At 66.6% G+C, this 56,582-nt stretch carries 55 protein-coding genes (2 of these 55 cut by a window edge); 33 read left to right on the forward strand and 22 right to left on the reverse strand.

Annotation, left to right across the window (positions count from 1 at the left end):
* A protein-coding gene (locus MF607_RS11310) for an N-acetylmuramoyl-L-alanine amidase (RefSeq protein WP_242118729.1) crosses the window boundary here: on the reverse strand, nt 1-297 show its 5' end (the start). The gene continues 990 nt to the left of window position 1, outside the view; only the first 297 of its 1,287 coding nucleotides appear in the window; it begins with the start codon at nt 295-297; its stop codon lies beyond the left edge, outside the window.
* Between the two features lie 463 nt (nt 298-760).
* Between MF607_RS11310 and MF607_RS11315 the strand changes: the two genes are divergently transcribed.
* Nucleotides 761-3,514, forward strand: coding sequence for an Rne/Rng family ribonuclease (locus tag MF607_RS11315; RefSeq protein WP_242118731.1), 2,754 nt, complete (start codon nt 761-763; stop codon nt 3,512-3,514).
* Between the two features lie 58 nt (nt 3,515-3,572).
* Here MF607_RS11315 and MF607_RS11320 read toward each other — a convergent pair whose 3' ends face one another.
* The gene (locus MF607_RS11320; protein WP_242118733.1) at nt 3,573-4,940 is read right to left on the reverse strand and encodes a PAS domain-containing protein; all 1,368 of its coding nucleotides are present in this window, start codon (nt 4,938-4,940) and stop codon (nt 3,573-3,575) included.
* A gap of 270 nt (nt 4,941-5,210) precedes the next feature.
* Between MF607_RS11320 and MF607_RS11325 the strand changes: the two genes are divergently transcribed.
* Nucleotides 5,211-5,720, forward strand: coding sequence for a Ros/MucR family transcriptional regulator (locus MF607_RS11325; RefSeq protein ID WP_242118735.1), 510 nt, complete (start codon nt 5,211-5,213; stop codon nt 5,718-5,720).
* A 36-nt stretch (nt 5,721-5,756) separates the two neighbouring features.
* Here MF607_RS11325 and MF607_RS11330 read toward each other — a convergent pair whose 3' ends face one another.
* The 3 genes from MF607_RS11330 to MF607_RS11340 all read right to left on the reverse strand — a co-directional run bounded on the left by MF607_RS11330 (nt 5,757) and on the right by MF607_RS11340 (nt 9,914).
* Nucleotides 5,757-6,860: an ATP phosphoribosyltransferase regulatory subunit gene (locus MF607_RS11330; RefSeq protein WP_242118737.1), complete on the reverse strand. Its 1,104-nt coding sequence runs from the start codon at nt 6,858-6,860 to the stop codon at nt 5,757-5,759.
* Nucleotides 6,861-7,080: 220 nt separating this feature from the next.
* Nucleotides 7,081-8,658: a phosphoglycerate dehydrogenase gene (gene serA, locus MF607_RS11335; RefSeq protein ID WP_242118739.1), complete on the reverse strand. Its 1,578-nt coding sequence runs from the start codon at nt 8,656-8,658 to the stop codon at nt 7,081-7,083.
* 125 nt (nt 8,659-8,783) lie between these two features.
* Nucleotides 8,784-9,914: a phosphoserine transaminase gene (locus MF607_RS11340; protein ID WP_242118741.1), complete on the reverse strand. Its 1,131-nt coding sequence runs from the start codon at nt 9,912-9,914 to the stop codon at nt 8,784-8,786.
* A 183-nt stretch (nt 9,915-10,097) separates the two neighbouring features.
* Here MF607_RS11340 and MF607_RS11345 point away from each other — a divergent pair, with 183 nt between their 5' ends.
* The 6 genes from MF607_RS11345 (at nt 10,098) to MF607_RS11370 (ending at nt 15,234) form a co-directional block, all read left to right on the forward strand.
* On the forward strand, nt 10,098-10,544 hold the full coding sequence (locus tag MF607_RS11345; RefSeq protein WP_242118743.1) for a response regulator: 447 nt from the start codon (nt 10,098-10,100) through the stop codon (nt 10,542-10,544).
* A 71-nt stretch (nt 10,545-10,615) separates the two neighbouring features.
* Complete coding sequence (locus MF607_RS11350; RefSeq protein WP_242118745.1) at nt 10,616-11,971, forward strand: M48 family metalloprotease; 1,356 nt, start codon at nt 10,616-10,618, stop codon at nt 11,969-11,971.
* Nucleotides 11,972-11,973: 2 nt separating this feature from the next.
* Entirely contained in the window at nt 11,974-12,705 is a 732-nt protein-coding gene (locus MF607_RS11355) for a DsbA family protein (RefSeq protein WP_242118748.1), read from the forward strand.
* Nucleotides 12,706-12,744: 39 nt separating this feature from the next.
* Entirely contained in the window at nt 12,745-13,680 is a 936-nt protein-coding gene (locus MF607_RS11360) for an ABC transporter ATP-binding protein (RefSeq protein WP_242118750.1), read from the forward strand.
* Entirely contained in the window at nt 13,677-14,444 is a 768-nt protein-coding gene (locus MF607_RS11365; protein WP_242118752.1) for an ABC transporter permease, read from the forward strand. Before MF607_RS11360 ends, MF607_RS11365 begins: the two co-directional genes overlap by 4 nt.
* 10 nt (nt 14,445-14,454) lie before the next feature.
* Nucleotides 14,455-15,234: an SDR family oxidoreductase gene (locus MF607_RS11370; protein ID WP_242118754.1), complete on the forward strand. Its 780-nt coding sequence runs from the start codon at nt 14,455-14,457 to the stop codon at nt 15,232-15,234.
* 209 nt (nt 15,235-15,443) lie between these two features.
* Here MF607_RS11370 and MF607_RS11375 read toward each other — a convergent pair whose 3' ends face one another.
* Nucleotides 15,444-17,561, reverse strand: a complete 2,118-nt coding sequence (locus tag MF607_RS11375; RefSeq protein ID WP_242118756.1) for an AsmA family protein — start codon at nt 17,559-17,561, stop codon at nt 15,444-15,446.
* 156 nt (nt 17,562-17,717) lie between these two features.
* On the opposite strand from MF607_RS11375, the gene rpmI reads away from it, so the two are divergent.
* From rpmI to MF607_RS11410, 7 genes are all read left to right on the forward strand, one after another.
* On the forward strand, nt 17,718-17,921 hold the full coding sequence (gene rpmI / locus MF607_RS11380) for a 50S ribosomal protein L35 (protein WP_056457646.1): 204 nt from the start codon (nt 17,718-17,720) through the stop codon (nt 17,919-17,921).
* Nucleotides 17,922-17,934: 13 nt separating this feature from the next.
* The gene (gene rplT, locus MF607_RS11385) at nt 17,935-18,306 is read left to right on the forward strand and encodes a 50S ribosomal protein L20 (RefSeq protein ID WP_055757215.1); all 372 of its coding nucleotides are present in this window, start codon (nt 17,935-17,937) and stop codon (nt 18,304-18,306) included.
* Nucleotides 18,307-18,484: 178 nt separating this feature from the next.
* The gene (locus tag MF607_RS11390; RefSeq protein ID WP_242118759.1) at nt 18,485-18,799 is read left to right on the forward strand and encodes a GIY-YIG nuclease family protein; all 315 of its coding nucleotides are present in this window, start codon (nt 18,485-18,487) and stop codon (nt 18,797-18,799) included.
* 34 nt (nt 18,800-18,833) lie between these two features.
* Nucleotides 18,834-20,003: a phenylalanine--tRNA ligase subunit alpha gene (gene pheS / locus MF607_RS11395; protein ID WP_242118761.1), complete on the forward strand. Its 1,170-nt coding sequence runs from the start codon at nt 18,834-18,836 to the stop codon at nt 20,001-20,003.
* Nucleotides 20,000-22,363: a phenylalanine--tRNA ligase subunit beta gene (pheT, locus tag MF607_RS11400; RefSeq protein WP_242118763.1), complete on the forward strand. Its 2,364-nt coding sequence runs from the start codon at nt 20,000-20,002 to the stop codon at nt 22,361-22,363. The genes pheS and pheT overlap by 4 nt, the downstream gene beginning before the upstream one ends.
* Nucleotides 22,360-23,229, forward strand: coding sequence for an aldose 1-epimerase family protein (locus MF607_RS11405; protein WP_242118765.1), 870 nt, complete (start codon nt 22,360-22,362; stop codon nt 23,227-23,229). Before pheT ends, MF607_RS11405 begins: the two co-directional genes overlap by 4 nt.
* A 298-nt stretch (nt 23,230-23,527) precedes the next feature.
* The gene (locus MF607_RS11410) at nt 23,528-25,099 is read left to right on the forward strand and encodes a peptide chain release factor 3 (protein ID WP_242118767.1); all 1,572 of its coding nucleotides are present in this window, start codon (nt 23,528-23,530) and stop codon (nt 25,097-25,099) included.
* 219 nt (nt 25,100-25,318) lie between these two features.
* Here MF607_RS11410 and MF607_RS11415 read toward each other — a convergent pair whose 3' ends face one another.
* Nucleotides 25,319-26,545, reverse strand: coding sequence for a spinster family MFS transporter (locus MF607_RS11415; RefSeq protein WP_242118769.1), 1,227 nt, complete (start codon nt 26,543-26,545; stop codon nt 25,319-25,321).
* Nucleotides 26,546-26,693: 148 nt separating this feature from the next.
* Complete coding sequence (locus MF607_RS11420) at nt 26,694-28,931, reverse strand: TonB-dependent receptor (RefSeq protein WP_242118771.1); 2,238 nt, start codon at nt 28,929-28,931, stop codon at nt 26,694-26,696.
* Between the two features lie 113 nt (nt 28,932-29,044).
* Here MF607_RS11420 and MF607_RS11425 point away from each other — a divergent pair, with 113 nt between their 5' ends.
* The gene (locus tag MF607_RS11425) at nt 29,045-29,665 is read left to right on the forward strand and encodes a TetR/AcrR family transcriptional regulator (protein ID WP_242118773.1); all 621 of its coding nucleotides are present in this window, start codon (nt 29,045-29,047) and stop codon (nt 29,663-29,665) included.
* A 196-nt stretch (nt 29,666-29,861) separates the two neighbouring features.
* On the opposite strand, the gene MF607_RS11430 is transcribed toward MF607_RS11425, so the two are convergent.
* Together MF607_RS11430 and MF607_RS11435 are read right to left on the reverse strand one after the other, a co-directional pair.
* Entirely contained in the window at nt 29,862-30,380 is a 519-nt protein-coding gene (locus tag MF607_RS11430) for a YceD family protein (RefSeq protein WP_242118775.1), read from the reverse strand.
* On the reverse strand, nt 30,377-30,889 hold the full coding sequence (locus tag MF607_RS11435) for a ubiquinol-cytochrome C chaperone family protein (protein ID WP_242118777.1): 513 nt from the start codon (nt 30,887-30,889) through the stop codon (nt 30,377-30,379). The genes MF607_RS11430 and MF607_RS11435 overlap by 4 nt, the downstream gene beginning before the upstream one ends.
* Nucleotides 30,890-31,005: 116 nt before the next feature.
* On the opposite strand from MF607_RS11435, the gene MF607_RS11440 reads away from it, so the two are divergent.
* From MF607_RS11440 to MF607_RS11465, 6 genes are all read left to right on the forward strand, one after another.
* Complete coding sequence (locus MF607_RS11440) at nt 31,006-31,482, forward strand: outer membrane protein assembly factor BamE (RefSeq protein WP_242118779.1); 477 nt, start codon at nt 31,006-31,008, stop codon at nt 31,480-31,482.
* 244 nt (nt 31,483-31,726) lie between these two features.
* Nucleotides 31,727-32,236, forward strand: a complete 510-nt coding sequence (locus tag MF607_RS11445; RefSeq protein WP_242118781.1) for an RcnB family protein — start codon at nt 31,727-31,729, stop codon at nt 32,234-32,236.
* A 251-nt stretch (nt 32,237-32,487) separates the two neighbouring features.
* The gene (locus MF607_RS11450; protein ID WP_242118783.1) at nt 32,488-33,864 is read left to right on the forward strand and encodes a glycosyl transferase family protein; all 1,377 of its coding nucleotides are present in this window, start codon (nt 32,488-32,490) and stop codon (nt 33,862-33,864) included.
* Entirely contained in the window at nt 33,861-34,838 is a 978-nt protein-coding gene (locus tag MF607_RS11455; RefSeq protein WP_242118786.1) for a hypothetical protein, read from the forward strand. The genes MF607_RS11450 and MF607_RS11455 overlap by 4 nt, the downstream gene beginning before the upstream one ends.
* Before the next feature lie 47 nt (nt 34,839-34,885).
* Nucleotides 34,886-35,800, forward strand: a complete 915-nt coding sequence (locus MF607_RS11460; RefSeq protein ID WP_242118788.1) for a sulfite exporter TauE/SafE family protein — start codon at nt 34,886-34,888, stop codon at nt 35,798-35,800.
* On the forward strand, nt 35,797-36,558 hold the full coding sequence (locus MF607_RS11465; RefSeq protein ID WP_242118790.1) for a TIGR02186 family protein: 762 nt from the start codon (nt 35,797-35,799) through the stop codon (nt 36,556-36,558). The genes MF607_RS11460 and MF607_RS11465 overlap by 4 nt, the downstream gene beginning before the upstream one ends.
* A 39-nt stretch (nt 36,559-36,597) precedes the next feature.
* Here the strand turns inward: MF607_RS11465 and MF607_RS11470 are convergent, their stop codons facing one another.
* The 11 genes from MF607_RS11470 to MF607_RS11520 all read right to left on the reverse strand — a co-directional run bounded on the left by MF607_RS11470 (nt 36,598) and on the right by MF607_RS11520 (nt 43,415).
* Complete coding sequence (locus MF607_RS11470) at nt 36,598-37,095, reverse strand: MmcB family DNA repair protein (RefSeq protein ID WP_242118793.1); 498 nt, start codon at nt 37,093-37,095, stop codon at nt 36,598-36,600.
* Nucleotides 37,096-37,156: 61 nt separating this feature from the next.
* Nucleotides 37,157-37,774 (reverse strand): cell wall hydrolase, encoded by a 618-nt coding sequence (locus MF607_RS11475; RefSeq protein ID WP_242118795.1) that lies wholly within the window; start codon nt 37,772-37,774, stop codon nt 37,157-37,159.
* Nucleotides 37,775-37,926: 152 nt separating this feature from the next.
* Nucleotides 37,927-38,262: a DUF1491 family protein gene (locus tag MF607_RS11480; protein WP_242118796.1), complete on the reverse strand. Its 336-nt coding sequence runs from the start codon at nt 38,260-38,262 to the stop codon at nt 37,927-37,929.
* Nucleotides 38,259-38,750 (reverse strand): PaaI family thioesterase, encoded by a 492-nt coding sequence (locus tag MF607_RS11485; protein WP_242118799.1) that lies wholly within the window; start codon nt 38,748-38,750, stop codon nt 38,259-38,261. The genes MF607_RS11480 and MF607_RS11485 overlap by 4 nt, the downstream gene beginning before the upstream one ends.
* The gene (locus MF607_RS11490; RefSeq protein ID WP_242118801.1) at nt 38,710-39,177 is read right to left on the reverse strand and encodes a PTS sugar transporter subunit IIA; all 468 of its coding nucleotides are present in this window, start codon (nt 39,175-39,177) and stop codon (nt 38,710-38,712) included. The genes MF607_RS11485 and MF607_RS11490 overlap by 41 nt, the downstream gene beginning before the upstream one ends.
* Nucleotide 39,178: 1 nt before the next feature.
* Entirely contained in the window at nt 39,179-39,778 is a 600-nt protein-coding gene (gene hpf / locus MF607_RS11495) for a ribosome hibernation-promoting factor, HPF/YfiA family (protein WP_066692624.1), read from the reverse strand.
* A gap of 58 nt (nt 39,779-39,836) precedes the next feature.
* Nucleotides 39,837-40,523, reverse strand: a complete 687-nt coding sequence (dnaQ, locus tag MF607_RS11500; RefSeq protein WP_242118803.1) for a DNA polymerase III subunit epsilon — start codon at nt 40,521-40,523, stop codon at nt 39,837-39,839.
* A gap of 7 nt (nt 40,524-40,530) precedes the next feature.
* Nucleotides 40,531-41,127: a dephospho-CoA kinase gene (gene coaE / locus MF607_RS11505; RefSeq protein WP_242118805.1), complete on the reverse strand. Its 597-nt coding sequence runs from the start codon at nt 41,125-41,127 to the stop codon at nt 40,531-40,533.
* 70 nt (nt 41,128-41,197) lie between these two features.
* Nucleotides 41,198-42,007 (reverse strand): shikimate dehydrogenase, encoded by an 810-nt coding sequence (gene aroE, locus MF607_RS11510; protein WP_242118807.1) that lies wholly within the window; start codon nt 42,005-42,007, stop codon nt 41,198-41,200.
* On the reverse strand, nt 42,004-42,600 hold the full coding sequence (locus tag MF607_RS11515; RefSeq protein ID WP_242118810.1) for a Maf family protein: 597 nt from the start codon (nt 42,598-42,600) through the stop codon (nt 42,004-42,006). Before MF607_RS11515 ends, aroE begins: the two co-directional genes overlap by 4 nt.
* Nucleotides 42,597-43,415: a pyruvate, water dikinase regulatory protein gene (locus MF607_RS11520; protein ID WP_242118812.1), complete on the reverse strand. Its 819-nt coding sequence runs from the start codon at nt 43,413-43,415 to the stop codon at nt 42,597-42,599. Before MF607_RS11520 ends, MF607_RS11515 begins: the two co-directional genes overlap by 4 nt.
* A gap of 313 nt (nt 43,416-43,728) precedes the next feature.
* Between MF607_RS11520 and hemE the strand changes: the two genes are divergently transcribed.
* The 10 genes from hemE (at nt 43,729) to MF607_RS11570 (ending at nt 54,357) form a co-directional block, all read left to right on the forward strand.
* Nucleotides 43,729-44,757, forward strand: a complete 1,029-nt coding sequence (gene hemE, locus MF607_RS11525; RefSeq protein ID WP_347340883.1) for a uroporphyrinogen decarboxylase — start codon at nt 43,729-43,731, stop codon at nt 44,755-44,757.
* Entirely contained in the window at nt 44,754-45,209 is a 456-nt protein-coding gene (locus MF607_RS11530) for a CopD family protein (RefSeq protein ID WP_242118814.1), read from the forward strand. The genes hemE and MF607_RS11530 overlap by 4 nt, the downstream gene beginning before the upstream one ends.
* Nucleotides 45,210-45,350: 141 nt before the next feature.
* On the forward strand, nt 45,351-46,607 hold the full coding sequence (gene rho / locus MF607_RS11535) for a transcription termination factor Rho (protein ID WP_242118816.1): 1,257 nt from the start codon (nt 45,351-45,353) through the stop codon (nt 46,605-46,607).
* 368 nt (nt 46,608-46,975) lie between these two features.
* Complete coding sequence (locus MF607_RS11540; RefSeq protein WP_242118819.1) at nt 46,976-47,206, forward strand: DUF6489 family protein; 231 nt, start codon at nt 46,976-46,978, stop codon at nt 47,204-47,206.
* A complete protein-coding gene (gene mnmE / locus MF607_RS11545; protein WP_242118821.1) occupies nt 47,196-48,506 on the forward strand; it encodes a tRNA uridine-5-carboxymethylaminomethyl(34) synthesis GTPase MnmE in 1,311 nt (436 codons plus the stop codon). Before MF607_RS11540 ends, mnmE begins: the two co-directional genes overlap by 11 nt.
* A 21-nt stretch (nt 48,507-48,527) precedes the next feature.
* Nucleotides 48,528-50,354: a tRNA uridine-5-carboxymethylaminomethyl(34) synthesis enzyme MnmG gene (gene mnmG / locus MF607_RS11550; RefSeq protein WP_242118824.1), complete on the forward strand. Its 1,827-nt coding sequence runs from the start codon at nt 48,528-48,530 to the stop codon at nt 50,352-50,354.
* Entirely contained in the window at nt 50,351-50,971 is a 621-nt protein-coding gene (rsmG, locus tag MF607_RS11555; RefSeq protein WP_242118827.1) for a 16S rRNA (guanine(527)-N(7))-methyltransferase RsmG, read from the forward strand. Before mnmG ends, rsmG begins: the two co-directional genes overlap by 4 nt.
* Nucleotides 50,968-51,747, forward strand: coding sequence for a ParA family protein (locus MF607_RS11560; protein ID WP_056457743.1), 780 nt, complete (start codon nt 50,968-50,970; stop codon nt 51,745-51,747). Before rsmG ends, MF607_RS11560 begins: the two co-directional genes overlap by 4 nt.
* Entirely contained in the window at nt 51,744-52,670 is a 927-nt protein-coding gene (locus tag MF607_RS11565) for a ParB/RepB/Spo0J family partition protein (protein ID WP_242118829.1), read from the forward strand. The genes MF607_RS11560 and MF607_RS11565 overlap by 4 nt, the downstream gene beginning before the upstream one ends.
* A 73-nt stretch (nt 52,671-52,743) precedes the next feature.
* Nucleotides 52,744-54,357 carry an ATP-binding protein gene (locus MF607_RS11570; RefSeq protein WP_242118831.1) on the forward strand — a complete coding sequence of 538 codons (1,614 nt, stop codon included), beginning with the start codon at nt 52,744-52,746 and terminating at the stop codon, nt 54,355-54,357.
* On the opposite strand, the gene MF607_RS11575 is transcribed toward MF607_RS11570, so the two are convergent.
* Nucleotides 54,358-55,809 (reverse strand): M23 family metallopeptidase, encoded by a 1,452-nt coding sequence (locus MF607_RS11575; RefSeq protein WP_242118833.1) that lies wholly within the window; start codon nt 55,807-55,809, stop codon nt 54,358-54,360. It lies immediately after the preceding gene.
* Nucleotides 55,810-56,008: 199 nt separating this feature from the next.
* Here MF607_RS11575 and MF607_RS11580 point away from each other — a divergent pair, with 199 nt between their 5' ends.
* Nucleotides 56,009-56,582 carry the beginning of a helicase-related protein gene (locus tag MF607_RS11580; RefSeq protein WP_242118835.1) on the forward strand. 1,934 nt of this gene lie beyond the right edge of the window, so 574 of the gene's 2,508 nt are visible here — the first part of the coding sequence; its start codon is at nt 56,009-56,011; the stop codon falls past the right edge of the window.

Here is a 56,582-nt window from a genome sequence, read left to right on the forward strand (position 1 = left end):
ATCGTCGCCGCGCACGCCCTGCCGTACGGTGCGGACCGATCCGCCGGCATCGCCGCGTCCGCCGGGGCGGATACCGTCGAGGTCGATGACGATGCGGTCGGGGCCGGCCATGGCGAAGCTGCTCGCGGCGCGCGCCGGCGCGTCGAGATCAACGACGATCCGGTCGCCATCGACCTTGACCCCGTCGATTCGCTGGGCGGCGGCGGGCGACGCAAGGGCCGCACATGTCAGGGACAGCGCGACCGCGTGCCGCGCGCCGAGCCGTCCGATCCGAAAGCTGCTCCCGCGCAAACCCATGACGAAGCGCCACTTCCCCCTTTTCGCGAACCCGTGCCTTACCGGCTCCGGCGACAAACAGGTCCTAATAATCATGGTGAAGGTTAACTTAACCTAAAACGCCCGCCAATTTAACCGTATAAGGAAGCATGGCCGCGCTGTTGCCGTTCCCGGTGACGAATGCTACGCCTATGCCCACGTCGGTGCCGGGCCTGTCCCGGCGGAGCCGATGCGACATCCCGCGCGCAACCGCCTGCGGGATTTATTCAGGTTGATGTTCGCATGTGGCAAGTTCCGTCCCGTACCGCCTGTGCCGCTGTCGCGGCCGGCGTCGGGGCGACGGTTGTCCGCCCGGAGGTTTCCGGACTGCCCGTGCAAGCAGACGCATATCCCAGCAATCGCGCGCAGGCACCGGGCACAGACCCCGCCGCGCGTTTAGGCGCGCCGACTGGCACAGCCGTCCCGCGCGCCCGGAGAGACTATCATGACCACGCGGATGTTGATCGACGCTCGCCACCGGGAGGAAACCCGGGTCGCCGTCGTCAAGGGTAACCGGATCGAGGAATTCGATTTCGAATCGGCCGAGCGCAAGCAGCTAAAAGGGAATATCTACCTCGCCAAGGTGACGCGGGTCGAACCGTCGTTGCAGGCGGCGTTCGTCGATTACGGCGGCAATCGCCACGGCTTCCTCGCCTTTTCCGAAATCCACCCCGATTATTACCAGATCCCGAAGGAAGACCGCGACGCGCTGCTGGCCGAAGAAGCCGCGCACGCCGCCGAGGAAGCCGCGCTGCGTGCCGGCGAGCATGACGACGATGTCGATTACGACGATCACGATCATGACGACGATGCCGAGGGCGGTGTCGAGGTCGTCGAGCGCGACGAGGACGAAGACGAGCATCACGACGACGAGGAGGGCGAGGACGCCCCCGCCCCGCGCAAGCGCAAGAATGGCGGCGACGATGCTGCGGTCGAGGCACTGCGCCAGCGCCGGCTGAACCTGCGTCGCCGCTACAAGATCCAGGACGTGATCCGCCGTCGGCAGGTGCTGCTGGTACAGGTCGTCAAGGAAGAGCGCGGCAACAAGGGCGCGGCGCTGACCACCTATCTGTCGCTCGCCGGCCGGTACTGCGTGCTGATGCCCAACACCGCGCATGGCGGCGGGATTTCGCGCAAGATCAGCTCGGCCGCCGATCGCAAGCGGTTGAAGTCGATCATGGCCGAACTGACGCTGCCGGCGTCGATGGGCTGCATCGTCCGCACCGCTGGGCTCCAGCGCAGCCGGCAGGAGATCAAGCGCGACTTCGATTATCTGGCGCGCCTGTGGGACGGAATTCGCGAACAGACGCTGACCTCTTCGGCGCCGGCGTTGGTCTATGGCGACAGCGACCTGATCAAGCGCGCGATCCGCGATATCTACAACAAGGATATCGACGAGGTGATCGTCGAGGGCGAGGACGGCTTCCGCCACGCCAAGGACTATATGCGGCTGCTGATGCCCGCCCATGCCCGGCGGGTGAAGCAATATGCCGACGCCGTGCCGCTGTTCCAGCGCGCGCATGTCGAGGATCAGCTGGCCGCGATGTACAATCCGGTCGTGCAGCTGAAATCGGGCGGCTATCTGGTCATCAACCCGACCGAGGCGCTGGTGTCGATCGACATCAACTCGGGGAGGTCGACCCGCGAGCACAATATCGAACAGACCGCGACCGCGACCAACCTCGAAGCGGCGCAGGAAATCGCGCGCCAGCTGCGGCTGCGCGACATGGCGGGTCTGGTCGTGATCGACTTCATCGACATGGACCATGGATCGAACGTCCGTAAGGTCGAGAAGGCGATGAAGGAGGCGCTGAAGAACGATCGCGCCCGCATCCAGGTCGGCCGCATTTCCGCCTTCGGCCTGATGGAAATGAGCCGCCAGCGGCTGCGCACCGGCGTGCTCGAGGCATCGACCCGTCAGTGCCCGCATTGCGAGGGCACCGGACTGGTCCGCACCGCATCGTCGGCCGGCCTGTCGGCGCTGCGCCTGATCGAGGACGAGGCCGCGCGCGGTCGCGGGTCGCTGATCGTGCTGCGCGCCAGCCAGGAAGCGGCGTTCTACGTCCTCAACAAGAAGCGCGCCGATATCGCCGAGGTCGAGGATCGCTATGGCGTGACCGTCGAGATCGTGCCCGATGCCGAGATCGAGGGCGCGCGCATGGCGGTCGAAGCCTCCGGTCCGCCGCCCGCGCATCCGCCGAAGATCGAGCCGCTGGTCGTCATCGACGACGAGGACGATGCCTATGACGACATCGAGGACGAGATCGACGAAGAGGTCGAGGACGAAGCCGTCGAGGAAGTCGCGCGTGCGCCGCGCAGCGATGACGAGGGCGAAGGTCGCGGCAAGCGCCGCCGCCGCCGCCGCGGTCGTCGCGGTCGCAACCGGGAGGAAGGCGAAGTCGATGGCGATGCCGGCGACGATGCCGACAGCGAAATCGACGCGGACGAACCGGCCGATGCCGATACGGGCGAAGCCGAAGCGAGCGATACCGAAGCGAGCGACGAGGCCGCTCCCGAAGCGGAAACTGCCGAAACCGCCGATGAGGGCGGTCGGCGCAAGCGTCGTCGTCGTGGCCGTCGCGGCGGTCGCCGGAGCGAGGGCGCGTTCGATGCCGCCGATGGTGCCGGCACCGTCGCCAATCTGCCGGCCGAGGACGACGTCGTCGAACCGGCCGTGACGGAGGAACCCGTTGCTGCCGAGCCGGCCCCCGAAGCGGAAGCAGTGGCGGCCGAGCCAACGCCCGCACCCAAGCGGACGCGTCGTCGCCCGAGTGCCCGCGCCAAGGTCGAGGCAATTGCCGATGCCACACCGGCCGAACCGGTGACCGTCGAGGCGGGCGACGCCGCGCCGATCGTGACTCCCGAACCGGTCGAGGCGCCAGCGGTCGAAGCCGAACCGGTTGCCGAGGCACCCAAGCCGAAGCGGACGCGTCGTCGCAAGGCCGATGCCGAGCCGGCCGTCGCCGAGGAAGCACCGGCACCGGCCGAGGCCGAAGCAGCGCCCGCACCGAAGAAGCGCCGCGCGCCGCGTCGCAAGGCCGTCGAAGCGGAAGTGGAAGCGGTGGAAGCGGCGCCTGCACCGGAACCGGCAGCGCCCGAACCGGTCGCTGCGGAGCCGGTCAACGCCGAGGACGCGGCGGCCGATGGCGAGAACCCGACGCCGCGACGCGGCTGGTGGCAGCGCACCTTCGGCAACTGATCGCGGCGATCTTTGTCACGAACGAAAGGGCGGCCCCGACGGGTCGCCCTTTTTCGTGTCAGCCGACGGCGTCGGTCCGGGGTTCGCGGACCAGCGCATCGCACGCGACCTCGATCCGCACCGCCAGCCCTTCGCGTCGCCAGTCGCGAATGATCGTGCCGGCCAGCTGCTGTTCGATGCTGAGCGTCGCCAACCGGGTGCCGAAGCCTGCCGTATCCGGCGCGCCGGCGATCGCCGGACCGCCAAGTTCGCGCCAGTCGATCATCAGGGCGTTGCCGCTACGGCGCGTATCGATCGAAACCCGTCCGTCGGCCGTCGACAGCGCGCCATATTTGGCGGCGTTGGTCGCCAGTTCGTGGAACAGCAACGCGACCGGCGTCGCCCCGCGATCGTCGATCGCCACATCGTCACCGGCGACCTGCCACTGTTCTTCGGCATAGGGCGCCAGCAGGTCGCGCAGCACATGATGCAACGTCGCTTCGCCGACCGAAGGGCGCGAGATGTCGCTGTGTGGCCGGGCAAGGTCGTGCGCCGCGCCCAGCGCCGCGACGCGTGCGGCCAGTTCGTCGGCAAAGCCGCGCATCGCCGGCATCCGCCGTGCGGACATGCGGATCAATCCGGTGATGATCGCGAAAATGTTCTTGATACGGTGGCTGAGCTCGCGGCTGAGGATGTCGTTCTGCTCGGCGGCGCGCTTGGCCGAATCGATATCGGTGCAGGTACCGATCCAGCGGACGATCCGCCCGTCGCCATCGCGTACCGGCAGCGCCCGACCCAGAACCCATCGGTATTTGCCGCTGCGATGGCGCAGCCGATATTCGATCTCGTAATCCTCGCCGGTCGCCAGACTATGCCGCCAGCGCGCCCATGCCCGCTCCTGATCGTCGCTATGGAACATCCCGTTCCAGCCTTCGCCGTCGGTCGACCCCTCGGGCACGCCGGTGAAGCGATACCATTGCGCATTGTAGAAATCGTGATGACCATCGGGACGCGTCGCCCACACCATTTGCGGCATCGCGTTGGTCAGCGTGTCGAGTTCGGCGCGGGTGGCGGCGCGGGCGGTTTCGGCCTCGCGGCGCGCGGCGTCGCCGGTCGCTACCGCCAGCCAGCGGGCATTGCCGGCCGCATCGGGGTGTGTCGGTGCGACGGAGAAGATGGTTGCGGTGTCGCGGCCGCCGGTGCGCACGACGAAGGGACGGCCGCTCGCCGTTCCCGTCCGCCATTCGTCCACCGCCGCACCCCGTGTTTCCGCGGCCAGCGAACAGAACCAAAGATCACCCGACGATACCGCGCCGTTCTCGTCCTGCCAGGGACGATTGGTCCATAGGAGCCGGCCGTTGCTGTCGGCGGTCCATGCCGGAACCGGTATCCGATCTGCGATATCGCGCCACACGGGATCACTGGTTTCGATCACCGGCACGTCCATTCGTCCTTAGTCCTTCTACCGTTCGCGGTGCAGCATTGCCGCGCTCAAACTGTCCCATTCCCGCTCCGAACCGCGTAATTACCGCAATTCAGTTACGGCGCGGACCTGTTCGCCCTGTCCAAGTCAATCCGTGCTAATCCATTGCCTTCGGACTGATGAAAGAGGAAAAATATTTCGCATAAACGTTTCAAAACTGCCATCTAACCAGATCGGACCCATTGACCTGATGGTTGATGCGACGCAAAGCCGGCATCAGAAAAGGAGAACTCCATGTCCGAAGACGGATCCGAACTGAACGCGATCGAACTGGCGACCGAATTGACCATCGCCTGGTTGAACAATGGCAACAACCGCGTCGCCGCAGAGGATGTTCCGACGTTCCTGCAAACCATGCACGCGACGGTTCTCGGTCTGGCATCGGGCAATGTCGAACCGGAAGAGGCCGCGCCGCAGCAGGAGCATGTCGCCGCGGTATCGGTGCGCAAGTCGCTGGCGTCGAAGGACCACATCATCTCGATGATCGACGGCAAGCCGTACAAGACGCTGCGTCGTCACCTTGCCGGCCACGGCCTGACGCCCGAGACCTATCGCGAGCGTTACGGGCTGCGCCCGGACTATCCGATGGTCGCGGAAACCTATTCGCAGAGCCGTCGCGACATGGCCAAGCGCATCGGCCTCGGCCGCAAGGCGCGCAGCGCCGAAGCGGGTGAAGCCGTCGTCGAAGGCGAAGCCGGCGATGCGCCGCGCCGCCGTGGCCGCAAGCCCAAGGCTGCCGAATAATTGGAAAGGGGGCGGCCGATGTGCCGCCCCCTTTACTTATGGGCGCGGTGCGATCGCGCCGTCCATCCACTGATGAGTGCATAGCTGCGCCGCCGGCGTGTCGTCGGCATCGAGCGCCGCGACCGTCACCCAGCCTTCGCTACGCAGCCGTGCCGCCACCGCCGGATCGGTGCCGAGCGGTAGGAACAGCCGCCGACGATCCTTCGCCCCCAAACCGGCATCGAGCAGCGCATCGGCGTAGAGCGAGAAGCCGACCGCCGGCTCCTCCTGGCCATCGGCATGGCACACCGTATAGCTGCCGCCGCGCCCGATTTCGCCCAACACGCCTTGCGCGAACAGCGAAAAGCCCAGCCAGCTCTGATATTCGAAGCCGTGCCGCTCGGTCGGATCAAGCGTCACCGCCACCCGGCCCGCAAGCGTCGCCGCCACCGCCTCGATCGCGTCGAGCCGCGAGGCCAGCCGCCCGGCCTGGTCGGTCGCCCGAAGGCGCGCGAGGGCAGCGTCGAACGGTCCAGCCGCTTCGACCAGCGGCAGATAGGCCGGATCGATCGCCGCGACCCGCCCGGCATCCTTCGCGTCGAGCGCCGCGATCAACGCGGCATGCTGCGGTCCCGGCGGATCGCCGGCCAGCGTCGCGACCAGATCGGGCAAGGTGAAGTCGATCGAGATGTCGGTGACCCCGGCCGCCGCCAACGCCTCGACTGCGACGGTCACGATCTCGGTCGCCGCCGCCACACTGTCGCGCCCGATCAGTTCGGCCCCCATCTGCCGCAAGCCCCGGCGCGGGGCGAGTTCGCCAGCACGCAGCTTCAGCACCGGCCCCGCATAGGACAGGCGCACCGGGCGCGGGTGATGGCCCATGCGCGTCGCCGCGATCCGCGCGACCTGCGCGGTGATGTCGGGGCGGATCGCCAGCGTGCGCTGGCTGACCGGATCGACGAAGCGCACCGCGTCGGTCGCCGCCGTTCCCTTCAGCCGCCCCGCCAGTCCCGCCTCGAACTCGGCGAGCGGCGGGTCGACCTGTTCATAGCCATAGCCATGCGCGACGCCGAGCACCGCTCCTTCGAAACGGCGCAGGCCATCGGCGGCGGGGGGCAGGCGGTCGTGAAACCCTTCGGGCAGGAGGCCGGTATCGTTCATGCGCCCCCCCCTAGCGTGAGTCGGTGCGGAGCGAAACCTGTCCACTGCCAACCGCCGCATCCTTCACCCCAGCGCAGGCTGGGGTCTCTCCGTGACAGCGCGCTGCGCCGGAACCGAAAAAGGCCCCAGCCTGCGCTGGGGCGACAGCCTGTAAAACTGTACAAACGCAAACGGGCCGCCGGATCGCTCCGACAGCCCGTCCTGCAACCCTATGAACCGATCAGAATTTGAGCGGCATCACCGTCTTCACGCCCGGCAGGGCACGGACCTTCGCGACCAGTTCGGGCGTCACCGCTTCATCGACCGACAACAGCACCACCGCTTCGCCACCGGCATCGCGGCGACCGAGGTGGAAGGTGCCGATATTGACGCCCGCCTCGCCCAGCGTCGTGCCGATGCGACCGATGAAGCCGGGCGCATCCTCGTTGACGACGTACAGCATGTGACCGGCCAGATCGGCCTCGACCTTGATGCCGAACAGTTCGACCAGACGCGGCTGCGCGTTGCCGAACAGCGTGCCTGCGACCGACCGTTCGCCCGCATCGGTCTTGAGCGATACGCGGACCAGCGTGTGGTAATCGCCCTCGCGGTCGTTGCGCACTTCGCGCACCTCGATGCCGCGTTCCTTGGCGAGGAACGGGGCGTTGACCATGTTCACCGTGTCCGACTGGACGCGGAGGAACCCGGCCAGCACCGCGCCGACGATCGGCTTCTGGTTCAGCTCGGCGGCGGCGCCTTCGCTATGCACCGACACCCGGGCGATGACGCCGGTCGTCAGCTGCCCGACCAGCGAGCCGAGCTTTTCGGCGAGCGCCATGTACGGCTTGAGGCGCGGCGCCTCCTCGGCCGACAGCGACGGCATGTTGAGCGCGTTGGTGACGCCGCCCGAGACGAGGAAGTCGGCCATCTGCTCCGCGACCTGGATCGCGACATTGACCTGCGCCTCGCTGGTCGACGCGCCCAGATGCGGGGTCGAGATGAAGTTCGGCGTGCCGAACAGCGGCGATTCCTTCGCCGGTTCCTGCACGAACACGTCGAGCGCCGCACCCGCGACATGACCGCTGTCGAGCGCGGCCTTGAGCGCGACCTCATCGATCAGCCCGCCGCGCGCGCAGTTGATGATCCGCACGCCCTTCTTGGTCTTGGCGATATTTTCCGCCGACAGGATGTTGCGGGTCTGGTCGGTCAGCGGGGTGTGCAGCGTGATGAAGTCGGCCCGCGCCAGCAGTTGGTCCAGCTCGACCTTCTCGACGCCGATCTCGATCGCGCGCTCCGGCGACAGGAACGGATCGAAGGCGATGACCTTCATCTTCAGGCCCTGCGCGCGGTCGGCGACGATCGAGCCGATATTGCCGGCCCCGATCAGGCCCAGCGTCTTGGCGGTCAGCTCGACGCCCATGAAGCGGTTCTTTTCCCACTTGCCCGCCTGGGTCGAGGCATCGGCCTCGGGCAGCTGGCGGGCGAGCGCAAACATCAGCGCGATGGCATGTTCGGCGGTGGTGATCGAATTGCCGAACGGGGTGTTCATCACGACGACACCGGCGGCCGATGCCGCGGGAATGTCGACGTTATCGACACCGATACCTGCGCGACCGACGACCTTGAGGTTCTTGGCGGCGTCGAGGATCGCCTTGGTGACCTTGGTCGAGCTGCGAATGGCGAGGCCGTCATAGTCGCCGATGATCGCCATCAGCTCTTCGGGGGTCTTGCCGGTGATTTCGTCCACCTCGACCCCGCGTTCGCGGAAGATCTGGGCGGCCTTGGGGTCCATTTTGTCGGAAATCAGAACTTTAGGCATGTCGGATTCCTTACCTCCCTCTCCCCTTCAGGGGAGAGGGCCGGGGAGAGGGGAAGTCGGGGAGCAGGCGGAGAGGTTGGGCGACAGCCCCTCTCCCAACCCTCTCCCCTGAAGGGGAGAGGGCTTTATGCCGCCTTGGCGGTCGCGTAGGCCCAGTCGAGCCATGGTCCGAGCGCCTCGATATCCGCCGTATCGACGGTCGCGCCGCACCAGATGCGCAGGCCTGCCGGAGCGTCGCGGTATCCTGCGACGTCATATGCCGCACCTTCGGCTTCGAGCAGCGATGCCATTTTCTTGATGAGCGCCTCGTCGGCCCCCTCGACGGTCAAACAGACGCTGGTCGTCGACCGGGTCGCCGGATCGGCAGCGAGATGACCCAGCCAGTCGCGCTCGGCGACAATCCTGTCGAGCGCGGCGGCATTGGCGTCGCTGCGCGCGATCAGGCCGTTTTCGCCCAACGACTTGCCCCATTCGAGGCTGAAGATCGCATCCTCGACAGCCAGCATCGACGGGGTATTGATCGTCTCGCCCTTGAAGATGCCTTCGGTCAGCTTGCCCTTCGACACCAGCCGGAAGACCTTGGGCAGCGGCCAGGCGGGGGTGTAGGTTTCGAGCCGCTCGACGGCGCGCGGGCCGAGGATCAGCACGCCATGCGCGCCCTCGCCGCCCAGCACCTTCTGCCAGCTGAACGTGGCGACGTCGATCTTCGCCCAGTCGATGTCATAGGCGAACACGCCCGAGGTCGCATCGGCGAACGACAGTCCTTCGCGGTCGGCGGGAATGAAATCGGCATTCGGCACGCGCACACCGCTGGTGGTGCCGTTCCAGGTGAACAGGACGTCGTTGGTCCAGTCGATCGCGGTCAGGTCGGGCAGCTGGCCGTAATCGGCGCGCACGACGGTCGGATCGATCTTGAGCTGCTTGACCGCGTCGGTCACCCAGCCCTCGCCGAAGCTTTCCCACGCCAGCGCAGTGACCGGGCGGGCGCCCAGCATCGTCCACATCGCCATTTCGAACGCGCCGGTGTCGGAACCGGGAACGATGCCGATGCGATGGGTGTCGGGAAGCTTCAGCAGTTCGCGCATCAGGTCGATGCAATATTGCAGACGCTGCTTGCCGATCTTCGAGCGGTGCGACCGGCCGAGGCTGACGGGATTGAGGCGGTCGGCGGACCAGCCCGGCGGCTTGGCGCAGGGGCCGGACGAAAAATAGGGACGCGCAGGGGTCGTCGCCGGCTTAGGCGGAAGATCAGTCATGTCAGTCTCTCCTCACAGAGAGCACGCGCTGCGTTGGGACAGCGTGGCCCGCCGCGGGCATTAGCGGCGTCGTTGCCGCGATACAACCCATGTTGTTGCGAATGTCGGCGACTATGCGCACGATCATTGCCGGAACCGGCGACTGGAACCGGATGCGACCCTGCCGCGTTGCCACCGGTTAATATGTCCCATGCGTACGCTTCTTCGCCCACTGTCCTGATCGTCGAGGACGAGATGCTGGTCGCGATCGACCTTGAAGCGTCGCTCGAGGAACATGGCTATCGTCCCGTCGGCATTGCTGCCGATATGACAGGGGCGATGGAGCTCGCGACGGCGCGGCCCGATGTCGCCTTGGTCGATTGCAATCTGCGCGACGGGCCGACCGGCCCGATGATCGGGCGGTTGCTGGGCCGCAACTATGGCACGACGGTCATTTTTCTGACCGCCAACCCCAATTTGCTAGACGATGGCATCGACGGCGCGCTCGGTGTCGTGTCGAAGCCTTGCGGATATGATTCGGTCGGGCGGATCGTCGATTTCGCGGTGCGGGCGCGCGGCGGCGACCTGTCCGAACCGCCACTCGGCATCAAGCTGTTCGGCGCGCCGTCGCAACTGCGCGCGATCGCTTAAGCCGCGGTTCAGCGCGCCTCGGCAACAGGCGGCGTTGACCCGTGTCCGGCCGTTGGCCGATAAGGACTTTGATGAAGCACGCGCTGGGCGGCATCGCTGCCGCCATTTTCCTGTTCGTACAGCCGGCGGCGGCGCAGTCGTTGCTGCGCGATGCCGAGACCGAGGCGCTGCTGAACGACATGTCGCGGCCGATCGCGGTCGCGGCGGGGCTCGATCCGCGCAATTTCAACGTCGTGCTGCTGCAGGACAAGTCGATCAACGCCTTCGTCGCGGGCGGGCAGACCGTCTATATCCATTCGGGCCTGATCGACGCCGCCGACGACGCCAACGAAGTGCAGGGCGTCATCGCCCATGAAATCGGCCATATCGTCGGCGGGCACGTACCGTTGGCGGGGCGCGGGATGGCCCCGGCGACCGGCATCACCGTGCTGAGCCTGTTGCTGGGCGTCGCGGCGATGGCGGCGGGTGCCGGCGAGGCGGGCGCCGGCATCCTCGCGGCGGGACAGCAGGCGGCGATGAGCAGCTATCTGGCGTTCAGCCGGACGCAGGAGAGTTCCGCCGATGCCGCCGGTACCCGCTTCCTGCGCAGCGCCAACGTGTCGGGACAGGGGATGCTCGACTTCTTCAAGAAGCTCCAGAACATGGAATATCGCCTCGCCATCCCGCAGGACAACAGCTACCAGCGCACCCACCCGCTCAGCGGCGAGCGCATCGCCAATCTGACGCAGGACGTGCAGTCCTCGCCTTCGTTCAAGACACCGACCGATCCGGCGCTGGAAGTCCGGTTCAAGCGGGTGCAGGCGAAGCTGCGCGGCTATGTCAGCGACCCCAAGGATACGCTGCGTCGCTATCCGGCCAGCGACCAGAGCGTGTACGCCCATTACGCGCGCGCCTACGCCTATCATAAGTCGGGCTATCCCGAGCAGGCGGCGGACGAGACGCTGGCGCTGGTCAAATCGGCGCCCGACGACCCCTATTTCCTCGAGCTAGAAGGGCAGATCCTGCTCGAATCGGGGAAACCGAAGGAAGCGCTGTCGGCGTTGCGCGAGGCGACCGAGCGGACCCGGTCGTCGCCGCTGATCGCCGCCAGTTTCGGCCATGCGCTGATCGCGGCAGAGGATCCGGCGCTGCTCGACGAGGCCGAACGGGTGCTCAAACAGGCGGTGGCGCGCGACAACCAGAACCCGTTCGCCTGGTATCAGTTGAGCATCCTCTACGAACGGCGCGGCGATGCCGCGCGCGTCGCGCTGGCGATGGCGGAATATACGTCGCTGATCGGCGACAACGGCATGGCGCTGGCCAGTGCGCGACGGGCGATGGCGCTGTTGCCGCAGGGGTCGAGCGACTGGATTCGGGCACAGGATATTCAAATGACGTCGCAGACCGCGTTCGAGGAAGAGAAGCGCAATCGCAGGCGGCGGGGCTGACCATGGGGCGGATGGGCAATATCGCGATGCTGGCGGCTGCCGCGCTGGCCGGCGCCGGCGGGGCGATCGTCGCGCAGCGCGTGGCCATCGACCGGACCGCGACCGAGACGGTGGTGCACGACTATATCCTCGCCAACCCCGAAATCCTTCCGCAAGCGATGCAACGGTTGCAGGCGAAGGAAGCGGGCAAGGCGGTCGCCGCCAATCGTGCCGCGATCGTCGAACCCTTTCCCGGTGCGATCGCGGGTAACCCGAATGGCGATGTCAGCGTCGTCGCGTATCTAGATTACGCCTGCGGTTTCTGCCGGGCGAGCCTGCCGGCGATCAGCGGCTTGATCGCCAGCGACCCGAACGTCCGCATCGTCTATCGCGAGTTGCCGATCCTGTCGCAGGGCAGCCGCACCGCCGCCGAGTGGGCGCTGGCAGCGGCGCAGCAGGGCAAGTTCAAGCCGTTCCACGACGCGCTGTACGCGGCCGGGCGGGTCGATGACGCCACGATCGGGGCGGCGGCGAAGGCGGCCGGGCTGGACGCGACCACCGCGCGCGCCGCGATCGCGTCGCCGCAGGTTGCGGGCGAAATCGAACGCAATATGAAGACCGCCGGCCTGCTCGGCTTCAGCGGCACGCCGTCGTGGGTCGTGGGCGATCAGGTGCTGGGCGGTGCGCAGACGCTGCCGGCATTGCAGGCCGCGGTGGCGGAGGCACGCAAAGCGAAGACGACGCCCGCCGCCTGAGCCTTTTCTCCGACCTCAAACCATGGAACAAGCCGCTCCATGGAAACCATTCTTTCGATCCGGGGCGTCGCCAAGACGTACAAGTCCGGCACGGTCGCGTTGCAGCCGACCGACCTCGATATCGGCAAGGGCGAGATCTTCGCGCTGCTGGGACCGAACGGGGCGGGCAAGACGACGCTGATCAGCATCGTGTGCGGGATCGTCACGCCGAGCGCGGGAACGATCACCGCCGCCGGGTTCGATACGGTGCGCGATTACCGCGAGACGCGGACCCGGATCGGGCTGGTGCCGCAGGAATTGCTGACCGACGCGTTCGAGACGGTGATGGCGACCGTCACCTTTTCGCGCCGGCTGTTCGGGCGGCATGGCGACGCGGCCTTTATCGAAAAGCTGCTGCGCGACTTGACCCTGTGGGACAAGCGCGATGCGAAGATGACCGAATTGTCGGGCGGCATGAAGCGGCGGGTGATGATCGCCAAGGCGCTGAGCCACGAACCCGACATCCTGTTCCTCGACGAACCGACCGCGGGCGTCGATGTCGAGCTGCGCCGCGATATGTGGCGGCTGGTCCATGACCTACGCGAACGCGGCGTCACCATCATCCTGACCACCCATTATATCGAGGAGGCCGAGGAAATGGCCGACCGGGTGGGGGTGATCGCCAAGGGCCGGTTGATCCTGGTCGACGAGAAGGCCGCCCTGATGCGCAAGCTGGGCAAGAAGACGCTGACCCTGACCCTGTCCGAACCGCTGGCCGAGGTGCCGAGCGCGCTGTCGCACTGGCCGCTGACGCTGACCGACGAAGGCCATGCGCTGACCTTCGCGTTCGACGCCAATGCCGAGGATAACGGCGTGCGCGCACTGTTGCGCGCCGCCGACGAGGCGGGGATCGCGTGGAAGGATATCGCGACGAAGCAGTCGAGCCTCGAGGATATCTTCGTCGGCCTGGTGCATGAACAGGAGGGCCGGGCATGACTTTCAACTGGCATGGCGTGCTGGCCATCTATCGCTTCGAACTGGCGCGGTTCGGGCGGACGATCTGGACCTCGCTGATGACGCCGGTCATCACGACCTCGCTATATTTCGTGGTGTTCGGCACCGCGATCGGCAGCCGCATGAACGAGGTCGGCGGCGTGCCGTACGGTGCGTTCATCGTCCCCGGCCTGATGATGCTGACGATGCTGACCGAAAGCATCTTCAACGCCAGTTTCGGCATCTTCATGCCCAAATGGTCGGGCACCATCTATGAACTGTTGTCGGCGCCGGTTTCGACGCTGGAAACGCTGGTCGGCTATGTCGGGGCGGCGGCGAGCAAGTCGTGTATCGTCGCGCTGGTGATCTTCGCCACGGCGCATCTGTTCGTCGATGTACAGGTTGCGCACCCGTTCTGGGCGCTATGCTATCTGCTGCTGGTGGCGGTCACCTTCTGCCTGTTCGGCTTCATCCTCGGGCTATGGGCCAAGGGGTTCGAACAGTTGCAGGTCATCCCGCTGCTGGTGGTGACGCCGCTCACCTTCCTCGGCGGCGCCTTCTATTCGATCGACATGCTGCCCGGCATCTGGCGGACGATCAGCCTGTTCAACCCGATCGTCTATCTCATCAGCGGGTTTCGCTGGACCTTTTTCGGGGTCGGCGATGTTCCGGTGGCGGCAAGCCTGGGTGCGACCTTCGGGTTTCTGTGCATTTGCGTCACGGTGATCGCCGTGATTTTCCGCACCGGGTGGCGGCTGAAGAAGTAAGGGAGTCCGCATGGATCTGGGAATTGCCGGCCGCAAGGCGATCGTGTGCGCGTCGAGCGCGGGGCTGGGTCGGGCGTGCGCGCTGGAACTGGCGCGGGCCGGGGTCGATGTCGTCGTCAACGGACGCGACGCGGCGAAACTCGCCGCGACCGCAGCGGCGATCCGGGAGGAGACCGGCGTGACGGTGACCGAGATCGTCGCCGACCTGTCGACCGAGGAAGGTCGCGCCGCGTTGCTCGCCGCCTGTCCCGATCCCGATATCCTCATCAACAATAATGGCGGGCCGCCGGTCAAACCCTATACCGAACTGGCGGCCGACGGCATTCGCGCCGGACTGGAAAGCAATTTCGTCACTCCGGCGCTACTGTTGCAGGCGGTGTTGCCGGGCATGGTCGAGCGCAGGTTCGGGCGGGTGGTCAATATCACCTCGGGTTCGGTCAAGATGCCGCTGCCGGGGCTCGACCTGTCGAGCGGGGCACGGGCCGGTCTCACCGGGTTCGTCGCCGGCATCGCCCGGCAGGTGGCCGGGTCGAACGTGACGATAAACGGCCTGTTGCCGGGATCGTTCGATACCGCGCGCATCGCATCGATGAGCGAAGCGGCAGCGGCGAAGAACGGGACGACGTCCGAGGAGGAAAAAGCGAAGCGGGCGGAGGCGATCCCGGCCAAGCGGATCGGCGACCCGGCCGAGTTCGGCGCGGCCTGTGCGTTTCTGTGTTCGGACAGGGCCGGGTTCATCACCGGGCAGAGCCTGTTGATCGATGGCGGGGCGTTTCCGGGGATTATGTGATTTTCACGCGAAGGCAGAGACCCGAAGAAAAAATAGAAAGGATGATTTTCGCGCGAAGGCGCAAAGGGCGCTAAGGGGTTGCGTACGCGGCGGCGGTAGCCTGTCCGGCGAAGCCTCTTATGCGCTGCACAGTGATGGAAGAGCCGCGTCGCGGCATGAGAACCCTCTTTGCGCCCTTTGCGCCTTCGCACGAACCCCGATCTTCTTCTTCAAAAAATCCCGAGAAACTTCTTGCGCTGTTCCTTGCGCTCGCCCCGGTTCGAGCGGCCGTTCTCGGCCTTGGCGGTTGTCCCTCGACCAACGTCATCCCGCGGTTCGCCGTCCTTGGTCCGCTGCGCGCGCGCGGTCGCGCCGGCGAGGACCGGACCGCACGCCGCACCCTTCGCATCGCCCGGATCGACGAACGCCAGCACCCCCGCCAGCGGCGTCGCGACCACCGCCAGCCCCAGCCCGGCACCGGCGCGCCCGAGCAGTTCTGGGCTGATGACCGAATAGCGTGGCGAAGCGAAATAGCCGCCGATACCGACCGGCGACTGGCCGGCGAACAGCGAGAAGCGTTTCGAGTCGGCACGGACGGCGAGGTCGATCGATTCGTTGCGGAAGCTGAACCCGCCGCGCCCGACCATGACATTCTTTTGCGTATCGATCAGGATCGGGTCCGCCGCCGCGACCCCGTTCCGGACGGTGAAGCCGATCAGCCCGCAATTGATGCGCACCGGTTCCTTCAACCGCCCCTCGAACATCTTCTGCGCAAAGGTGCCGAGGTCGAGTTCGGACAATTGCACGTTGCGCGTCCAGAAACTGCCGGCGGGCAGGATGATCGCGATCCGGCCGTTCGAGCTGGCCAGCGAATCATGGACCGTGTCGCCGGTACCGGTCAGCTTCACCCGCGCCTTGACCGTGCCCGACGTGCCCGCTTCCTCGACGCCCCAACCGGCGAGCAACCGCCCCATCGGCGTCGGCGACAGGCGGATGTCGTAATCGGTGACGGCGGGGCGGCGACGCGCATCGATCACCACGTCCGATGCGACATTGCCGCGCGCCATCGCGAAGGTCAGCGGCGACAGTTTGAGCAGCCGGTCGTTCAGGTCGAGGGTGAGGTCGACGTTCGACACCGGCAGGCTGCGCGCACGGACCGTACCGACCTTGTAACGGACCTTCGCATCGAAATTGCGCAATGCCTCGACGTTGAGCCTGGCATCGGGGAGCAGGCGGGGGGCGCCCCCTTCGCGTTCGATCACCCCTGCAGCGCCCTGCGCCTCGACCCGTTCGAGATCGTAACCGACGAACGCCGACATATCGACGATATCGAGCGTGCGCGATGTCAGGTCGGCGGTCAGCAGCAGGCGCGGTTCGCGCTGGGTCACGGTCAGGCTGCCGGCCAGATCGCTGTCGCCGAATACGCCCTTCAACCGGGTGAATTTCCAGTCCGGCCCGTCCTTCGTCATCCGCCCGGTCAGGCGATAGCTACGGGTATCGGGGGTGACGATGCCGAGCACCGCGAATACATCCGACAGGTTGCGCCCGCGCAGGCGGACGACGAGGTTCGATCCGTCGAGTTCGGTCGGCCCCGGCAGGGTACCGGCGAGGATCGCGACCGATCGCGCGACCTCGATCCGGGCGGTCAGTTGATTCTGCCCGCCGCGGATCGTCGCGTTGGGCGATTGCAGCTGCCCGGTCAGGCGGAACGAACGGCCGCGCACCGTGCCGCGTCCGGTCGCGCGAATCGCGCTGGCGAACTGCGTGCCTTCGCTGATCGTCGTGTCGAGGTCGAACGTACCGTCGAGAAGGAATTGCGGGTCGCGGTAACGGATGCGGGTATCGCGGAAGATCCCGCTGCGCACGACCGGCAGTTCGAGCTTCTTGCCCGGCTTGTCCGGATCGCCGAAGGTCCAGGTGTTGCGCTTGCGTGCCGCGTCCCAGTGGAGATCGGCGCGTGCACCGTCGAGTTCGAGCCAGTTGACCCGGCGGCGTCCGAACAGGAAGGTCAGCGTCGCGGTCGAGCTGTCGAGCTTCTTCGCCTCGAACAGATTGCCGCCGCCGGCCCAGTCGGGGTTCGATACCGACAGCCCTTGCGCCAGGAACTTCAGGTCGATCGGATTGAAGTAGAACTGGAAGTCGCCCGCGACGCGGACTGTGCGGCCGCTTTGGGAGGAAGCGATCCGTTCGAACGTTCCTTTCAGGAACCGGCCCCTAGTGACGAACAGGATCAGCCATGCGAGGAAGATCGTTCCGACCACGCCGACCAGCGTTCGCAGCGCGATCCGCCGCCAATCGCGGCGGCGGGGGGCGTCGGCGGCGCCGTTCGTCGGGGAAACTTCGGCCATCGCCCCTCAACCGTTCGCAGCCGTAACGAGTTCCGGTGGTTGCGTTCCGCGCGCATCCGGGTTAGGGGCGCGCTCTTTCCACGACCTTTCGGGATTCGCCCGGCCATCTGGGGCTGCCGCGGCAATCCGCACGTCGTGATTTTTGAGGAGACCAAAATGCCCAAGCTCAAGACCAAGAGCGGCGTCAAGAAGCGCTTCAAGTTCACCGCCACCGGCAAGGTGAAGCACGGCGTCGCCGGCAAGCGCCACCGCCTGATCTCGCACAACGCGAAGTATATCCGTCAGAACCGGGGGACCTCGGTCCTCGCCGATGCCGATGTCGCGCACATCAAGGCATGGGCACCCTACGGTCTTCGCTAAGGAGTAACGAGACATGGCACGCATCAAGCGCGGCACGACCACCAAGGCGAAGCACAAGCGGATTTTGGATCAGGCGAAGGGCTATTATGGCCGTCGCAAGAACACGATCCGCATCGCGCGCCAGGCCGTCGAAAAGGCCGGCCAGTACGCCTATCGCGACCGCAAGGTGAAGAAGCGGACCTTCCGTGGTCTGTGGATCCAGCGCATCAACGCCGGTGTCCGCGCAGAAGGCATCACCTATTCGCAGTTCATGCACGGCTGCAAGCTGGCCGGCATCGAACTCGACCGGAAGGTCCTGGCCGATATCGCCATGCACGAGGAAGCCGCCTTCAAGGCGATCGTCGCGCAGGCGAAGGCCGCCCTGCCGGAACAGGCCGCCGCGTAACGCTGCGGTTCCTGTTTGCGGGATGAGAAGCGCCGGTGGGGTAACCCGCCGGCGTTTTTCGTGCTTTTCGTCATCCCCGCGCAGGCGGGAATCCGTAGACGCTACCGTCCCGACTCTATTAGCATCGTCAGCGGCTATCGGTTCCCGCCTTCGCGGGAACGACGAAGTGGAGGCTGGTGTGACGCGCATCTTCGAGCCGTGCGTGTACATCATGGCGAGCGGCCGCAACGGGACGACCTATATTGGCGTTACCAGCAACCTGATCCAACGGGTCCATCAGCACCGCAACGGGACTTTCCGTGGTTTTTCAAGCGAACGCCATTGTACCCGCCTGGTCTGGTTCGAACGCCACGAGACCATGGAAACCGCCATCCAGCGCGAGAAGCGGATCAAGAAGTGGAACCGCGACTGGAAGCATAATCTAATCGAGCAGGACAACCCCCACTGGTGCGACCTCGCCACAGGGCTAGGCTTCGCCATCGTTCCGCAATAAAGCCTCGCTCCATATCCAGACCAGCGGAGCGACCGTGACCCCCGATCTCGACCAATTGCGTGCCGACCTGCTCGCCGCCATCGATGCCTCTGCCGGCGTCGACGCGCTGGAGGCGGTGCGCGTTCATGCGCTGGGCAAGCAGGGGGCGATTACCGGCCTGCTGAAGACGCTGGGCGCGCTGTCGCCCGAGGAACGCCAGACGGTGGCGCCGGGCATCCATGCGCTGCGCGAGGCGGTGACGAACGCGATCGGTGCGCGCAAGGCCGATCTGGAGGCGAAGGCGCTGGCGGCGAAGCTGGCGAGCGAGCGGGTCGACCTGACGTTGCCGGTCGACCGCCCGGCGCCGGGCGGGGTCCATCCCGTCAGCCAGGTGATGGACGAACTGGCGGAGATTTTCGCCGATCTGGGCTTCGCCGTGGCGACGGGGCCGGAGATCGAGGACGACTGGCACAATTTCACCGCGCTCAACATTCCCGAAACGCATCCGGCGCGGGCAATGCACGACACGTTCTACGCGCAGCGCCGAAGCCCGCAGGGCGAGGAAACCGCAAGCGCGGCCGGCGCTGCCCAAGCAGCGTCCGACGACGGTGGCTCCGCCACCGGCGCGCCCGAACGCTACGTCCTGCGCACGCATACGAGTCCGGTGCAAATCCGCACGATGATGGCGCAAAAGCCGCCCATCCGCATCATCGCGCCGGGCCGGGTCTATCGCAGCGACAGCGACGCGACCCACACGCCGATGTTCCACCAGATCGAAGGGCTGGTGATCGATCGCGGCATCCATATGGGGCATCTCAAATGGACGCTGGAGACGTTCCTAAAGGCCTATTTCGAGCGCGACGACATCGTCCTGCGCCTGCGCCCCAGCTATTTCCCGTTCACCGAACCGTCGGCGGAGGTCGATATCGGTTATACGCTGGAGAAGGGCCGGCGCGTGGTCGGCGGTGATCCGGCCAAGGGCAATGGCGGCTGGATGGAGGTGCTGGGCAGCGGCATGGTCCACCCCAAGGTCATCGCGGCGTGCGGGCTGGACCCCAACGAGTGGCAGGGCTTTGCGTTCGGCACCGGCGTCGACCGGCTGGCGATGCTGAAATACGGCATGGACGATTTGCGGCCGTTCTTCGACGGCGATCTGCGCTGGCTCAAACATTATGGATTCTCGGCGCTGGACGTTCCCACGCTGTCGGGGGGAGTGACGGCATGAAGTTCACCTATGGCTGGCTCCAGCAGCATCTCGACACCGATGCGACGCTCGACACGATCCTAGAAGGGCTGACCCGGATCGGGCTGGAGGTCGAGGGCGTCGAGAATCCGGGCGAGAAGCTGGCCGCATTCCGCGTCGCCCGCGTTCTCACCGCCGAACGGCATCCGCAGGCCGACAAGCTGCAGGTGCTGTCGGTCGATGCCGGCGACGGGCCGTTGCAGGTGGTGTGCGGTGCACCGAACGCCCGTGCGGGACTGGTCGGCGTGTTCGGCATGCCGGGCGCGACGGTGCCGGCCAACGGCATGGTGCTGAAGGTCGCGGCGATCCGCGGCGTCGAATCGAACGGCATGATGTGCTCGACCCGCGAACTGGAACTGGGCGAGGATCATGACGGGATCATCGAGCTGCCCGACGACGCGCCGGTCGGCACCCCCTTCCCCGCCTATGCCGGGCTGGACGATCCGGTCATCGACGTCAGCGTCACCCCGAACCGGCAGGATTGCATGGGCGTGCGCGGCATCGCGCGCGATCTGGCGGCGGCGGGCTATGGCACGCTGAAGCCGCTGGCGGTGCCGGTCGTCGCGGGCGAGGGCGATGGCCCCGATGTACGGGTCGAGGACGCCGATGGCTGCCCGGCCTTCTACGCACAGGCGGTGCGTGGGCTGACCAATGGCGAATCCCCCGACTGGATGCGCAAGCGGTTGAACGCGATCGGGCAGAAGCCGATCTCGACGCTGGTCGACATCACCAATTACGTGATGTTCGATCTGGGGCGGCCGCTGCACGTCTATGACATGGCGAAGCTGACCGGCGGTCTGGTCGCGCGCAAGGCGGTGGCCGGTGAGAGCGTCGTTGCGCTGAACGGCAAGTCCTACACACTGGGCGGCGGCGAGACGGTGATCGCCGACGATGCCGGCGTTCACGACATTGGCGGGATCATGGGCGGCGAGCATTCGGGCGTGTCGGAAACGACCACCGACGTGCTGATCGAATGCGCATACTTCACCCCGGAGGCGATTGCGCGGACGGGGCAGAAGCTGGCGCTAACCAGCGATGCGCGCACCCGGTTCGAACGCGGGGTCGATCCGGCGTTTCTCGATCAGGGGCTGGCGATCGCGACCGATTATGTGCTGCAACTATGCGGCGGGACCGCCAGCGGCGTGACCCGCGCGGGATCGCCACCGGTCGAACCGCGCATCGTGACCCATCAGCCCGCGCGGGTGGCGACGCTGGGCGGGCTGGACGTGGCCGAGGATCGGCAGCGCGATATCCTCGAGCGGCTGGGCTTCACGGTCGGCGATGGCTGGCAGGTGACCGTGCCGTCGTGGCGGCGCGATATCGACGGGACCGCCGATCTGGTCGAGGAAGTGATCCGCATCGAGGGGCTCGACAAGGTCCCGTCGACCCCGCTCGACCGGCCGGCGGGCGTGGCGGTGCCGACCGCGACGGCGGAGCAGAAGCTGGAGCGGCGCATCCGTCGTGCTGCGGCCGCGCGCGGACTGGCCGAGGCGATCACGTGGAGCTTCATCGCCGAGGAAGAGGCGGCGCCGTTCGGCGGCGGCGCGTGGGAGGTCGTGAACCCGATCGCCAACGACATGCGGATCATGCGCCCGTCGCTGCTGCCCGGATTGCTGAGCGCGGCGGCGCGCAATCTGAAGCGTGGGGCAAGCAGCGTGAAGCTGTTCGAGATCGGGCGGCGCTATCTGGCCGATGCCGAGCGGATGACGCTGGGCATGGTGTTCGCCGGTGAGCGGTCCCCACGCGGCTGGCGCGCGAGCAAGGCGCAAGGCTTCGATGCGTTCGATGCCAAAGGCGAGTTGCTGGCGCTGCTGGAGGCGGCGGGGGCGCCGGTCGGCAATCTGCAGGTGATGGAGGCGCCGGGTGACGTCTATCATCCGGGGCAGTCGGCGACGCTGCGGCTCGGGCCGAAGACGGTGCTGGCGAGCTTCGGCGTGCTGCATCCGACCATCGCCAAGGCGTTCGACCTGCCGGCCGGCACGGTCGCGGCCGAACTCTATCTCGACGCGCTGCCGGCCAAGCGTGGCGGCGGGGCGATGCGCGGGGCCTATGCGCCGCCGGCGTTGCAGGCGGTGACCCGCGACTTCGCGTTCGTGGTGGCAGACGATGTGGCGGGCGATCAACTGGTGCGGGCGGTGCGCGGTGCCGACAAGGCGGCGATCGTAGATGCGCGCCTGTTCGACGTGTTCGCCGGCCCCGGCGTCGAGCCGGGGCACAAGAGCCTCGCGATCGAGGTCACCTTGCAGCCGGGTGCCAAGAGCTTCACCGATGCCGAGTTGAAGGCGATATCGGACAAGATCGTCGCTGCGGCGACCAAGATCGGCGGGAGCCTGCGCGCATGACCGTGACCCTGACCAACGGCACGCTGACCGTGGCGGTCGAACCGCTGGGGGCCGAGCTGCATTCGATCAGGGATGCGGCGGGCCGCGAGCTGATGACCAATGCCGATCCGGCATACTGGACCGGGCATGCGCCGATCCTGTTCCCGATCATCGGCGCGGTGCAGGACGATCGCTATCGAGCGGATGGCGAGACCTTCCACCTCGCCAAGCACGGCTTTGCGCGGCGGCGGAAGTTTACGAAGGTTGCACAGAGCGACACGTCCGTCCGGTTCGAACTGGTCGACGATGCGGAAACGCGGAAGGTGTATCCGTTCGCGTTCATGCTCCACGTGGAACATTCGTTGGACGGCGCGACGCTGCATAGCGTTGTAACGGTGACGAATACTGGCGACCGCGACCTGCCGGCGAGCATCGGCTTCCATCCGGCCTTCGCATGGCCGCTGCCCTATGGCCGTGACCGCGCGGCGCATCGGATGGTGTTTTCGGACGCGGAAGTTGGCACGGTCGCCGCGATTGCCGCCAACGGGACGATTGCGCCCGAGCGTCGCCCCGATCCGGTGGTCGACCGGGTGCTGACGCTGACCGACGACCTGTTCGCGGACGATGCGCTGGTTTTCGATCCGGTCGCAAGCACCTGGGTGCGGTACGGGGCGGAGGATGGGCCGCAGTTGCGGGTCGATTTCCCGGGGATGCCGAAGCTGGGCATCTGGACCAAGCCGGGTGCAAGCTTCGTCTGTATCGAACCGTGGGACGGGATCGCCGATCCCGAGGGGTTTGCCGGCGATATCTTCGACAAGCCGGGTATCCACCGCGTCGCGCCGGGGCAGTCGCATCGGGCGGCGATGTCGGTGACGTTGGAGGGTTGATTCTCACGCGAAGGCGCGAAGTTCGCGAAGAAGGTAGATTTCGCGCAAAGGCGCAAAGGACGCAGAGGGGTTGCGGTCCTGGCAACCGGGTGCCTTCGGCAGACCGCTACTAAGGTTGCAGCGAAGATAAGGCCGCTGACGCGGCGGAGCTTCCACACAGACGCAACCTCTTTGCGGCCTTTGCGCCTTTGCGCGAAACCAAACTCCGCGCCTTCGCGCCTTCGCGTGAACCCGCCTTCTTCCCCCGCGACACGAAGCCAATCTTGCCGCCCTCCCCGCCCGGCCCTAAAGGCCGGCGATGGACCATATTTCCGATCGCCGCACCTTTGCGATCATTTCCCACCCCGACGCCGGCAAGACCACGCTGACCGAAAAGCTGCTGCTGTTCGGCGGTGCGATCCATCTGGCGGGCGAGGTCAAGGCGCGTGGCGCCGCCCGGCGGGCGCGGTCGGACTGGATGAAGATCGAGCAGCAGCGCGGGATTTCGGTCACGTCGTCGGTGATGACGTTCGAACGGAACGGCCTGACCTTCAACCTGCTCGACACGCCGGGCCACGAAGACTTTTCCGAAGACACCTATCGCACGCTGACCGCGGTCGATTCGGCGGTGATGGTGATCGACGCGGCGAAGGGCATCGAGCCGCAGACCCGCAAGCTGTTCGAAGTGTGCCGATTGCGCAGCGTGCCGATCATCACCTTCGTCAACAAGGTCGACCGCGAGGGGCGCGATCCGTTCGCGCTGCTCGATGAAGTCGCCGACATGCTGCAACTCGACGTCTGCCCTATGACATGGCCGGCGGGCATGGGCGGGCAGTTCGAGGGGATTTACGACCTGGTCGACAACCGGCTGTTGCAGCCCGAGGCCGGGACCAAGGATTTTCAGGGCAAGGTGGAGCAGTTTACCGGCCTCGACGACGAACGGATCGATGCCGTGTTGTCGGCGGAGGGCGCCGAGCGGCTGCGCGAGGAGGCCGAGCTGGCGACCGGTGGCTATGCGAGCTTCGACGGCGCAGCGTACCGGGCGGGCGATCTGACCCCGGTCTATTTCGGGTCGGCATTGAAGGAGTTCGGCGTCGATTCGCTGATCGACGCGATCGCGCGCCATGCCCCCCCGCCCCGCCCGCAGCCGGCCGAACCCGCCCCGGTCGATCCGACCGACGACCGGGTGACCGGGTTCGTGTTCAAGGTGCAGGCGAACATGGACCCCAATCACCGCGACCGGATCGCGTTCATGCGGCTGTGTTCGGGGACGTTCAAGCGCGGCATGAAGCTGACCCCGACCGGGCACGGCAAGCCGATCGCGATCCATTCGCCGATCCTGTTCTTCGCGCGCGAACGCGAACTGGCCGACGAAGCCTATCCGGGCGATATCATCGGCATTCCCAACCATGGCACGCTGCGCGTCGGCGATACGCTGTCGGAGCGGGCCGATGTGCGCTTCACCGGGCTGCCGAACTTCGCGCCGGAAATATTGCGGCGCGTGGTGCTGAAGGACCCGACCAAGACCAAGCAGTTGCGGAAAGCACTGGACGACATGGCCGAGGAAGGGGTCACGCAGGTCTTCTATCCCGATATCGGGTCGAACTGGGTGATCGGCGTGGTCGGGCAGTTGCAGTTGGAAGTGCTGCTGAGTCGGCTGGACGTCGAATACAAGGTCGCGGCGGGGCTGGAAATGGCGCCGTTCGAAACGGCGCGGTGGATTTCGGCAAGCGACCCGGCGGATCTGAAGGCGTTCACCGACCTGCATCGCAGCGCGATGGCGAAGGATCGGGATGGGAATCCGGTGTTCCTGGCGAAGAGCGCGTGGGAGGTCGGGTATATCGCCGATCGCTATTCGAAGGTGACGTTCGCGGCTACGCGGGAGCGGTAGGGTTCACGCGAAGGCGCGAAGAAGAAGGAATTGGTTCGCGCGGAGGCGCGGAGGCGCAGAGGGGTTGCGCGCGCGGCGGATGATATCGATCCGGCGAAGCCGCGTGTCCGCTGCGCCGTTGGTTTGAGAGCCGCTGTCGCGGTGAGTGACCTCCTCTGCGCCTCTGCGCCTCTGCGCGAAATCTACCTTCTTCCTCTTCGCGCCTTCGCGTGAATCAAATCATGCCACCCAGTCGCGCCCGAGCCGGCGGCTGGCGAGCGCCATCAGTGCGCCGGCGACCAGATACAGGCACAGGGCGGCGGCGATCGCATAGCGGAGTGATTCGCTGCCATAGGTCGGCGCCAAGCCCTTCGACAGCTGTCCCACGACCCAGCTGCCCAGCCCCAAGCCGATCAGGTTGTTGATGAGCAGAAAACAGGCCGAGGCGGTGGCGCGCATATGGGCAGGGACAAGGTGCTGGACGGCGGTCAGCACCGGGCCGAGCCAGACATAAACCAGCGCCTGCGGGAGCAGGAACAAGGCGAAGGCGGCGGCCCAGCCGCTCGACAGGACGCCGGCGATGAACAGCGGCGTGCCGAGAACGTAGCAGAGCGCCGGCAGCAATGCGTACCAGCGCTTGTCGCGCGCGCCCAGCCGGTCGCCGAGCGCGCCGCCGAGCAAGATGCCGGCCACCCCGCCGGTCAGCAGCAGCGCGCCAAAGAACTGGCCGGTCTGGACCAGATCGAGGCCGAAGCTGCGCATCATCAGGCTGGGCAGCCAGAAGGCCACGCCATAGCCGCACATCGACCCCGCCGCCGCGCCGAACGCGAGCAGCCAGAAGCTGGGCTTGCGCGCGAGGATGCCGAAGACGCGGCCAACGGGAATGCGATCGGCGCTGGCGGCGGCGCGGGGCGGATCCTTGACGATCAGGCGGAAGAAGGGCGCGATGACCAGTCCGGCCAACCCCACGGTGTAGAAGGCGGTGCGCCATTCGACCGCCTGCGCGATATAGCCGCCGAGCAGGACGCCGCCCGCCGCGCCCAGCGGGATGCCGAGCGAATAGATGGCGAGCGCGCGGGCGCGGCGTTCGGGGGGAAAGGTGTCGGCGATCAGCGCATAGGACGGGGCAACGCCGCCCGCCTCCCCTACCCCGACGCCGAGGCGGAACAGGAACATCTGGGTAAAATTCTGCGCGGTGCCGCACAGCGCGGTGAAGGCGCTCCACACGGCGAGACTCAGCGTGATGACCCAGGTGCGGCTGGTGCGGTCGGCGATCAGCGCCAGCGGGATCGCCAGCGTCGAATAGAGCGCGGCGAAGGCGAGGCCGCCGAGCATCCCCATCTGTCCGTCGTCGAGGCCGAGGTCGCGCTGCACCGGCTGGGCGAGGATCGAGAGGATCTGCCGGTCGAGGAAGTTGAAGCTGTACACCAGCAGCAACATGGCGAGGGTGATGCGGGGGTTTTTCATGCACTTCCTCGAAAATCCTCCCCGTTCACGGGGAGGGGGACCAGCGAAGCTGGTGGAGGGGGATCGCCCCGGACGCAACCATGGTGAAAGCGGCCACCCCCCTCCACCACCGCGTTGCGGCGGTCCCCCTCCCCGTGCCGGGGAGGATTTAGAACTTCACCTCGAACGTTGCGGTCGCGGTGCGCGGCGGGCCGTAATAGCCGATGATCGAATTGCCGAAGAGCGCACCGGGGAAGTTGTAGCCCCCTACCCGGTAGCGCTGATCGGTCAGGTTGCGCAGCGCCATGCCGATCCGGTAGCGGCCATCGCCCGAAATCCAGTTGGCCGAAGCGTTGACCAGCGCATAGCCGTCCTGATCGAGTGCCGGCGTCGGGATTTCGAACAGCGAATAATCGCTGCGCAGCGTCACTTCGGGCGTCACCGACAGCGCGCCGCCGGCGAAATCGGTCGAGGCGGTGAAGGAGGCGGCAGCGGTGAATTCGGGCGTATTCTGGAACACGCGCTGGTTGGCGACATCGACGGGCGTGGTGCCGCCGTTGATGAAGGTCAGGAATTCCTTGTAGTCGGCATTGGTGTAGCCGAACGAGACCTGTGCCGAGAAATTGCGCGACGGGACCATCCGCCCCTCGATCTCCAGCCCGTAGATATCGGCCTTGCCGGCATTGTCGACGAAGCTGGCGATGCCGCCGGCGACGTTGGGCACCTGGATCGTGACCTGCTGGTCGGTGTAGCGCGAATAATAGCCGGCCATGTTGAGGAACAGCGTGCGGTCGAGGAACGCGCCCTTCATGCCGACTTCGTAGCTGGTGATCTTTTCGGGGTCATAGCCATTGACCGTCGTCGGCGTGAACACCGCGTCGCCGCGCATGTCGAACCCGCCCGATTTGAACCCCCTGCCCCATGACGCATAAAGGTTCAGGTCCCGGCGCGGCTCGTAGCTGATCGAGACGCGCGGGGTGAACTGGTCGAAGCTGCGGTCGTTAGTGTAGTCGGTGCGGATCAGCCCCGGCACGGCGGCGGCGTTGCCGAAGCGTGGGCTACGAATGCCGGTATAGTTGCGACGGAAGACCGTGCCGGTCTTGTCATCCTTGGTATAGCGCAGGCCCGCCGAGACCTTGAGCCGGTCGGTCAGGTCGTAGCTGACGTCGCCGAACGCGGCATAGCTTTTGGTCCGTACCTGTCCCGAGGTCAGCGTGGTCAGGTTGAGGCCACCGAGCACCGTGTCGAACGCGCCCGAGGCGTCGGCGTTGAGGTAATAGAGGCCGACGACGCCCTGCACCCGATCGCCCTGGATCAGCAGTTGCAGTTCCTGGGTGAATTGCCAGTCGTCATATTCCGCCGGCACGTCGAGCGTGGGGAGTGCGGTGTTGTCGAAATCGATGACGGTGTTGGTGGCGCCTTCGCGATACGCGCTGATCGATTTGAAGGTCAGCAGGTCGCTCAGCTGAAACTCGCCGGTCAACGACACGCCCTGCGCCACCACCCGGTTGCGGTCGCCGATGCCGGCACGGGTGTCGTAGACATTGCCGGTCGGGGCATAGCGCGGGTCGTTGCCGTTCCCGAGCAGCCGGGTTCCGTGGCGCGGGTTCGACCGGTCGAGCGTACGGTCGCCGGCAAGGCGGACGAAGATGCTGTCGGTCGGGGTCCATTCGGCCGAGACGCGCGCGGCGAGCACGTCCTTGTCATATTGATCGGCGCCGGTGGTCAGGTTGGTGCCGTAACCGTCGCGCTTGTAGCGGGCGATCGCGCCGCCGATCGCGAAGCTGTCACCGATCGGCACCGTCACCTGCCCCACCAGATCGAACTGGTTGTACGACCCGTAGGACGCACGCGCCGTCGCGGCATAATCGTTGCCCAGCCGCTTCGTGACGTATTTGATCGCGCCGCCGATGGTGTTGCGGCCATAGAGCGTGCCCTGCGGCCCGCGCAGCACCTCGACCCGTTCGACATCGAAGATATCGAGCACCGCGCCCTGCGGCCGGGCGACATAGACATCGTCGAGATAGAGGCCGACGCCGGGTTCGAAGCCCCAGAGCGGGTCCTGCTGCCCGACGCCGCGGCTGAAGGCGATCAGGGTGGAGTTGGAGCCGCGCGCGATCTGCAGCGTCAGGTTGGGCGTCTTGTCCTGCAGCGCCGTGATGTCGACCGCGCCGGTGCGGGTCAGCTGGTCGCCGGTGACCACCGACATGGCGATCGGCACGTCGATGACGCTCTCGGCACGTCGCCGCGCGGTGACGACGATGTCGCCATCGCCCTGATCGGCGACCACCGACGCCGAGCCGGCGGGGGCTTCGGGGGGCGTTTCGGTGGTTTGGGCATAAGCCGGTGCGGTGGCGAGTGCCGCCCCCAGCAACAAACCGGCGCGGATTTCGAACGTGCGACGCATCGACCTCTCCCTGCTATGAACGCCACCCGTTTGGCCGGGTTGTACGTCGTTGCGCTTGGCTATACTGAAAGATGAACCGGGTTTCAACTTATGCCCGGACCGGGAGAGCGATTATGGTCGAGACGGGAGCGGGCAGCGCCGGCGACGACAAGATGCCGCGTACCGAACGCGGTCGCCGTACCCGCCGCACGATCCTCGACGCCGCTGCCGCCGAATTCGGGGAAAAGGGATTTCACGAAGGATCGATCAGCGGGATCACGCGGCGGGCCGGCGTGGCGCTGGGCAGTTTCTACACCTATTTCGATTCGAAGGACGCCGTGTTCCGGGCGCTGGTCGCCGATATGTCGGCACAGGTGCGCGATCATGTCGCGCCGGCGATTCGCGGGGCCGAAGGGCAGATCGCGGCGGAGCGTGCCGGGTTGCTCGAATTCATCCGCTTCGTGCGGGCGCACAAGGAAATCTACCGGATCATCGACGAGGCCGAGTTCGTCGATCCGGCGAGCTTCCGGCTGCATTATTCGACGACGGCGGAGCGGATCGCGGCGCGGCTGCGCGCGGCGGCGGACCGGGGCGAGGTGTCGGGCGAGGTGTCCGAAGTCCATGCCTGGGCGATCATGGGGATGAACGTGTTCTTGGGGCTCCGCTACGGGGTTTGGGCGGAAGACCGGGCGCCGGAGGATGTGGCGGACGCGGTCGCTACCTTGCTGGCAAGGGGGATGGTTGGTTCGCGCTAAGACACCCAAGAAGAGAGAATGATTCGCGCAAAGGCGCAAAGGACGCAGAGGCGTTGGACGCCAGGCAGAGATATGGCGATCCGGTGATGAAGCGCCTGGATGGTCGGGAGGTAATTGCTGCTGGCGCAGCGAGCGGACCATCTTTGCGTCCTTTGCGCCTTTGCGCGCCCCCCCCTTCGCGCCTTCGCGTGAACCCTTATTTCTTCAGCAGGTCCTTCAACCCGCCCAACGCCGACAGCGGCCCCGCCTCTTCCTCCTTCAGCACGCCGGCTGCGCGCAATGCTTCCTCGGCATGCGGGCTGCGGGGATAGGGATCGAGCGCCAACGCCAGCGTTTCGGCGGCGGCTTCGCCGAGGTCGATCGATGCGCCCGCGTAGAACATCGTGTCCATCGCTTCGTCGTCCAGCTCGAATTCGCCGCCTTCCACGCTGCCTTCGGGCAGGAAACGCAGGGTGAAGGGTTCGTCGACCGATTCGGGCACCGGCTCACCGCTGGCGACACAGGGTTGCGCGACCTGTGCCGTCAACCGGCCGGTGGCGACGATGCCGGCGGCGTCGCGGCGCAGGCTATAGTCCGCCGCGAGCGAATCGAGCGCGAGCAGGCCGAATCGGCCCATCAGCCGGCGACGTTCGTCGGCATCCGCCGTGATATGCTGGCGGGTTTCCCCCTCGCCGATCTGGTCGATGCGGATGGGGCGGTGGAATTCGGGGATCATTCGGGCAGCTTTCCGACAAGAAGATCGTCGACGGACACGGTATCGAGCGCGGCGCGCAGCCGCCGCAGATGGGCAGCCACGTAAACGAGCGCATGGGCATCGGGTTCGACACCGCGATAGAGGTTGCGGACCAATGCCGCCTCCAGCGATCCATCGGCCAGCCCGTCGCGATACGCGCCCAACCGCCCGCCGAGCATCGCCATCATCCGCCCGATATGCTTGCCGACGACCATGTCGCCAAAGCCGATCTGGCGAAGCTGCCCGTCCATGTCGTCGACGAAACATTCGGCGAGCGACGCTGCGGGCGCCGCCCCTGCCCCCTCTCCCTCCAGTCGCAGCATCACCATCGCGAGGATGGCGGCGATCATGTCGAACCGACCGTCGAGCGTATCGGGCACCTGTCCGTCCAGATACCAATGCGGTTGCCGCCCGCGCGCGACGACCGCGTCGTACAGGGTGGCGGCAACCCGTGGGGGCGGCGCGCGGCGGAACAGGCGTGGCAGGCGCATGACTCTCCGGCAGACAAGGGCGCGCTTGTGGATAACGCGGGTCCGTCATATTGAACGCGTGGCCGCGCGATGCAATCGGGCGTGGCCCGGTCGCGCGTTCGCTGGACGGAGATTTTATGGTTCGCTTCCCCACCCGTGGCGCAGTGGCGCTGATGATCGCCTGTGCCGCGGCGGGCCTGGGAGGCTGCACGAAGCTGCGCAGCCATCAGGGCTATGTCATCGATCCCGATCTGGTCAATGCGGTGCAGCCGGGGGTCGATACCCGCCAGTCGGTGTTGCAGACGCTGGGCACGCCCACCTTTGTCGGCCAGTTTTCCGATCGCGAATGGTTCTATCTGTCGCGCGACAGCCGCAACCTCGCGTTCAACCGTCCGCGCGCCGTCGATCAGACGACGCTGAAGATCACCTTCGACCAGGCCGGCAACGTGACCAAGATCGACCGGACCGGCATCGATCAGGTCGTCGGCATCAGCCCGTCGGACAAGAAGACGCCGACGCTGGGCCGCGAATCGAACTTCTTCAGCGATCTGTTCGGCAATATCGGCACGGTCGGCGCGCCGGGTACGGGTGGACCGGGGCCGGGCCAGCAATAAGGGTTGTCTGATCGCAAGGTCGCGATCCTGCCGCTGATACGTCGCCCCAGCGAAGGCTGGGGCTTCTCGCGGCCCTTGTCCCGTACCATCAAGGGGAGATCCAGCTTACGCTGGAATGACGGCTTTGCGGCGGGGTGAAGGCAATCTGGCTTCAACCCTTTCAAAAAGCTGACAACCGCATTCGCCGATCGTTCAGCGCGACTCGGGCATCCCGTCGTCATCCACCGAGGACGGGAGAGAGTATATGCGTAAGATCATCCTCGCCGTGCTGGCCGCGACGGTCGCCGTGCCGACCATGGCCGCACCCGCCGCCGCACAATCGGCACGCGAACTGCGCCGCGACCGGGCCGATTATCGTGACGCCCAGCGCGAATATCGACAGGCCCTGCGCCATGGCAGCCGGCGCGACATTCGCGACGAGCGCCGCGACCTGAACCGGGCGCGTGCGGACTATCGGCAAACGTTGCGCGAACGCCAATGGCGGCGCGACGAGTGGCGCGGTTATCGCAACGGGCATCGCAACCTGTATGCGCGGGGCAACTGGAACGCGCCGTTCCGCTATCAGGCATTTCGCCCCGGCGCTGCGGTCGGTCGTCCCTTTTACGGACAGCGTTACTGGGTAAGCGATCCCGGCCGCTATCGCCTGCCGCCGGCCCGTGGGGCGCAGCGCTGGGTCCGCCATTATGACGATGTAGTGCTGGTCGATACCCGGCGTGGACGGGTGATAGACGTGGTCCGCAACTTCTATTGGTAAAGCAACGGGCTGGGTCCAGACCCAGCCCGCGGTTCGGCCGCGCCGTCGGTACGCTCGGCGCGGCCGGTGCGCGGGGGCACCAGTCCCGAAAGGGGATTTAGGACCGGTTTTGCGAACGTCCGGGACTCGCAACGGTTCAACTGCAACGCACAAAAATCTTAACCAGACCTTTCGTGCTTTAGGGTGAGGCTGCTTGTCGGGTCGTTCGCCGTCTGCCTAGCGTCGCCACCGGGGCATCATCGGGGGCTGAAATGGACGCGGCGGTCGCGTGGATCGACGGCATTGCGCGCGAAACCATGTTGTTCGCCGCGATCGGATTCCTGATCGGCGGCATCGACGACCTGGCGGTCGATCTTGCCTATGTCGTGCGCGCGATCCGCCGGCGGTGGCGTGGGTCCACAGTCCCGGTGATGGCCGACTTTCCGACGGCGACCTGTACCGGGCGGATCGCGGTGCTGGTGCCGGCATGGGACGAGGCCGCGGTGATCGGCGCGATGCTGCGCGCGACGCTCGGCCGGTTCGATCATCCCGACTGGCGGCTCTATGCCGGTGCCTATCCCAATGACGCGGCGACGATCGCCGCGATCGCGGCAGTGGCGGCGGAAGACGACCGGGTCAGGCTGGTGCTGACCCCGCGCCCCGGTCCCACCACCAAGGCCGACTGCCTCAACGCGCTGTGGCGCGCGGTCCTGGCCGACGGCGCGGTGGAGGGCAGGGCGTTCAGTGCGATCGTGCTCCACGATGCCGAGGATGTCGTGCATCCCGGCGAATTGCGGCTGTACGACCATATGCTGCGCCATGCCGATGCGGTGCAGATCCCGGTATTGCCGCTGCCCGACCCGGCGTCGCGATGGGTATCGGGCCATTATATCGACGAGTTCGCCGAGGCCCATGGCCGGCAATTGCCGGTGCGCCACGCGCTGGGCGCGGGACTGCCGTTCGCGGGCGTCGGCTGCGCCATCTCGATCGCGATGCTGGCGCGGATTGCCGAGGCGCGCGGCGGTCTGCCGTTCGACGATGCCAGCCTGACCGAGGATTATGAGCTGGGCCTGACCGTCCGGGCGCTGGGCGGGCGGGGGGTGTTCGTCCGGGCGCTCGAAACGCCGGACGGACCGCCGGTGGCGGTGCGCGCCTATTTCCCGGCGACGCTGGCCACCGCGATCCGGCAGAAGGCGCGCTGGATGACCGGCATCGCCCTTGCCGGATGGGATCGTACCGGCTGGCATCGTGGCTGGCGCGACCATTGGATGCGGATGCGCGACCGGCGGACGATCCTCGCGATCCCGATATTGGCGACCGCCTATGTCGCACTGGTGGCGTGGGGGCTGGACGAAGCGGTGCATAAGTGGCGCGGCAGCGCGCCGGCGGCGATCGATCGCGACATGCTGTGGGTGCTGTACGCCAATGTCGCGCTGTTCGCGTGGCGGATGGCGGTCCGGTTCGCCATGGTGCGGCGCGCTTATGGCCGGCGCGAGGCGTTGCGATCGATCCCGCGCGTGTTCGTCGGCAACTTCGTCGCGCTGTTTGCGGCGCGGCGGGCGGTGCTGCGCTATGCGGCGCTGCTGCGCGGGCAGCCGGTGCGCTGGGACAAGACCGCGCATCATTTTCCGACCGACCTGCCGGCATGATGGCGCCGGGACGGGGACGACCGGTCCGGTTTCTCGCCATCGTCCTGTTCGGCTGGGTCGGTATGCGCGTCGTGCTGCTGTTGCCCGATGCGGTCGAAATCGTGACGCGGGAAGCGGCCGGGTTGGCGATGCCGAACGTCGTGGCGGCGCCCGTACCCGCCCACGAGAAACTTCGCACTGCTTTTCCACCGGTTTTTCGACAGGTTTATCCACAACGGCCAATTACCCGGCCCGCCGCGGCGCCGATGGACCGGGTGGAATTCGCGTTGGTCGCACCGGTCGGGCCGGCGGTATCGAAGCCGGGCGGGGCGGCTGCAGGCGATCCCGTTTTGCCGCGACCCGATCTGCCGCCGGGGGCGGCGCGCCCGGGGCTGCGGGGCAGCGCGTGGATCGCGGTTCGCGGCGGATCGGCGACCGGCGGACCGGTGCAACTGGGCGGCGGGCAGGCGGGGGTGCGGCTGCGGCTGCCGGTCAATGCACGCGATCGGGTCGCGCTGGTCGGACGGATCGCCGCGCCCTTGGCGGGGCAGGGGAGCGAGGCGGCGTTCGGCGTCGAATGGCGACCGGGCGGAGGCGCGCTGGCGATTGTGGCGGAGCGGCGGATCGCACTCGACCGGGGCGGCGACGGGACTGGGCTGGGGATGATTGCCGGGATGGACCGGGCGATCGGCGAGCGGATCGTCGTCGAGGGCTATGGCCAGGCGGGGGTCGTACTGCGGTCGGGGACGCAGCCTTATGCCGATGGCGCAGCGCGGGTGCTCTACCGCATCGGACCGGGGCGATTGCGGCTGGGGGTCGGCAGCTGGGGCGTCGCACAGCGCGAAGGGGCGCGGGTCGATATCGGGCCGTCGGCGGTCGCGGTCCTGCCGCTCGGCAAACAGGCGGTGCGGCTGTCGCTCGACTGGCGGCAGCGGGTGGTGGGAAAGGCAATGCCGGGGTCGGGACTGGCGCTGACGCTCGGCAGCGACTTTTGAGGGCAGCGACTGGCCGTCAGCCCGCGAACGCGGTAACCGGGACCGCCATGGATCTGTACCTTCCCATCGCCAACCTGTCGGTCAATGCGCTGGTCATCGTCCTGCTGGGCGGCGGGGTCGGGTTTCTGTCGGGGATGTTCGGCGTCGGTGGCGGGTTCCTGACCACGCCGCTGCTGATCTTCTACGGCATTCCGCCGACCGTCGCCGCCGCATCGGCCGCCAGCCAGGTGACCGGGGCAAGCGTGTCGGGGGTGTTCGCGCATCTGCGGCGCGACGGGGTCGATTTCCGCATGGGATGGGTGCTGGTCGCGGGCGGCGTGCTGGGCTCGATCGCCGGGGCGGGCATTTTCCGCCTGCTGCAATCGAGTGGCCAAATCGATACCGTCATCGCCATCCTGTATGTCGTGATGCTCGGGTCGATCGGCGGGTTGATGCTGAAGGAGGCAATCGGCGCGGTGCGGGTGCTGCGTGGCGCGATCCCGCCGCGCGCCGCCCGGCGGCGGCACCATCCACTGGTCGCAGCGCTGCCGCTGCGCTGGCGCTTCTATGCGTCGGGGCTGTATATCTCGCCTTTCGCGCCGTTGCTGCTGGGGTTTGCGACGGGCATCCTGACCGTGCTGCTGGGGGTGGGCGGCGGCTTCATCCTCGTGCCAGCGATGCTGTATCTGCTCGGCATGGGGACGCGGGTGGTGGTCGGTACCTCGCTGTTCCAGATCCTGTTCGTCACCGCAGCGGCGACGATGGTCCATGCGCTGACGACCAAGGCGGTCGATATCGTGCTGGCGGTGCTCTTGCTGATCGGATCGGTGACCGGCGCGCAGATCGGCGCCCGCTTCGCGCAACGGGCCAAGCCCGAATATCTGCGGCTGGCGCTGGCGATCATCGTGCTGGCGGTGGCGTTCCGCATGGCGCTGGGACTCGGATGGCGGCCCGACGAAATCTACACGGTACAGCCGGCATGAAGCGGGCGCTGACCCTCGCGCTGGTCGCGCCGCTGACGATGGCGGCGGCGGCGCCGGTGCTGGTCCCCGACGTGTCGACCCGCGACGTGCGGATCGCGTACAGCTTCACCGGCGCCGAGCTGCTGCTGTTCGGGGCGATCCTCTATCCGGGCGGACGGGTCCCGCAGGGCGATACCCCGGCAGAGGTCGTGGTGGTGGTGAAGGGTCCGCCGGAATCGATCGTCGTTCGCGAGAAGGAAAAGGTTGCCGGAATCTGGGTCAATGCCGACCGGATGCGCTACCGCTCCGCGCCGTCCTTCTACGCGATCGCATCAGCCCGGCCGATCGAGCGGATCGTCGACGACCGCACCCGGGCGATCTACGAACTGGGGCTCGACAGCCTGCAATTGTCGCCATCGGCGGGCACATCGGCGGAGGATCAGGCGCGCTTCGCCAAGGGTTTCGTCGCCCTCAGGGAACGCGCCGGCCTGTATGTCGAGGCGCCGAGCGCGGTCGAGATCACCGACGACGTGCTGTACCGCGCGACCATCACCATTCCGGCGCGCGTACCGGTCGGCAAATTTACGGCGGAGACGTTCCTGATCCGCGACGGACGGGTACTGGCCGCTGCGGTGCGCGACATCGATATCCGCAAATCGGGGTTCGAACGGTTCGTGGCGATCGCGGCGGAACAGGCGTCGGTGCTGTACGGGCTGGCGGCGGTGTTGTTGTCGGTCGGGTTCGGCTGGGCGGCGGGGGCGCTGTGGCGGCGCTTCTGAGCGGTTCTCGACGGGGATGCGCGGATCGTTAGCCGGTTCTCAGAAGCCCTGGATCGCCTCGGGATCGATCGCACCGATCAGGCGGCGGGCGGCGCGGCGGGCGAAGGCGAGGGTGCAGCGTTTGCGGACATGGGCGGGCAGGGGGGTGGTCGACGCCTCGCGCAAGATGGTCGCTTCGTAGCGATCGGCGACGATGATGCCGGTGCGGTCGGGCAGAAACGCTTCCCCGCCGAGCGGCGCCACGTCGAACCCGGCCGGGACCGCCCAGAAATAGCGGTCGCAATGCCCGAGATAATCGGTCCATTTGCCGTCGCCGAGCAGGTCGGCGCGCGAAACCTTGATCTCGACGATGACGATCTGTCCGCGCGAGTCGATCGCCATCAAGTCGGCACGGCGTCCACCGTCGAGCGGGACTTCGGCCATCGCGGTCAGATCATGCGCCAGCAGCATGCGGGTGACGCCGCGGGCAACCTCGGCAGCGATCAGTGGATGGGAGTCGGGCGCGGGCGGCAGGGCGCCGAGGGCTAGGCTGGCCATGCCCGCATCATAGGAACATTATGCGAACGATGGAAGCGCCTTCCGCCGTACCGATCACCCGTCAGCGATAAAAAACGTGATTGCCGAGCGATGCGACGCGGGTGTGGTTCCATTTCGGGCTGACGCGGCGTGCATGGAAGAACAACGCGCCTTCGGCAGGGCTGTCCCACAGGTCCTGCGCGGCGATACGGGCGATGGCGACCGCGGTCTTCCACGCCGGGCGCCTCGTGTCGACGTCGGGCAGGCGACCGCCCTTCACGAAGGAAAATTGACCGCGCTGGGTCAGCACGCCGCATACCGAGGTGGGAAAGCGGCCCGAGGTCGTGCGGTTGAGGATGACGTCGGCGACGGCGAGTTGGCCGGCAAGTGGTTCACCCTTGGACTCGTAATAGACGCCGATGGCGAGGCAGTTGAGTTCTTCGTCGTCGATCGTGGCGGTCTGGGCAGCGACAGCAGCGTCGAGCGTCGAGAAATCCGCATCGATATCGGTAGCGACGGCGGGCTTGGCAATTTCCTGAACGATTTCAGCGGGAGCGGCGAACTGCACCGGAACCTTTGCCGGGGTCGACAGGTTGGTGACACGTCCGGGCGAGGCGGTTTCCTCGGCCGATAGTGGTGCGCCCAAGCCGGCGAAAAGGGACATGCCGGCGAGAACCGCCATGGGGAAGCGCAGCTTCATCCGTCGTCACTGTCGTGCGGTGAACCGGCACGCCAAACCCGTTCCACGTGGAACCCGTGCGCCTGCCCCCCGACTGCGCCACCGATCGAAACCCTGACCGGTCCAGCGCTGATCTTCGTTGCAGCGCGGGTACGGCTCCAAAGGTTAACAGGTCAATTCGCCCACAGCGTTTCAGCGGCCAACGGTTCGACTGCTGCGACGATCGCCTCTACCACCCATAAATCCGGGTCGCGGGCGCGGCGCCCCTGCCAATAGTCGGTCAGCGCCGCTTCACCCACCATATCCGGTTTGCGCCGGACGATGCGCGACCGTCCGTCGAGGTCGCGTTCGCGTTCGAACAGGCGGGCGATGCCGTCGCGGTCGATTGCCAGCAACAGGATGATGCCGGAGTCGCGGTCGCCCTTCGCCAATATCATCGCGCTCCCGCCGGCCTGCTCCACAGCCCGCGCGAAGGCGTTGACGCGCAGCGCCGTCGGCCAATCGTTCATGGCTGGGCGTAGCCGGGCAGGGTGGCGAGCGGAATGCGGCTCTTCATGAAGGTGCCGGTACCGCGTGCCGCTTCCTCGCCGTCACCATCGATCAGATGGGCGTCGGCGATGAACACCCGCCGCTTGCCGCTGACCCAGCGCCCCTCGGCAATCACCCGCCCGGGACCGAGCGGCCGTTGCAGCAACAGGTTGAAGGCGGTCGTCAGCAGAAAGCGATCGGTGACCAGACTGTTGGCGGCGTAGAAGGCGGCGTCGTCGAGCATCTTGAAATAGGTCGTACCATGGGCGGCACCGGCGGCATGGAAATGGCGTTCGTCGATGGTGAAATGAATGCGCGCCAGCCCGGCCTCGACGATTTCCAGCCGGGAATCGAACAGGCGGTTGATCGGGGCGGCGGCGTAAAGCGCCTCCAACGCCCGGAAATGCGCCGCCTCGCCGGCGGGCGTCTCAGGCGGCGTCACGTGCCTCGACACCCGACAGCAGCGCATAGAGTGCGTCGGCCGATCCCGCCCCGCGCAATTTGGCGCGGAACGCCGTATCGCGCAGCGCGCGCGAGATGCGCGCCAGCGCCTTCAGATGATCGCCACCGGCATCGGCGGGCGAGAACAGCGCGAAGATCAGGTCGACCGGCAGTTCGTCGACCGCGCCGAAATCGATCGGGCGGGCGAGCCGGACGAACACGCCACGCACCGCACCCGGCCGATCGAGCCGGGCATGGGGAATGGCGATGCCGCCACCAAAGGCGGTGGTACCCAGCTTCTCGCGATCGGCCATGCGATCGGCGAGCGACTTCGCATCGACCCCCGTCACCGTTTCGGCGACGGAAGCGATGTGGGTGAACAATGCCTTGCGGGTGCCGGCGGCGTAGTCCGCCAGCACCGTTTCGGGAGTCACAAGATCATGAAAATCGTACAAGTCAGGCTGCGCGATTGGGCTCGACCCAACCGATCGTGCCGTCATGGCGGCGATAGACCATGTTGAACGACCCGGTGCCGCTATTCTTGAACAGCAGCGCGTTGGTGTTGCGCAGATCGAGCATCATCACCGCGTCGGAGACGCTGGCATCGGGCACGTCGACCCGCGTCTCGGCGATGATGAGGGGGGCGTCGGCGACCTCCTCTTCCTCCTGCTCGCTGCCGCCGAACACGGTGTAGCCGGCATTGTCGAAGCCATTGTCGTAACCGCCGGCCTCGTTCATCGCCACGACCTGTGCGGCGTTGCGATCCTTCAAACGACGGGTGTAGCGACGCAGCTGCTTTTCGATCTTGTCGGCGGCACCGACGAACGCGCCCTGCGCCTCCTGTCCGCTATTATGCCCCTTGAGGACCAGCCCCTGCGTCACGTGGCAGACGATGTCGCAGACGAAACCATTGTCGTGCGGCCCCTTGCTGAAGGTCGCGGTCGCCGAGATCGCGCGCTGGAAATATTTGTCGGCGATGCCCTGGAGACGCTCCTGGACCATCTCCTTCAGTGCGTCCCCAGTGTCGACCTGGTGCCCCGAAACCCGGATGTCCATGTAATCCTCCGTCATTGTGAAATCGTGTGAGCCGCTGAAAGCGGGTGGTGTCAACGCCTCACGTCGGCGACTGGCCCCATAACGGGTCCTTCAAAGTCGCGACGAAGGCGGCGTGGACCGCAAGTTCGTCGGCGCTGGGCGCGAAATGGCGCGGCGGCCGGGCGCGCGATGGTGCGATCCGGTCGACCGTTTCGACAAGGATCGTCGGCGACGTGTCGAGACCGAAGCCGATCTGGCGCCCGCCCATCAACTCGACATAGACCTGCGCCAGCAATTGCGCGTCGAGCAGCGCGCCGTGCAGTACGCGGCGACTGCGGTCGATACCGAAGCGGACGCACAGCGCATCGAGCGTATGCTTGGCGCCGGGATGGCGGCTGCGCGCCATCGCCAGCGTATCGACCATCCGCGAGAGGCAGATGGGATCGCGCCCGCACGCACCGAGTTCGCCGTTCAGAAAGCCGAAGTCGAAGGTCGCGTTATGCGCGATCAGCGGACTGTCGCCGATGAACGCCAGCAGATCGTCGATCGCGGTATGAAAGGCGGGCTTGTCGGACAGGAAGGCATCGGACAGGCCATGGACCGCCTCCGCCTCCTTCGGCATCGGCCGGCCGGGGTTGAAATAGGCGTGATAGACATTGCCCGTCTCGACCCGGTTGACCAGTTCGACGCAGCCGATTTCGACCAGCCGGTCCCCTTCCGAAAATTTGAAGCCGGTGGTTTCGGTATCGAACACGATCTCGCGCATGGTGATCTTATCCGCCTTCGCCGCCCCCCATGCAAGCGACGAGCGCGGCGACCTGCGCCCGTGTCGCGTCGAGCGTGGTGTCGGTGTGGATAAGATGCGTGGCGCGCGCGCGTTTTTCGGCGTCCGGCAGTTGCGACGCGAGAATCGCGGCAAAGGCCGCCTCGGTCATGGTCGGGCGGGCGAGGACCCGGGCGCGCTGTACGGCGGGAGCGGCGGTGACGACGGCGACGGAGTCGCAGCGCGACTCGCCACCGGTTTCGAACAACAACGGTACATCGAGCACGACCAACGGGGCGGTGGCATGGGCGTCGAGGAAGCGTTGCCGCTCCGCCGCGACCGCCGGATGGACGATCGATTCAAGACGTTTGCGTGCCGTCGGGTCGATGAAGATCCGGTCGCGAAGTGCCTTGCGATCGACCCCGCTTTGATTGGTGGTTCCGGGAAAGGCCGCCTCGATCGCCGGGAGCAGTGGACCATTCGGCCCCTGCAGCGCGTGGACGGTCGCGTCGGCATCGAACACAGGCACGCCGAGGTCGCGGAACATCTGCGCGACGGTCGACTTGCCCATGCCGATCGATCCGGTGAGGCCGAGGATATGGGTCATTGATCCAGTCCGCTCCACTGCTTCCGTACCCCGGCGCAGGCCGGGATACGGGTCGCGCGGGGCGGGGCGCTCACGCCAGCAACCGTTCGCGCAGTTCCTCGTCTCGGTCGCGGGGCGGGGCGACGCCGAAGAACAGTTCGAATGCCAGCGCCGCCTGTCCGACCAGCATCTCGAGACCATCGACGGTATCGAGCCCGCGATCATGCGCCTGTGCCAGCAGCGGCGTTTCGATCGGGGCATAGACCGCGTCGTAGACAACCGCATCCTGCGGCAGCGGCGTCAGATCGATATCGAGTGGCGGTTGTCCGGTCATGCCGAGCGTGCTGGCATTCACCACCAATTTCGCCGGGGGTAGCGGAGCGGAAAGGGGCAGGGCGTCCCCCTTCAGGCCCAGCGCTGCGAGCAGCGCGGCAGCCTTGAGCGGATTGCGGTTGAGGATCGTCACCCGGCCGACCCCGAGCTTCGACAGCGCGAACAGAATGGCGCGGGCAGCACCGCCGGCGCCGATCACCGCCACCGGTTGCTTCGTCAGGTCGAGGCCGGCGATCGGCGCATGAAACCCGGCGGCGTCGGTGTTGGTGCCGATCCACGCGCCGCCTTCGCCGCGAAACACGGTATTGATCGCGCCGATCGACCCGCGCACGTCGCCTGGATCGGCGACATGGTCGAGTGCCGCGAGCTTGTGCGGAACGGTGACGTTGCACCCGCGCCAGTCGGGGTCGGTGCGGCGGGCGTCGAAATACGCCGCCAGTGCGTCCGGTTTCACGTGGAACGTTCGATACTCGGCGTCCATCCCCAGCTGGTCGAGCCAGAAGCTGTGGATAAGCGGTGACTTGGAATGGGCGATCGGATCGCCGATCACCTCGGCATAGGGTTTCATGCGGGCAATATTCCCCGTTGGCGCAGATAGCGCGCGATTTCGAGCAGCGGCATGCCGAGGATCGTCCAGTGATCGCCGTCGATCCGGTCGAACAACTGCACGCCCGGCCCCTCGATCCGGAAACAACCGACACAGCCGGCGATCGCAGGCCATTCGACGTCGAGATAGCGATCGATGAACGCGTCGGACAGCGGCCGGACGGTCAGCTTCGCATGACCAATGTGGCGCCAGACGGGACGCCCGCCCTCGACGAAGACGGCGGCGCTGAACAGATCGTGGCGTCCGCCGGACAGGGCACGCAGATGCGCCGCGGCATCGGCACGGTCGACCGGCTTGTCGAGGACGGTCCCGTCGGCAAGCGCGACGACCGAATCGCCACCCAGTACCATCGCCCCGCCGACACGGGTGGCGGCGCGCATCGCCTTCATCTCGGCCAGCGCATCGGCAAGGTCGCGGGGTTTCAGCTTCTCGCCGGCCAATGCCGCCTTGGCCGCTTCCTCATCGAGACCGCTCGGGATCGCGTCATGCGCAATGCCGGCGGCGTCGAGCATCGCCCGGCGGGTGGCGCTCATCGATGCGAGGACGAAGCTCATGCGCGCGCCTCCAGCTGGCGTTCGTTGCACAGGGTAATGATCGCCGCGGCGGTTTCCTCGATCGAGCGGCGGGTGACGTCGATCACCGGCCAGCCATTATCGGCGAACATCCGCCGCGCGAACGACAGCTCGCGCACCACCGCATCCTGTTCGACATAATCGGTGTCGGGCATCTGGTTGAGCGACAGCAGCCGGTTGCGCCGGATCGCGATCAACCGGTCGGCACTGGTGGTCAGCCCGACGACCAGCGGACGTTGCAGGCGAAACAGGATCGACGGCGGCGGGCTTTCGACGACGATCGGGATGTTGGCGGTCTTGTACCCGCGATTGGCGAGATAGATCGAGGTCGGCGTCTTGGACGAACGCGACACGCCGGCCAGGACGATATCGGCCTCTTCCCAGTCCTCCGACGCGATGCCGTCGTCATGGGCGATGGTCCATTGGATCGCATCGACCCGGGCGAAATAGGCGGCGTCGAGGCTGTGCTGCCGCCCCGGTCGTGCCTTCGCCTCCTGTCCGAGCAGGCTCGACAACGCGTTGCTGACCGCGTCCATCGGCGCGACGATCGGCAGGCCCAGTGCGGCGCAACGCGCCTCCAGCATGCGGCGGATCGCCGGGTTGACCAGCGTGTAGAGCACCAGCCCGGGATTGACCGCGATCTCGGTCAGGATGCGTTCGAGATGCGCTTCGGAACGGACCATCGGCCAGAAATGGCGCATCGTGTCGACATCGTCGAACTGCGCCAGCGCCGCCTTGGCGATATTCTCCAGCGTCTCGCCGGTGGAGTCGGACAGAAGGTGGAGGTGCAGCCGCATCGGGGGCCTTTCGGCACAAGCCTGTGGATAAGTCGGGGGCAGGGGCTAGCGTAACTCGCCCCCGCCGCCAAGCTGTGGAAAAGCCCCCGATCGATCCCGACTTATCCACAATCCCGACACAGGTGGCGATTCCATGCACAGGCTGTGGATAACGGGGATGTACCGACGTGAATCGGCGGACTCGTGCGGGTTTCGTGCCGTCAATCTGTTGGCATTTCGGGTAATCCACCATAAGCCCCGTTACCCACCGCCCAACCACTTCCAACAACCCTATTAGATTCTACTTATTAGTAGAGGAGCGACGAGGCTGACCGTGTCCCTTCCCGTGAAACCGCTGCTCCGGGTGCTTGCCGGCGAGAAGCTGTCCGTTCCGCCGATGTGGCTCATGCGACAGGCGGGACGCTACCTGCCCGAATATCGCGCGCTGCGGGCGGAGAAGGGGGGCTTTCTCGATCTGGTCAACGACCCCGCCGCAGCGACCGAGGTGACGTTGCAGCCGTTGCGCCGGTTCGCGTTCGACGGGGCGATCCTGTTCAGCGACATATTGATGGTGCCGAACGCGCTGGGACAGAAATTGTGGTTCGAGGTCGGCGAGGGGCCACGCCTTGCGCCCGAGTTGCGGACGCGGGCGGCGATCGATGCGCTGGTACCCGATGCGGCGATCCTCGACCCGGTCTATGCGACGGTGCGCGGCGTCGCGGCGGCATTGCCCGAAGCGACGACGTTCCTTGGCTTCGCCGGATCGCCGTGGACGGTCGCCACCTACATGATCGCGGGCAAGGGCAGCCGCGAGCAGGCGGAGGCGCGGCGTATGGCCTATGGCGATCCGGCGGCGGTGCAGGCGCTGGTCGACCGGATCGTGGCCATGACGATCGACTATCTCGTCGGTCAGGTCGAGGCGGGCGTCGAGGCGGTGCAGTTGTTCGACAGCTGGTCGGGAAGCCTTGCCCCCGCCGAATTCGAACGCTGGGTGATCGCGCCGACGGTGGCGATCGTCGAAGGATTGCGGGCACGGGTCGATGTGCCGATCATCGGCTTTCCCAAGGGGGCGGGGGGCAAGCTCGCCGCCTATGCGCGCGAGACGCGGGTCGATGCGATCGGGCTGGACGAGACGGTCGATCCGGTCTGGGCGAACCGCGAACTGCCGACGGGTCTGCCAGTGCAGGGCAATCTCGACCCGCTGCTGCTGATCGCCGGTGGCGGGGCGCTCGACGCCGGGGTCGACCGGGTGCTGGCGGCATTTGCCGACAGGCCGCATGTCTTCAACCTCGGCCATGGCATCCAGCAGGATACGCCGATCGCGCATGTCGAACGGCTGGTGGCGCGGGTGCGCGGGGCATGAGCGGGTTTCTCGGCGGCGCCTATCTGTGGGTGAAGGCGGCGCATATCGTCTTCGTCATCTTCTGGATGGCGGGGCTGTTCATGCTGCCGCGCTATCTGGTGCATCATCAGGAAGGGTTGGACGATCCCGCCGAGCCGCCGCGCTGGATCCGGCGCGAGGCGTTGCTCAAGCGGATGATCCTGACCCCGGCAATGGTGATCGTATGGGTGCTGGGGCTGCTGCTGGCGGCCAATGTCGGGCTGTTCGATGGCGGGGCCGGGCTGGGCTGGCTGCATGCCAAGCTGTTGGTGGTGGTGCTGCTGAGCGGCTATCATGGCTGGGCGGTCGGCTATGCGAAGAAGCTGGCGGCGGGGCGGCCGACACTGACGCCGAAGCAGTTGCGGCTCGCGAACGAACTGCCCGCGCTGGCAGCAATCGCAGCGGTCGTACTGGCGGTGGTGAAGCCGTTCTGAGCGGCAGTGCTTGACTTGAAGCCAGCCGCGACCTAGGTCTTTCGACAGTGGTGCCCGGTCCTCGGTGCGCCCGTCCCAGCCGCTTGCGTCCGCCTTTCCTGCCGACCTTGCCTCCTCATCGCTGATCTGGACCACCCCCCGATGCATCTCAAAGACTTAAAGAAACACGCCCCTGCCGAACTGGTCTCGATGGCCGAAGAGCTGGGCGTCGAAGGCGCGTCGACGATGCGCAAGCAGGACCTGATGTTCGCGATCCTGAAGGCACGCGCCGAAAATGGCGAGCAGATCATGGGCGTCGGCACGATCGAGGTGCTGCAGGACGGCTTCGGTTTCCTGCGGAGCCCGGAAGCCAATTATCTGGCCGGGCCGGACGATATCTATGTCTCGCCGAACCAGGTCCGCAAGCATGGGCTGCGCACCGGCGACACGGTCGAGGGCGAGGTGCGTGCGCCCAAGGATGGCGAGCGCTATTTCGCGCTGAGCAAGCTGGTCTCGGTCAATTTCGACGATCCCGACGCGGTCCGCCACCGGGTCAATTTCGACAATCTCACGCCGCTCTATCCCGAACAGAAGCTGACGCTCGATCAGCTCGACCCGACGATCAAGGATAAGTCGGCGCGGGTGATCGACATCGTGTCGCCGCAGGGCAAGGGTCAGCGCACGCTGATCGTCGCCCCGCCGCGCGTCGGCAAGACCGTCATGTTGCAGAACATGGCGAAGGCGATCACCGACAACCACCCCGAAGTGTTCCTGATCGTCCTGCTGATCGACGAACGTCCCGAAGAAGTGACCGACATGCAGCGCAGCGTGAAGGGCGAGGTGATTTCCTCGACCTTCGACGAACCGGCGCAGCGCCACGTCCAGGTCGCCGAAATGGTGATCGAGAAGGCCAAGCGGCTGGTCGAGCACAAGAAGGACGTGGTGATCCTGCTCGACTCGATCACGCGTCTGGGTCGCGCCTACAACACGGTCGTGCCGTCGTCGGGCAAGGTGCTGACCGGCGGTGTCGATGCCAATGCATTGCAGCGGCCGAAGCGCTTCTTCGGCGCGGCGCGTAACATCGAGGAAGGCGGGTCGCTGTCGATCATCGCCACCGCGCTGATCGACACCGGCAGCCGCATGGACGAAGTGATCTTCGAAGAGTTCAAGGGCACCGGTAACTCGGAAATCGTCCTCGATCGCAAGGTGGCCGACAAGCGCATCTTCCCGGCGCTGGACGTCGGCAAGTCGGGTACGCGCAAGGAAGAGTTGCTGGTCGACAAGACCAAGCTGTCGAAGATGTGGGTCCTGCGCCGCATCCTGATGCAGATGGGCACGATCGACGCAATGGAGTTCCTGCTCGACAAGATGAAGAATTCGAAGACCAACGAGGATTTCTTCGACAGCATGAACCAGTGATCGAATGCGGCAGGCAACGTGCCGTTGCCTGCCGCATTCGATCCGGCCGGCGGGGCAGCGCCCCGACCGACGACGCGGGCTTCGCCCGCGTCCGCCACCAACGACCCGCCCGTCTTTTCAATAGGAGAAGGCGGGCGTTGTCTTATCCAGGGCCGATCGACATCCAACTCCCTGTACGCAGACGACTGCTTTACCCGGCATCGTCATTTTCGCGGAGGATGGAGCCGAGCGCGCAACGAGAACCCGCGCTATGCCGGAGTAACGGCAATGTGGCGCGATGACCCGCTATCGCACGGACAAGCCTTCGCTTATCGCCATCCACAGCTTTTCCGCCTATCGTGCCCACAAACCATATCGGGAAGGCTCCCATGAAAATCCACGTCGAAGTCGATTGCACCCCCGAGGAAGCGCGCCGCGCGATGGGCTTGCCCGACTTCACGCCGGTCCATGAACGCTATGTCGCGATGTTGACCGAGACGATGGAGAAGGGCGCCAGTCCCGAACTGCTCAACCAGTTGATGCAAAGCTGGGCACCGATGGGCGAGGCGGGCATGACCTTCTGGCGCAAGATGTTCGAGTCGGCGGGCCGTGGCGGCTGACACGATCTTCGCGGTGTCGAGCGGGCGTCCGCCCGCCGCCATCGCCGTACTGCGAATTTCGGGAGCCGCTGCGATCGACGCGGCGACCCGCCTCGCGGGCAAGCTGCCGCCGCCGCGCCGGGCGGGCGTGCGTGCGCTGCATGATCCCGTGGACGGGCAATTGCTCGACAGTGCGCTGATACTCGTGTTTCCGGGACCGGCAACGGCGACCGGAGAGGATCTGGTCGAACTGCATCTGCATGGCGGACGGGCGGTGGTTGCTGCGGTCGAACGGGCGTTGGCGGCGATCGACGGGCTGCGTGCTGCCGAACCGGGGGAGTTCACGCGGCGGGCCTTGGCGCATGGCCGGATCGATCTGACCGAAGCCGAGGGTTTGGGCGACCTGTTGTCGGCGGAGACCGATGCGCAGCGCCGTATGGCACTGGCCAACAGCGACGGGCGGCTGCGGCGGACGGTGGCCGAATGGAGTGCGGCGGCAACGCGGCTGTCGGCGATGGTCGAGGCGGTGCTCGATCATGCCGATGAGGACGATGTCGATGCCGGCGACGATGTGCTGACGTCGGTCCGGCGCGAGGCGACCGCGCTGGCCGACGCGATCACGGCGGTTTTGGCGGTACCGCCGGTCGAGCGGTTGCGCGACGGCATCCGGGTGGTGCTGGCAGGCCCCCCCAATGCCGGCAAGTCGACGCTGTTGAACGCGCTGGTCGGGCGCGAGGCGGCGATCGTGTCCCCGCTGGCGGGCACGACGCGCGATGTCATCGAGATACCGGTCACCCGCAGCGGCATTGCATGGTTGTTTCTGGATACCGCCGGACTGCGCGAGGACAGCAGCGATCCGATCGAGCGGATCGGGATCGATCGCGCGACTGGGTCGATGGCGACGGCGGATATCGTGCTGTGGCTGGGCGACGATCCTGCGCCGGTCGAGGCGATCGCGCTTCACCCACGTTGCGACGTTCGCGACGCCATCGCCGTTCCGGCAGACCGCATCGCCGTTCCGGCAGACCGCATCGCCGTATCGGCGACAACCGGGCAGGGCCTCGACCGGCTGTGGCAGCAACTGGTCGATCGCGCGGCGACGTTGCTACCCAAGGTCGACGACCTGTCGCTCAACCGGCGACAGGCGGCACATGCCGGTACTGCGGCGGCTGCGCTGATGCGTGCGGGCCGGCAACAGGACCCGCTGTTGCTCGCCGAAGAACTGCGCTATGGCGTGCAGGCATTCGCAGCTCTGACCGGGATGCGCGCGACCGAGGCCGTTCTTGACGATCTATTTGGTCGCTTCTGTATCGGCAAATGATGTTCCACGTGGAACCTGTGCATGACCTTTGATGTGATAGTGATAGGTGGCGGCCATGCCGGCACCGAAGCGGCGTCGGCAGCGGCGCGACGCGGCGCAACGACGCTGTTGATCGATTTCGAGCCGGCGCGGATCGGGGCGATGTCGTGCAATCCGGCGATCGGCGGATTGGGCAAGGGGCATATCGTCCGTGAGATCGATGCGCTCGACGGTCTGATGGGACGCGCAGCCGATGCAGCGGCGCTCCATCACCGTATGCTGAACCGATCGAAGGGATCGGCGGTGCAGGGGCCGCGCGTGCAGGCGGATCGCGTTCTTTATTCTGCTGCAGTTCGGACGTTGCTCGCGCATCCCAAGCTGACCGTGATGGCCGGCGATACCGTCGCGCTGGTGGTCGGGGGCAGCCGGGTACGAGGTATCGAACTCGCCGATGGTACGACAATCGCCGGGCAGAGCGTCGTTCTGGCAACCGGCACTTTCCTCGGTGGAACGATGTTCCGGGGCGAGGAACGGGCGATCGGCGGACGGACCGGCGAACGCGCGGCGACGCGATTGGGAGCGCAGCTACGCGACCTGGGGTTGCCGATCGCACGGTTGAAGACCGGGACGCCACCACGGCTCGACGGGCGGACGATCGACTGGGCAGCGCTGCCCGAGCAGCCGTCCGACGCCGATATCTGGACGATGTCGCCGCTGACCGATCCCGCGCGGCGGCTGCCGCAACTGGCCTGTGCGATCGCACGGACGACGCCCGAAACGCACGATATCATTCGCGCCGGGCTGGATCGGTCGCCGCTGTTCAGCGGTTCGATCAAGGGGCGGGGCCCGCGCTATTGCCCATCAATCGAGGACAAGGTGCATCGCTTCGGTGACCGCGACGGGCATCAGATTTTCCTCGAACCCGAGGGGCTCGACACGCATCTAGTCTATCCCAATGGCGTGTCGACGTCGCTGCCGACCGATGTGCAGCTGGCGATGCTGCGCAGTGTCGCCGGCCTCGAACGGGTCGAGATCGTGGCGCCCGGCTATGCGGTCGAGTATGACTATATCGATCCCCGCGCGTTGACGCCGACGCTGGCGTTGCGCGCCTTGGACGGCCTGTATTTCGCCGGGCAGATTAACGGTACGACCGGATATGAAGAAGCCGGCGGGCAGGGGCTTGTCGCCGGGGCGAATGCGGCCGGTGCTGCGCTCGGGCTGGACCCGCTGATCCTGCCGCGCGAGTCGAGCTATATCGGGGTGATGATCGACGACCTGGTGCTGCAGGGCGTGTCCGAACCCTATCGGATGATGACCGCCCGTGCCGAATACCGACTGCATCTGCGATCGGACAATGCGGCGACCCGGCTCGGGGCGATCGGGGCGGCGGCGGGACTATTGTCGGTCGAACGCCGGGCGCAGCAGGAAGGCCGCACCGAGCGCCGGGCGACGTTGCGCGAGCGGCTTGCGCAGCGTCACGTCGCGAACGTGCTGGCGACCAGAGGCGCGCCGGTGAGCGGCACCGATACGCGGAGCGGCGCTGATTGGCTGTTGGTCGCCGGCATCGTCCCCGAGCATCTGGGTATCGCGGACAACGACGACGTGCTTGGCGAACTGATCGAGGACGCGCGTTATGCGCCGTATCTCGAACGGCAGGCGGCGGAACTGGCGGCGGCGCGGGTCGATCATGTCGATCTGGCACCCGACTTCGCCTATTGCGCGGTGCCGGGGCTGTCGAACGAGATGGTCGAGCGGCTGACATCGGCAGCGCCGGAAACCTTGGCGGCAGCGGGGCGCATCCAGGGCGTGACGCCCGCCGCACTGGTTGCGATCCTGCTTCATCATCGGTCGGGCAAGCTGGCGGCATGATCGAAGCAGAGGCGCGCGACTGGATCGAGTCGCGTTTCGGCAGCGAACGGACGGCGTTGCTGGCGCGTTTCGCCGAGCGCATCGTCGTCGAAACCGCGCATCAGAATCTGATCGCGGCATCGACGGTCGATCATATCTGGGACCGGCATCTGCTCGATTCGGCGCAACTGGTGCCGCTGACTGACAAGGCTTCGACCGGCGACTGGATCGATATTGGATCGGGCGCGGGTTTCCCCGGGATCGTCGCGGCAATTCTGACCGATCGGCGGGTGCTGCTGGTCGAACCGCGCGCCCGGCGGGCGACGCTGCTGACCGAGATGGCCCAGACGCTCGGCTTAAGCAACGTCGTCGTGCATCAGGCGAAGATCGAGAAACTCGCTGCCGACCGTCCCGCCGCGATCATCAGTGCGCGTGCGGTCGCGAAACTTTCGACGCTGTTTGCAATCGGCCATCGGCATAGCGACTCCGATACGATATGGGTGTTGCCGAAGGGACGTTCGGCCGCCGAAGAGGTCGCCGAGGCCGGTACCGAATGGTCCGGATCGTTCCACGTGGAACATAGCGTAACCGATCCGACCTCGTCGATCGTGGTCGCAAGGGGAGTGCGCCGAGCATGATTTGCATCGCCATCGCGAACCAGAAGGGGGGCGTCGGCAAGACCACTACCGCGATCAATGTCGGCACCGCGCTGGCGGCGACCGGACTGGACGTGCTGATCCTCGATCTCGACCCGCAGGGTAACGCCTCGACCGGCCTCGGTATCGGTCGCAACGATCGCGAATATTCGACCTATGATCTGCTGGTCGGCGACATGATGCTGAACGAGGCGGCCGTCGCGACGCGGGTGCCGCGCCTGTCGATCGTGCCGGCGACGGTCGATTTGTCGGGGGCCGAGATCGAACTGATCGAGTTCGAAGCGCGGACCCATCGGCTCGACCGGGTGGTCGAGGCGAGCGGCGGGAAGTGGGACGTCATTCTGATCGACTGCCCGCCATCGCTGGGGCTGCTGACGATCAACGCGATGGTCGCGAGCCATGCGTTGCTGGTGCCGCTGCAATGCGAGTTCTTTGCGCTGGAAGGATTGAGCCAGTTGCTGACCACCGTCGAGCGGATCCGCGGACGGTTCAATCCGGGGCTGGCGATCCTCGGCGTGGTGCTGACGATGTATGACCGCCGCAATCGGCTGACCGATCAGGTGTCGGACGATGTACGCGCGGTGTTGGGGAAAGTAGTGTTCGATACGGTGATCCCGCGCAATGTTCGTCTGTCGGAGGCGCCGAGCCATGGCATGCCGGCGCTGATCTATGATTATCGCTGTGCCGGGTCGGAAGCCTATATCGCGCTGGCTCGCGAAGTGATCGCGCGGCTGCCGGGTCTGGCGGAGGCGGCATGAGCGAACAGGCTGCACCGCGTCGCCCCCGCGCCGGGGGATTGGGCCGAGGGCTCAGTTCGCTGTTGGGCGAACCCGATGGCGAAGGGTCGGGCCCGCGCGCGTCGAGCCCGCCGAGCGGTGTCCGGCAGATGCCCGTCACCGCCCTGTTGCCATTGCCCGGACAGCCGCGCCGCTTCTTCGATGAATCGGCGCTCGACGAATTGGCGGAGTCGATTGCCGCTCGCGGCGTCATCCAGCCGATCGTCGTGCGACCGCACGGCAAGGGCTATCAGATCGTTGCGGGCGAGCGCCGCTGGCGCGCGGCGCAACGGGCGCGGCTGCATGAAGTACCGGTGGTCGTTCGCGACTTCACCGATGCCGAAACGATGGAAATCGCGCTGGTCGAGAATATCCAGCGTCGCGACCTGACCGCGATCGAAGAGGCGGAGGGCTATCGCCGGCTGATCGACGAATTCGGCCATACGCAGGAGGCGTTGGCCAACCTCGTCGCCAAGTCGCGCAGCCATGTCACCAATTTGCTGCGCCTGCTTGAACTGCCCAAGCCGATCCAGGACATGGTCGGCGACCAGCGGTTGAGCATGGGTCACGCCCGCGCGCTCATCAACGTGCCCGGCGCGGAGACGATCGCCGAGAAGGTCGTCGCCAAGGGACTGTCGGTGCGCGATGCCGAACGACTGGCGCGTAACGCCCGCGAACCGCGCGACAGCAAGCCGCAACGTTCACCGCGTCCAGCGAACGAAGGCGGTGGCGGCGATGGCGCCAGCGATGCCGATCTGCGTGCGCTGGAGCGGCAACTGGGCGACGTGCTGGGGCTGAAGGTCGATATCGTCTTTGGTGAGAAGGGCGGGACGATCACCGTCAATTATTCGACGCTCGGTCAGCTCGACATGGTTTGCCAAAGGTTGAGCGGCGAGCGGATCTGACACGCAAAATTTACGGTCGGCCAATATCTTGGCGGGCATGACGCTTCACACCTGCCCGCCATCGTCCATTCCCATGGCGGCCGAATCGACCGATGCGGCGGGACCGATCGGGGTTCTGCTCGACATCGCCGGCGCGTCGAGCCGCCTGCTGCTCGACCTGCCGACGCTACAGGCGCTGGCGAGCGACCCCGAAGACCCGGTCGGACAGGTCGGACAGGTGGGTTCGCTGGTGACGATGCAGGTCGGGCGGATGTGGATCATTGCCGCCATCCGGTCGATCCGGCTGGCCGATGACGGTATCAATCTGGTCGCGAATGTCGACCTGATGGGGGAAGCCTATCAGCCCGAACCGACGCAGGGACTGCGCGGGTTTCGACGCGGGGTGACGCGCTATCCGCTGCCGGGAAGTCCGGTCTATCCGGTGACGCGCGACGCGCTGCGGCAGATCTATGCCAAGCAGGATCGGCCGCACATCACCGTCGGCCGCGTTCATATGGCGCCGGACATGCATGCCGCCCTGTATGTCGACGCGCTGCTCGGCAAGCATTTCGCACTGGTCGGATCGACCGGCACCGGCAAGTCGACCTCGGCGGCGCTGATCCTGCACCGGATCTGTGAGGCCAGTCCGCACGGACATATCGTCGTGATCGACCCGCACGGCGAATATGGCGCGGCGTTCGTCGGTACCGGCGAACTGCTCGACGTGACGAACCTGCAGCTTCCCTATTGGCTGCTCAATTTCCAGGAACATTGCGATATCCTGCTGTCACCCGGCGGCGCCGCGCGCCAGGTGGAGGCGGATATTCTCGCCCGTTGCCTGCTCGCCGCCAAGGGCAAGAGTCGCATGGCGCAGGAGGTCGCGCGCCTGACCGTCGATACGCCGATCCCCTATCTGCTGACCGACCTGTCGAACATCGTTCAGGCGGAAATGGCACGGCTCGACCGTGCCAGCGACAATGCACCGTTCCTGCGGCTGAAGGCCCGGATCGAGGAACTGCGCGGCGACCCCCGCTACAGCTTCATGTTTTCGGGCATGCTGGTCGCCGACACGATGGCGGCGTTCGTCAAGCGCGTGTTCCGCCTGCCGGCGCAGGGCAAGCCGATCTCGATCATCGACGTGTCGGGCGTGCCGTCCGAGATAACCTCGGTCGTGGTCGCGGTGCTGAGCCGGCTCGTGTTCGATTTCGCGCTATGGTCGCGCGGCGAAGCGTCACGACCGGTCCTGCTCGTCTGCGAGGAAGCGCATCGGTACGTGCCGAACGAACGGTCGGGAACCAATTCGGCGGCGGCGAACATCCTCAGCCGGATCGCGAAGGAGGGGCGCAAATATGGCGTCTCGCTGGGTCTGATTACGCAGCGACCCTCGGACCTTGCCGAAGGGGTGTTGTCGCAATGCGGCACGATCCTGACCATGCGGCTCAACAACGAACGCGATCAGGCGTTCGTGCGTGCGGCGATGCCGGAAGATGCGCGCGGCTTTCTCGACGCGATCCCGGCGCTGCGCAACCGCGAATGCATCATCGTCGGCGAAGGCGTTACGACGCCGATCCGCGTCGCGTTCGATCCGCTGGAGGCCGAACGTTGCCCGGCATCGGGTTCGCCGTCGTTCACGTCGCTGTGGCAGGAATCGGGGGGCGAGGAGGCAATGGTCGAACGCACCATCCGCCGCTGGCGAACCGGACGTTGATCAGCGCGCGGTGACGCCCATCAGGCGATTGACCAGCGCCCGGAAGCGTCCGAGTTCCTCGCCCTGCAACCGCTGCACCGTGGCGAAGGCGACCGAGCGCGGGTTGACCGCCACGCCGTTCTTCCACAATTCGTAATGAAGATGCGGCCCGGTCGACAGGCCGGTCGACCCGACATAGCCGATCACCTGACCGCGGGCGACGCGGGTACCGGGCGCTACGACGATCCGGCTCATATGGCCATAGCCGGTGGCGAGGCCGCCGCCATGGTCGAGCTTTACGAAATTGCCATAGCCGCCATGCCGTCCGGCGATCGCGACACGGCCATCGGTGGTGGCGCGGATCGGGCTGCCATAGGCGGCGGCAAAGTCCATGCCCTTGTGCAGGCGTTTGAAGCCGAGCACCGGATGGACGCGCCAGCCAAAATTCGAGGAGATGCGCGCGGCGACTGGCCAGATCATCGACCCCTTGCGCTCGCCCACCCCCTTGGAATCGAGCCATTCGGTGCGGCTGCCATCCTGCCAGCGGACAAGGCGGACGTCGCGGCGTCCTTCGAGCCCGGCATAGAGGAGCTGGCCGAGCTGGACCTCGCCGGTGGCGGCGCGGGCCTGTTCGACGATCAGGTCGAAACGATCCTCCTGTCCGACCTGACCCATCGGCACGAGGCCGGAAACGGTGCGGATATAGGATTCGACCGCCTTGGCCGGCGCCCCGGCGGCGCGCGCGGCACGATACAAGCTGGCACCGACGCGCCCTTGAATACGCAGCGGCGTATGGTCGATGGCGATCGGCCGGGCATCAAGACGCAAGGTGCCGCCTTCACGGACGACTTCGAGCGCCAGATCAAATTTGGCGCGGAAGGCGAGTCGTTCGAGCGGGCGCGGCAGGCTCGGCGTCTCGCGTCGTCCGAGCGTGATGTCGAGCCGGGTGCCGGGCATCAGTTCGGCAGGATCGACACGGCTGGCGATCATCTTCGCAACGTGCTGCGCTTCGCTCGCGCCGACGCCGGTGCGCTGCAATGCGCCGGCCACGCCGCTGCCGAGCGTCGCGGTCGCTTCCACGATCGGCCGTTCGGGGGTGTTGGCCAGCGGGCGGACCCGCGACGTCGCGGCAAGGCGCATGCCGCTCGTGCCGCCGAGCGCGCTGGCGCCGAAGGAGAGGCTGCGGGCTTCGTCGAGTGCGCTGCCATCGAGTGCGGCGGGGACGGCGCTGTAGATCGGACGGTCGAAGCCGGGCGACAACATCCACACCGCACCGCACAGGGCGGTACAGCTGGCCAGTCCGCGCCACCAGTCGCGCGATCCGATGTCGGCGCCGAGATCGGGGGTCCAGTCGAACGAATCGATCCGGCCGCGCCATGCGGCTGCGGGGGCGGCGAGGACCGGCGCACGACCGAAGCGCAGCGCACTGGTGCCGCCGGCGAGTTCCAGTCCTTCATCGGTACGCAGGAACACCTGTAGCCCCCAGTTTCGGCCGCCCGACCCGGCCCGTTCCGATCCCCCTGTGAAGGCAAAGATTTAAAGTCAAATGAACCATTGACGATACGTGCCACGGCTGCGGCAGGGCGTGGTCGGCCAGCGCCGGGACGAAAGCGGATTGCGGAACCGTCGAAAGCCGTTGCGTCGTGCCGCGACAGCCCCGATGTTGCAGGGGATGAGCCAGTTCGCGCGTAGCCCGGTCACTGCTGTGCTGGGGCCGACCAATACCGGCAAGACCTATCTCGCGATCGAGCGGATGTGTGGTCATGCGTCGGGGATGATCGGATTTCCGCTGCGGCTGCTGGCGCGCGAGAATTACGACCGGGTCGTCGCGCTGAAGGGCGTCGAGAATGTCGCGCTGGTCACGGGCGAGGAACGCATCGTCCCGCCCAAGGCGCGCTGGTTCCTGTGTACCGCCGAATCGATGCCGCTGGAGCGCGAGACGGCGTTCGTCGCGCTCGACGAGGCGCAATTGGGCGCCGATCCCGAACGTGGCCATGTCTTCACCGACCGGCTGCTGCGCGCACGCGGACGGGAGGAGACGATGATCCTCGGGTCCGACTCGCTGCGGCCGATGGTCCGGGCACTGGTCAAGGATGCCGAGATCATCTCGCGCCCGCGTTTCTCTACGCTGAGCTATGCCGGCGCGCGGAAACTGTCGCGCCTGCCACGCCGGTCGGCGATCGTCGCCTTCTCTTCGGAAGAAGTCTATGCCGTGGCCGAGGCGATCCGCCGGATGCGCGGGGGCG

The organism is Sphingomonas lacusdianchii (genome assembly GCF_022664395.1).
GTDB lineage: Bacteria > Pseudomonadota > Alphaproteobacteria > Sphingomonadales > Sphingomonadaceae > Sphingomonas > Sphingomonas lacusdianchii.

Bases quoted from the DNA above. Each gene is read 5' to 3' on its own strand.
- MF607_RS11315 (WP_242118731.1), top strand. From the start codon at position 761: ATGACCACGCGGATGTTGATCGACGCTCGCCACCGGGAGGAAACCCGG.
- MF607_RS11320 (WP_242118733.1), bottom strand. From the start codon at position 4,940: ATGGACGTGCCGGTGATCGAAACCAGTGATCCCGTGTGGCGCGATATC.
- MF607_RS11325 (WP_242118735.1), top strand. From the start codon at position 5,211: ATGTCCGAAGACGGATCCGAACTGAACGCGATCGAACTGGCGACCGAA.
- MF607_RS11330 (WP_242118737.1), bottom strand. From the start codon at position 6,860: ATGAACGATACCGGCCTCCTGCCCGAAGGGTTTCACGACCGCCTGCCC.
- serA (WP_242118739.1), bottom strand. From the start codon at position 8,658: ATGCCTAAAGTTCTGATTTCCGACAAAATGGACCCCAAGGCCGCCCAG.
- MF607_RS11340 (WP_242118741.1), bottom strand. From the start codon at position 9,914: ATGACTGATCTTCCGCCTAAGCCGGCGACGACCCCTGCGCGTCCCTAT.
- MF607_RS11345 (WP_242118743.1), top strand. From the start codon at position 10,098: ATGTCCCATGCGTACGCTTCTTCGCCCACTGTCCTGATCGTCGAGGAC.
- MF607_RS11350 (WP_242118745.1), top strand. From the start codon at position 10,616: ATGAAGCACGCGCTGGGCGGCATCGCTGCCGCCATTTTCCTGTTCGTA.
- MF607_RS11355 (WP_242118748.1), top strand. From the start codon at position 11,974: ATGGGGCGGATGGGCAATATCGCGATGCTGGCGGCTGCCGCGCTGGCC.
- MF607_RS11360 (WP_242118750.1), top strand. From the start codon at position 12,745: ATGGAAACCATTCTTTCGATCCGGGGCGTCGCCAAGACGTACAAGTCC.
- MF607_RS11365 (WP_242118752.1), top strand. From the start codon at position 13,677: ATGACTTTCAACTGGCATGGCGTGCTGGCCATCTATCGCTTCGAACTG.
- MF607_RS11370 (WP_242118754.1), top strand. From the start codon at position 14,455: ATGGATCTGGGAATTGCCGGCCGCAAGGCGATCGTGTGCGCGTCGAGC.
- MF607_RS11375 (WP_242118756.1), bottom strand. From the start codon at position 17,561: ATGGCCGAAGTTTCCCCGACGAACGGCGCCGCCGACGCCCCCCGCCGC.
- rpmI (WP_056457646.1), top strand. From the start codon at position 17,718: ATGCCCAAGCTCAAGACCAAGAGCGGCGTCAAGAAGCGCTTCAAGTTC.
- rplT (WP_055757215.1), top strand. From the start codon at position 17,935: ATGGCACGCATCAAGCGCGGCACGACCACCAAGGCGAAGCACAAGCGG.
- pheT (WP_242118763.1), top strand. From the start codon at position 20,000: ATGAAGTTCACCTATGGCTGGCTCCAGCAGCATCTCGACACCGATGCG.
- MF607_RS11405 (WP_242118765.1), top strand. From the start codon at position 22,360: ATGACCGTGACCCTGACCAACGGCACGCTGACCGTGGCGGTCGAACCG.
- MF607_RS11410 (WP_242118767.1), top strand. From the start codon at position 23,528: ATGGACCATATTTCCGATCGCCGCACCTTTGCGATCATTTCCCACCCC.
- MF607_RS11415 (WP_242118769.1), bottom strand. From the start codon at position 26,545: ATGAAAAACCCCCGCATCACCCTCGCCATGTTGCTGCTGGTGTACAGC.
- MF607_RS11420 (WP_242118771.1), bottom strand. From the start codon at position 28,931: ATGCGTCGCACGTTCGAAATCCGCGCCGGTTTGTTGCTGGGGGCGGCA.
- MF607_RS11425 (WP_242118773.1), top strand. From the start codon at position 29,045: ATGGTCGAGACGGGAGCGGGCAGCGCCGGCGACGACAAGATGCCGCGT.
- MF607_RS11430 (WP_242118775.1), bottom strand. From the start codon at position 30,380: ATGATCCCCGAATTCCACCGCCCCATCCGCATCGACCAGATCGGCGAG.
- MF607_RS11435 (WP_242118777.1), bottom strand. From the start codon at position 30,889: ATGCGCCTGCCACGCCTGTTCCGCCGCGCGCCGCCCCCACGGGTTGCC.
- MF607_RS11440 (WP_242118779.1), top strand. From the start codon at position 31,006: ATGGTTCGCTTCCCCACCCGTGGCGCAGTGGCGCTGATGATCGCCTGT.
- MF607_RS11445 (WP_242118781.1), top strand. From the start codon at position 31,727: ATGCGTAAGATCATCCTCGCCGTGCTGGCCGCGACGGTCGCCGTGCCG.
- MF607_RS11450 (WP_242118783.1), top strand. From the start codon at position 32,488: ATGGACGCGGCGGTCGCGTGGATCGACGGCATTGCGCGCGAAACCATG.
- MF607_RS11455 (WP_242118786.1), top strand. From the start codon at position 33,861: ATGATGGCGCCGGGACGGGGACGACCGGTCCGGTTTCTCGCCATCGTC.
- MF607_RS11460 (WP_242118788.1), top strand. From the start codon at position 34,886: ATGGATCTGTACCTTCCCATCGCCAACCTGTCGGTCAATGCGCTGGTC.
- MF607_RS11465 (WP_242118790.1), top strand. From the start codon at position 35,797: ATGAAGCGGGCGCTGACCCTCGCGCTGGTCGCGCCGCTGACGATGGCG.
- MF607_RS11470 (WP_242118793.1), bottom strand. From the start codon at position 37,095: ATGGCCAGCCTAGCCCTCGGCGCCCTGCCGCCCGCGCCCGACTCCCAT.
- MF607_RS11475 (WP_242118795.1), bottom strand. From the start codon at position 37,774: ATGAAGCTGCGCTTCCCCATGGCGGTTCTCGCCGGCATGTCCCTTTTC.
- MF607_RS11480 (WP_242118796.1), bottom strand. From the start codon at position 38,262: ATGAACGATTGGCCGACGGCGCTGCGCGTCAACGCCTTCGCGCGGGCT.
- MF607_RS11485 (WP_242118799.1), bottom strand. From the start codon at position 38,750: ATGCGCTGCTGTCGGGTGTCGAGGCACGTGACGCCGCCTGAGACGCCC.
- hpf (WP_066692624.1), bottom strand. From the start codon at position 39,778: ATGGACATCCGGGTTTCGGGGCACCAGGTCGACACTGGGGACGCACTG.
- dnaQ (WP_242118803.1), bottom strand. From the start codon at position 40,523: ATGCGCGAGATCGTGTTCGATACCGAAACCACCGGCTTCAAATTTTCG.
- coaE (WP_242118805.1), bottom strand. From the start codon at position 41,127: ATGACCCATATCCTCGGCCTCACCGGATCGATCGGCATGGGCAAGTCG.
- aroE (WP_242118807.1), bottom strand. From the start codon at position 42,007: ATGAAACCCTATGCCGAGGTGATCGGCGATCCGATCGCCCATTCCAAG.
- MF607_RS11515 (WP_242118810.1), bottom strand. From the start codon at position 42,600: ATGAGCTTCGTCCTCGCATCGATGAGCGCCACCCGCCGGGCGATGCTC.
- MF607_RS11520 (WP_242118812.1), bottom strand. From the start codon at position 43,415: ATGCGGCTGCACCTCCACCTTCTGTCCGACTCCACCGGCGAGACGCTG.
- MF607_RS11530 (WP_242118814.1), top strand. From the start codon at position 44,754: ATGAGCGGGTTTCTCGGCGGCGCCTATCTGTGGGTGAAGGCGGCGCAT.
- rho (WP_242118816.1), top strand. From the start codon at position 45,351: ATGCATCTCAAAGACTTAAAGAAACACGCCCCTGCCGAACTGGTCTCG.
- MF607_RS11540 (WP_242118819.1), top strand. From the start codon at position 46,976: ATGAAAATCCACGTCGAAGTCGATTGCACCCCCGAGGAAGCGCGCCGC.
- mnmG (WP_242118824.1), top strand. From the start codon at position 48,528: ATGACCTTTGATGTGATAGTGATAGGTGGCGGCCATGCCGGCACCGAA.
- rsmG (WP_242118827.1), top strand. From the start codon at position 50,351: ATGATCGAAGCAGAGGCGCGCGACTGGATCGAGTCGCGTTTCGGCAGC.
- MF607_RS11560 (WP_056457743.1), top strand. From the start codon at position 50,968: ATGATTTGCATCGCCATCGCGAACCAGAAGGGGGGCGTCGGCAAGACC.
- MF607_RS11565 (WP_242118829.1), top strand. From the start codon at position 51,744: ATGAGCGAACAGGCTGCACCGCGTCGCCCCCGCGCCGGGGGATTGGGC.
- MF607_RS11570 (WP_242118831.1), top strand. From the start codon at position 52,744: ATGGCGGCCGAATCGACCGATGCGGCGGGACCGATCGGGGTTCTGCTC.